Here is a 57,671-nt window from a genome sequence, read left to right as displayed (position 1 = left end):
TAGCGCGCCATTTACAATTCTTTCTCACCCTCACTTTCCCCGGATTTCACGATGAATGCCCGCCTGGTTTGCCGTATCGCTACCATCCTCCTGCTGCCGGCCGTGCTGAGCGGTTGCGGCGTGCTGGCGGCGCCTTGCCGCGTCGGTTCGGCCGTGATCAAGATGGTTCCCGTGGTCGGGCACGTGGCCGCGCTGCCGACCGACGCCTGCGCCGCGGTGATCGATCCTTGACGCTGCGCTTGCCGACACCGGCTCCGCCGGCGGGCCGCTGAGCGTGGAACAGTACCTGCGCCGCCACTGGCTCGCCTCGCTCCTGCTCGCCTCGTTCCTGCTGCTGCTGGTGTGGGCCGCGATGGCGCCGATCCGCCCGGGCAGCCGCGATTTCCTGCTCGACATTCCCGAACACGCCGCCGAACGCCGCCGCGCCGGCGACAGGGCCGAGGTGCTGCCGCCGGTGGTGCGCCTGACCGTGGGCTTGCGCGACGTGCTGCTGCTCAGGAACAGCGACAGCGTGCCGCACCAGGTCGGCGGCCTGCGCCTGATGCCGGGCCAGGAATTCCGCCTGCCCTTCGAGCGCGCCACCGAATTGCAGTTGCCGTGCAGCGCGCGCGTCAGCGGCGAGCTGACGGTGCTCGTGAGCATCCATCCGAACCCCGGACCGGACCGCCTGCGCTGGCGCCTGTACGCGCTCGAACAGGCGCTGCGTGGTTACGCGATCAAGGGGCCGCCGGAGCGTAGTTAATGCGCCGCGCTTCGCGCAGGCGGCCGTTTTTCAGCTTGCCTTCCACCAGTTCATCGCCCAGCAGGGCAAACATGCGTCCCTGCACGAACAGCGGACGGGCGTTGCCGTACCAGGCCGCCTGGTCCCCGGGCGCGTCGTGCTGGGCCTTGAGCGCGCCCAGTTCGCGCAGCTTGAGCGCGGTGTTGCGCAGGTACAGCACCGATGCCGCGTCGGCTACCGCGTCGGCTACCGCGTCGGCTACCGCGCCAGATGTCGCGCCGGCTACCGCGCCGATCGCGCCGTCGCTCTGGTCCGGCCGGGCGGCTTCCACGATCGCCAGGCCGAGCATGCCCTGGCCGGGGCGCTGGGCGGCGTAATACGGCTCCTGGACCGGCGCCGGCGTTTCCTGGGCGTTCGGATGGACATAGGTGCTGGCCACGGTGGCCGGCTGGTCCGGGCCCGCTCCCAGCCTGATACTGCTCAGGTGCAGCGCGCTGCGCGCCTGCCCGGCCACCACCGCGTCCACGCCCATGGCCGCGATGCGCTCGACCGGGTGCGCCAGTTGCAGGCGCTGCAATCCGCCGGTGCCATCCCAGCGCAGCGCGTACAGCGGCGCGCGGCCGTCGGCGCTACCGGCCGCGCCGCCGTACACCAGCCACGGGCCGATGAAGCGGTTGCGCAGCGGCGCCGAGGAAAAATCGGGCAAGTCCTTGTAGCTGGCCATGGGCGCGCGCTCGCTGCCGTCGGAAAACGCTTGCAGCGGCAGGCGCAGCAAGGCCAGGGCGCCGGCGCCGCCCTGGCTGCGCCAGGAACGGGTGGCGCCGTCCGCGCCCACCAGCACGTTCAGGTGGGCGTCCGCGCTTTCGTGGAACGAGTAGCGGTCGTGCGGGGCGCCCGCGACCCGCACCGCGCCCGGCGCGCCACCGTTGAACGGCATGCGCACCAGTCCGGCGCCGGACTCGCCCGCGTACGGCAGCGTCCATACATACAGCGCTTGCGAGGCCATGTAAACGGCCCGCGCGCGCGGCGCCAGCACGGTGCTGGCGTCGCAGCGCAGCGTGCGCGTGGCCAGGTCGCACACGGTGACGCTGTGCAGCGCCAGGCGGCTGTCGATGGCGGCGTCGAGGCGGTACACGCGGCTGGCCGGAATGATCCGCCCGAACGGCGCCGGACCTGCGCGCAGCGCCGGCAGCACGGCCAGCGGGTCGGCGCCGAGCGGATCGGGCGCGCCCGCTGCGTACAGCACCAGCTTGCTGTCGATCTGGCTGATGGCGAGGCTGCCCGGCGCGCCGTCGCCGGCGCGCAGCAGGTAGCTGGCGCGAAACGCCAGGCGGCCGCCGGCGTCGATGTCGAACAGGTTGATGCCGGTGCTGCGCTCCGCTTCGCTGTAGCCGATCACCGCCAGCGTGTCCTCCGACACGATCAGCTCGTCATAGCGGCTCATCCCGGCGCCGCCGGGGGCGAAGGCATCGAGCGCCGCCACCGGCTTGAGCTGGTCCTTGCCGATCTCGACGGTAAACAGGCGCCCGCGGCGCAGCAGCACCAGGTGCCTGCCGTGCTCGGCGGCGAGGGCGCTGTCGCGCTGTGCAAGGGCGCCTGCGGGCGCCGGCGCTGCCGCGTCGAGCGGCCCGGCCGCTGCCGGCTGGTCCTTGAAAAACGCCTCCAGCTGTGCGTCGTCCTCGAACGCGTGCAGGGTTTTCGGTGGCGCCGGCTCGCTGGCGCGCTGCTGGCAGCCCGTGAGCAGCAGCAACGCCAGGCCGGCCGCAAAAATGTGCGACATGGGGGTGGCTCTCCTGATTTCTGTCTTTTCTTGTATTTTCTTGTGTCTTCTTGTTGTTTGCCCGCAGCGACTATTGCGCATTGGCGGGACATGGAATGTAACGGAAGCGGCCGCAAAAAGGGGTTGCTTGATGTAAAAAAAGTAAAATGGCGATACACACACGCCACCACAGCGCGTGACAATCGTGCTTCGCTGCCGCCCCGGATTCTGGCATCATGGGCTCATGGCGACCCTCACTTTCCCTCTGTTTCCTCTTGGTACAGTCCTGTTTCCGGACGGCGTGCTGCCTTTGCAGATTTTCGAAGTGCGCTATCTCGACATGGTGGGCAAGTGCATCGCCAGCGGCAGCCCGTTCGGCGTGGTGCTGCTGACCGAGGGCCACGAGGTGCGCACGCCCGAGGGACAGGAGCGTTTTCACCCGGCCGGCACCCTGGCCTCGGTGCACGACAGTACGATGAGCGCGCCCGGGCTGATGCAGGTCAGTTGCCGCGGCGGCGCGCGCTTTCGCATCCTGGCCAGCGAACGCCGTCCGAACGGCCTGTGGATGGCCGAGACCAAACTTGTCGAAGACGACCATCCGGTGCCGGTGCCGTCCGAGCTGCAGGGCGCGGCCGACGCGCTCGACCGCGTGCTGGCCTCGCTCGACGAGGTGCCCGAGCAGCGCTGGCCGGTGCTGCCGCCGTTCCGCCTGGACGACTGCGGCTGGGTCGCGAACCGCTGGTGCGACCTGCTGCCCTTGCCGAACGACCAGAAATACCGCTTGCTGATGCTGGACAACCCGGTGATCCGGCTCGAATTGTTGCACGATATGCTGGACGAACATGGCCTGATCACGTCCTGAACCGTGTTGCGGGGGGCGCATCGTGCGCGGGCATGGGGCAATGATAAGATACAGGGAAGCGACTTTTGCCCCTGCCGCACGGGCGCCCCGATCAGACGAGGATGGCAGTATGAGCTTTTCCGATGAAATCCTGAAAGCCTACGCCGACGGCGCGCTCGGCGAGGACACCCGCCAGGCGGTCGAGGCGGCCCTGCGCGAGGACCCGCTGCTGGCGGCCCGGGTGCGCCTGCTCCTGACCCAGCACAGCAATGCCTTTGCCGGTTTCGGGCCGGGCAGCGCCGACGGCGCGGCCCAGCGCCAGGCGCAGGCGCCGCGCTCGGCCAAGGTGGTGCACCTGCATGCGGTACGCAACGCGCGCGTGGCCGGCGTGGCGGCGCCGGCCGTGGAAGACGTGCCGCAGATCTGGTCGTGGCCGGCCTGGGCCAAGCTGGGGGCGATGCTGTCGGCCGCCGTGCTGGCCGGCGCCGGGCTCGGCTACGCGGTCCAGCCGGTCCCGCTGGTGCTGGGCGACGGCGACGGCGACGGCGCCGCCATGATGGCGCGCGGCGCGCTGGCGCAGGCGCTGACCCAGCAATTGTCGGGGACCCCGGCGGCCGACGCCCCGGTGCGCATCGGCGCCAGCTTCCTGTCCAGGGAAGGCGGCTACTGCCGCAGTTTCCGCGTCGCCAACGGCGGCGGGCTGGCCTGCCGCATCGACGGCGGCGGCTGGCAGCTCGATGTCTTCGCCGGCATGGACGGCGCGCCTGGCGAGTACCGCAGCCCCGGCGACGGCATGCCGCAGGCGGTCAGCGGCGCGATCGCGCGGCGCGCCGACGAGCCGCTCGACCCGATCGCCGAACGCGCCGCGCGCGACCGCGGCTGGAAGCGCTGAGGGCCGGCGCGCCAGGCCAAGCGCAGGCGCACGGCCAACTCAGGCGCACAAGGCCCGGTTGCGCCCCTCGGTCTTGGCGCGGTACATGGCGCGGTCGGCATGTTCGATCAGTTGTTCCGGCCCACCGCTCTCGTCCGGCATCAGCGACACCACCCCGATACTGATCGTCACCACCCCATACGGCGACTTGGCGTGCGGCAGCGCCAGCTTTTCCAGCGCCAGGCACAGCGCGCTGGCCAGTTCGTGCGCTTCGGCCACGCTGGTGGCGGGCGCCAGCAGGGCGAATTCTTCGCCGCCGTAGCGCGCCACCAGGTCCGACGGACGCCGCGCATGGGCCGCGATCACGCCGGCCACCGCGCGCAGGCACTGGTCGCCGGCCTGGTGTCCGTAATGGTCGTTGTAGCTCTTGAAATGGTCGACGTCGAGCATCGCCAGCGCCACCGGATAGCCGTTGCGCGCGCCGCGCCGCCATTCGGCTTCGAGCGCGTTGTCGAAGCCGCGCCGGTTGTTGATGCCGGTCAGCCCGTCCGTGGAGGACAGCGCCGCCAGCTTGGCATTGCTCGCTTCCAGCTCGGCGGTGCGCTCGGCCACCATGTGCTGCAACTGCTTCTGGCGCCGGGTCAGGTCGCGCACGCGCGCGCGGTACGCCGCGCTCAGCAGCCCCAGCGCCAGCAGGGCGAGGATGGTGCGGAACCACCAGGTTTTCCACCAGGGCGGCAGGATCGTCACCGTCATGCTGGCCGCGTTCTCGCTGCGCACGCCCTGGTGATTGGCGGCGCGCACCGAAAACGTGTACTTGCCCGGGTCGAGGTTGGTGTAGGTGGCGCTGCGGTGCGCGGCGTCGGTGAGCACCCAGGCGCGGTCGAAACCGTCGAGCCGGTATTCGTAGGTGTTGCGTACCGGATCGGTGAAGTGCAGGGCCGCGAATTCGATCGAGAACACCGAGCCGTCGCCGGCCAGGGTCAGGTTGCTTGGCGCCGTCACCGGGCCCTCGAGTTTCAGGCCCGGCACCGCGCGCCCGTCGCGCAGCGAGCGGTTGAACACGCTGATGTCGGTGATGGCCACCTGCGGCGGCGAGGACACGCTGCGCACCGCCGCCGGGGTCACCCCGGTGATGCCCTTGACCCCGCCGAAATACAGGCGCCCGTCCGGCGCGGCGTGCGCGGCGCCCGAGGAAAACCCTTCCGACAAGCCATCGGCGGCGGAGAAACGCGCCACCTTGCCGCTGTCCGGATCGAGCCGCAGCAAGCCATTCGCGGTGCTCAGCCATAACTGGCCGGCGCGGTCGCTGCGCATCGCCAGGATCTTCAGCGGCCCTACGCTGTCGGGGCCGTCGTAGCGGCGGAAGCTGATCGCGCCCCGGGCGTCGGTCATGATCTGGTTGACGCCGCGCGCGGTGCCGGCCCACAGCCGTCCCTGCGGGTCCTGGTACAGCGAGACCACGTTGTTGTCCGACAGCGAGCGCGCATCGCCCGCGCGCTGGCGCAGGTGGCGGAAGTTGCCGCTGGCCTGGTCCAGCACGTCGAGCCCGCCGCCGCCCCATTCCGAACCCATCCATACGCGCCCGAGCTTGTCTTCGACGATGCTGGTGGTGCCGCTGACGCTGCGGCTGCCCGGGCGCGCCGGGTCGGACGGGTAGGGCGTGCTGTGCCCGCTCGCCGGGTCGTAGCGCAGCACGTGCTGGCCGGTGCCGATCCAGAGGGCGCCGCCGGCGGCCGGGGCGATCGTATTGATGAAGTCGCTGCCGACCGAGCCGAAGCTGACCACCCGCACCGGCGCGTCGAGCGCGTCGAGCCGGTTCAGGCCGGCCGAGGTGCCGATCCACAAGGGGCCGTCCGGCTGCTGGTACAGGCTGTAGACGATATTGCTGCTCAGTGCGCTGGGCGGCGCGCCCGCCGCGGCATGCTCCGGGTCCGGCCTGGCCTCGGCGCGGTAGCTGCGCAGCACGGCGCCGCTGGCGCTGTCGAACAGCGACAGGCCGGCGTTATTGGCCAGCCACAAGCGGCCGCCGGGCGCGCCTTCCATGGCGCGCATGGCATTGTTGGGGCGCAGGTTGTTGGCGTCGACGTCGAACGGAATGAAGCGCTGGAAGCCTTCGCTGTTCAGGTTGACGAGGCTGATGCCGTCGGTGATCGAGCCGATCCACAGCATGCCGCTGCGGTCGTGCATGACGGCGCGGATATCGTCCGACGGCAGGCTGTAGGAATCGTTGGCGCGGTGCACGTAATGGACGGCCTTGGCGCTGCTCCGGTCGTCGCTTTTATCCCAGCGCAGCAGGCCGGCGCCCAGGGTGCCGGCCCAGATCGTGCCGTTGCGGTCGCCGTACAGGGTGTTGATGCGGGTGGCGGGCGAGGCCACCTGCCGGCGCGTGCTCCACGGCTGGCCGGCGCGCCAGCTCACCACCCCGGTTTCGGTGCCGATCCAGAGCGTGCGGTCGGGCGCGAAGTGCAGGGCGCGCACGATGTTGAGCTTGGGATCGGGCGCCTCCGGCCGGTCGACCCGGAAGTGCAGAAAATCGCGCGCGCCGGGCGCCAGGTAATCGAGCCCGCCCGGCCAGGTGGCCGCCCACAGGCCGCCGCCGGCATCCATGGCGATGGCGTTGAGGTCGTTCGATGCGAGGCTGCCGGGGCGCGCCGCGTCGTGCAGGTGCAGGGTGAAGCGGGCAGCGGCCGGATCGAAGTGCTGCAAGCCGCCCCAGGTGGCCAGCCACATGCCGCCCTTGCCGTCGCCGATGATCTTCTTGACGATGCGCTGCGACGCCGGCCCCGGCGGCGGCACGAAGCGCGTGAAATTGTTGGTCTCGGGATTGAAGCGCGCCAGCCCGTTCTGGGTCGCCACCCAGATGGTGCCGGCCGCGTCCTGGTACAGGTCGGAGACGCGGTCGTGCGGCAGGTTGCCGCCGCTGTTGGCGTTGCTGGCGTACTTGACCGCGTGGTAGCCGTTGTAACGGTACAGCCCGCCGCTATGGGTGCCGATCCAGACGAAGCCCTGGCGGTCCTGCAGCATGGCCAGGATCGACAGCTCGCTCGAATCGAAGGAGGGCAGGCGCTTGAAGCGCAGCGGCGAGGTCGGGGTGGTGCCGGCCTGGGCGGCGCCGGCGCCCAGCATGACACACAGCAGGGCGCACAGCAGCAGGCGCGGCGGGGCGAACGGGTGACGCGCGAAGGCGGTAAATACGCTGAGCATGGCAAATAGGTGTCTACAGTACCGGCCACCCCGGGAATGCCGGGGAACCCGGGCAGTGTAAACCAAGTTGGTTGTGCGGCAATACCTCTTTCAAGATGTATTATCGATGTACAGTTGCCGGGATTTAGGGTATCGTTTACGGCACTATTATTGCATCTACGTCCGTACGCCCGGTTCTGCCGACGCTGTCGTGGCACTATTCGAGCTGGCCACCGGTCTTGCCACTACGCCGGCTCGTTCCCGTCCATCCTGGAAGTTCCCCGCGTCGGCCTGTCCGGGCGTAGAGCAGATTGAACCCACGCCCGGAAAACTTATGTCTGAAACACCGATTACCATCGAAGCCGACAGTGCACCCACCGTCAAGTTCGCCGATTTCGGCCTTGCGCCGGAGATCCTGCGCGCACTGACGGACCAGGGCTACATCCATCCGACGCCGATCCAGGCCGCGGCCATTCCGATTGTGCTGCAGGGCCGCGATGTCATGGGCGCGGCCCAGACCGGCACCGGCAAGACCGCCGGTTTTTCGCTGCCGATCATCCAGCTGCTGCTGGCCCACGCCAGCCCGAGCATGTCGCCGGCGCGCCATCCGGTGCGCGCGCTGGTGCTGACCCCGACCCGCGAGCTGGCCGTGCAGGTGGCCGAGAACGTCAAGGCCTACGCCCAGCACACCCCGCTGCGCTCGACCGTGGTGTTCGGCGGCATGGACATGAAGGGCCAGACCATCATCCTCAAGGGCGGCGTCGAGATCGTGATCGCCACCCCGGGCCGCCTGCTCGACCATATCGAACAGAAAAACGTCAGCCTGGGCCAGGTCCAGATGCTGGTCATGGATGAAGCCGACCGCATGCTCGACATGGGCTTCCTGCCGGACTTGCAGCGCATCATCAACCTGCTGCCGAAGAAGCGCCAGAACCTGATGTTCTCGGCCACCTTCTCGCCGGAAATCAAGAAGCTGGCCAACAGTTTCCTGACCGACCCCGTCACCATCGAAGTGGCGCGCAGCAACGCCACCGCCGACAAGGTCACCCAGATCGTCTACAAGGTCGCCGACGAAGCCAAGCGCGACGTGGTCGAATTCCTGATCCGCGGACGCGACCTCAAGCAGGTGCTGGTGTTCTCGAACACCAAGATCGGCGCCTCGCGCCTGTCGCGCCACCTGGAGCAGGGCGGCATCAAGGCCACCGCGATCCACGGCGACAAGACCCAGCAGGAACGCATGGCCGCGCTCGACGCCTTTAAAAAGGGCGAGATCGACGTGCTGGTCGCCACCGACGTGGCCGCGCGCGGACTCGATATTTCCGACCTGCCGTGCGTGATCAACTTCGACCTGCCGTACAACGCCGAAGACTATGTGCACCGGATCGGCCGCACCGGCCGCGCCGGCGCCTCGGGCGACGCCTTGTCGGTGTTTTCGGACAAGGACGAGCGCTTGCTGGTCGATATCGAAAAACTGATCAAGCAGACCATCACGCGCGGCGAACTGGCCGGTTTCGTGGCGGGCAGCGCCGCCGCCAGCGGGCGCACCGAGTCGTCCCCGGGCGAACGCCGTCCGCGCCGCGACGACAGCGCCGCTGCCGCCGGCGCGCGTTCGTCCAGCCGTCCGCCCGAGCGCGAACGCGGCGGCGAGCGCAGTTTCAGCTCCTCGGGCAGTAGCGAGCGCAGTGCCGGCGGCGCGTCGTCGGGCCGCTCGGCGCCGTATCCGCGCCGCGAAAAAGTCGACCCGTGGTTCCTGACCCCGTACGAACCGGCCAAGAAGAGCACGCCGGCCGTGACCGACCAGGTCGCCACCAGCGCCAAGCCCAAGCAGAAGATCGCCGTGCTGCTGGGCGGTTCGCCCAAGCAGTAAGCAGCCGGGCGCGACCGGTGGCGCCGGCACGGCGCGCACCACGTTTGTTCCTTCGGCGTGTTGTCGGGATGTATAATTTGCCTAAATGTAATGCCGCCGTGCGTGTGGCCCCTGGTCGCGCGCCGCGGCGTTTCTCTTTTTTATCACTGTATAGCCATGAACAAACTAAGTAATCAAAGCATCGCCATCCTCGTGCCTTGTTATAACGAGGAACTGACGGTTGCCGCGATTGTTCGCGACTTCAATGCCTGCCTGCCACAGGCGGTGGTGTACGTCTTCGACAACAATTCCAAGGATGCCACCGTGCGCCTGGCGCTTGAGGCCGGCGCCGTGGTGCGCAATGTGCCCCTGCAGGGCAAGGGCAACGTGATCCGGCGCATGTTCGCCGATGTCGACGCCGACATCTACATCATGGTCGACGGCGACAATACCTACGACGCCAGCGTGGCCCCCAAGCTGGCCGAAAAGCTGGTCGACGAGGGACTCGACATGGTGGTCGGCACGCGCGTGTCGACCGAGCAGGAAGCCTACCGCTTCGGCCACCGCTTCGGCAACCGCCTGCTGACCGGCTCGGTCGCGGCGGTGTTCGGCAATACCTTCACCGACATGCTGTCGGGCTACCGCGTGTTTTCGCGGCGCTACGCCAAGTCCTTCGCGGCGCACTCGGCCGGCTTCGAAACCGAAACCGAACTGACCGTGCACGCGCTCGAACTGCGCATGCCGGTGGCCGAGGTCGAAACCATCTACCGTTCGCGTCCGGAAGGCTCGGTCAGCAAACTCAACACTTACCGCGACGGCATCCGCATCCTGTGGACCATCATCAAGCTGTTCAAGACCGAAAAGCCGCTGGCCTTCTTCTCGCTGGCGTTTTTCGCCTTCATGCTGGCGGCGGTCGGCCTTGCCGTGCCGCTGCTGCAGACCTACCTGGCCACCGGCCTGGTGCCGCGCCTGCCGACCGCGATCCTGTCGGTCGCGCTCAGCCTGTTCGGCGTGATCTCGCTCAACTGCGGCCTGATCCTCGACACCGTGACCAAGGGCCGCATCGAGCAGAAGCGCTTCGCCTATCTGGCCATCTCGGCGCCGCGTGTCAAACATGCCTGAGCCCGGCGCTCGGGCCGGCGTCCCCGCCACGCCTCCCGCAGTGCCGGCATGAAGCTCGCTAGCGAGCTGCTGCGCTTCGGCGCGGCCGGGGTGGCCGGCTTGCTGGTCGACCTGGGCGTGCTGGCGCTGGCGCGCAGCGCCGGCCTCGATCCATATGCCGGGCGCGTGCTGTCCTTCCTGTGCGCGGTGTTCGCCACCTGGCAGATCAACCGGCGCTACACCTTTCACCCGGCCGGCATCTCGCTGTGGACCGAATGGTGGCGCTACCTGCTGGCCATGAGCGGCGGCGGGGCGGTCAACTTCGCCACCTACAGCGCCATCGTCTGGCTGTTTTCCGGCGTGCCGCACATCCCTTACTGGGGCGTGTGCGCCGGTTCGCTGGCCGGCATGGCGGTCAATTTCGTCGGCGCGCGCTGGTTCGTCTTTCAACGTAAATCGTAACTCTTTATCGCAGGTAATGCATGAATGTCGTGACTCGGGCAATTTCGCGTGTGGACGCCGGCGCGCTGCGCCTATGGGACGGGCTCGACCGCGCCCGCATGCTGCGCCTGGCCATGTGGGTTGGGCCGTTCATGGCCGGCCTGGTCTCGATGGCGCTGGGGCAGGACGCCAACTGGGACTTGCGCAATTATCACTGGTATAACCCGTACGCTTTCCTGAACGACAAGATCGGCTTCGACCTCAATCCGGGCCAGTTCCAGAGCTATTTCAACCCCACCATCGACCTGCTGTATTACGGGCTGGCCTCGCATTTTCCGACCCGCGTGACCGGCTTTGTGATGGGTTTCCTGCACGGGCTCAATTTCGTGCTGCTGGTCCTGATCGTGCGCCAGGTGCTGGGCGCCGCCGGCGAGCCGGCCGCGCTCGCCACCACGCGCTACCGCCTGCCGCTGCTGCTGGCCGTGGCCGGCTGCATGGGGTTTTCCTTCCTGACCCAGCTCGGCAACACCATGGGCGACAACCTGACCTCGCTGACCGTGCTGGGCGCCATCGCGCTGCTGCTGCGCCAGTGGCCGCAACTGCTGGCCGGCGGCGCGCGCGCGGCCATGATCGCCGCCCTGGCCGGGCTGATCATCGGCGCCGGCACCGGGCTCAAGCTGACCAATGCCAACTATGCGCTGGCCCTGTGCCTGGCGCTGCTGACCCTGCGCGTGTCGCTGTGGCGGCGGTTTACCACCGCCTTCGTGTTCGGGCTGGGCACCCTGGCCGGCATCGGCGCCACCGCCGGCCACTGGTACTGGCTGATGTGGAAACAGTTCGGCAATCCCCTGTTCCCCCAATTTAACAATATCTTCAAGGCGCCGCTGGCCTCGCAGATCGCCGTGGCCGACATGGGCTGGGTGCCCAAGAGCGCGCTCGAAGCGCTGCTGTGGCCCTTCATCTTCACCTTCAATTCGCGCCGCGTGATCGAGTTGCCGATGACCCAGATCATCTGGCCGCTGGTCTACATCGCCTTCATCGCGCTGATCGCCCAGCGCCTGCGCCGGATGTGGCTGGCCGCTCCCGCTCCCGCCAGCGCCATCGTGGCCGCGGGCGAGGCCCCCGGCGCGCGCCTGCTGCTGGTGTTTTTCGCACTCTCGTACCTGATCTGGCTCAAGCTGTTCGGGATCTACCGCTACATGGTGCCGCTCGAACTGCTGGCGCCGCTGGTGCTGTGGCTGCTGCTGCACCGCCTGTGCAGCTTGCCGGTGGCGCGCGCGATCGGCGCCTGGTGCATCGTGCTCTCCGCCATCGCCGGCCTGCCGCGCGTGGATTGGGGCCATCACTACAATGGCGAGAAAAGTTTTACCGTGCAGGTGCCGGCGTTTGCCGAACCGGAACAGAGCATGGTGTTTACCGTGCATGGCGATCCGCCGATGTCGTGGATGGTGCCGAGTTTTCCGAACCGCCTGGCGTTCGCCGCGCTCGGCTCGGGCTTTCCCGAGTCGCCCGCCTTCGCCGAGCGCGTCGCGCAGATGGTGGCCGCGCGCCGTGGCCCGCTGTACGTGATGATCACCGCCCCCGGCTTGCCGCCGGGCCCGCGCAGGGGCGCCCCGGCGCCCGAGCCCGAGACCGCGCAGCGCCTGCGCCGCCTGTACGACGCTGGCGCGCAGGTGCTCGAACGCTACAAGCTCGGCTTCAATGAAGCGAGCTGCGTCGTGTACGACGCCCGCTTCGGCGGCGGCGCCAGCGATCCGTATCAACTGTGCGAAGTGGCCAGGCTGCCATGAGCACCTTTGCAGTGCGCATGGGCCGGCATTCTGCCAAGATCTGGATCATTGCCTTGCTGGGACTGCCGGCGCTGCTGTCGCTCCAGCGCGCCCTGAGCAAGCCGGCCGACCCCAACCTGGCGCAGCTGCCGGCGCGGCCGGTCAGCTTCGCGGACTGGACCGCCGCGCCGCCAATCCTCGACGCCTGGATGGCCGACCATTTCGGCGGGCGCAGGGTGTTCATCCGGCTCGGCACGATCGTGCGCTTTCACCTGTTTCATGAATTCTCGACCAACCAGATGGCGGTCGGCCAGCACGGCCGCTATATCCTCGCCTCCCACAGCGCCAAGGGCGCGCCCTACCAGGCCATCCACACCGTGTGCGGCAAGGGCGTGGCCAATGCCAGCACCGTCCCCTACCTCAATAAGATGTTCGGCGCCTTCCACGCCGCCGGGCTGCAGCCGAAACTGCTGGTGGTGCCGTCGGCCCCGGCGGTCCACCCGGAAGACATGCCGCCCCAGCTGGTGGCCGAGTGCGCCGGCGAGCGGACCGCCGTCACCGGCGTGCTGGCGGCGCCAGAACTGCTGCCCGCGGCGTCAAGCAATATCATGTATCCGCTCAAGGAAATGCGCGAAATCAAGAAAAGCGCGACCCTGTTCCCGCTCACCTGGTTCCACTGGACCGGCGCCGGGCTGGACGACGTGGCGCGCCTGACCCTCACCCGCTTCTGGCAGCGTCCGCTGGAGCAGGGGCCGCCGCTGGCCACCCGCAGCCGGCGCGCGAACTCAGATGTGTCGCACCTGTTCGCGGGCGTCAGCCTGAAGAGCCAGATCGTCGAACCCGACCTGGACGCCTCCGGCGTCAAGGCCTGCATCGGGCGCGACTGCTATCCGGAAGTGGCGGCCGCGCGCATCCTGCAAGATGTCAGCCGGTTCGACAATCCGCGCGCGCCGGCGCGCCGCCTGTTGATCATTTCCGACTCCTTCGGGATCAAGATCGCGCCCTGGTATGCGCGCTACTACCGCCAGGTCGAGCACATGGCCACCAACCGGGTCGACCAGCTCTCGCCCCAGCAAATGGCCGAGCTGAAAACCTACCTGTTCCGCGAGCCGGCCGGCACCGACATCCTGTTCCTGTACCACGATGGCGGCGCCATGTACGACACTTTGCGCCTCGGAACCGAAAACATGCTGCCGTAGCGGACGCCGTAGCGGACGCCGTAGCGGACGCCGGGATGAATCGCCGATTCTCACGATTGTTTCTTGGCAACTATCGATTTATTGCAACAAGGCGATGCTATAATCGCGCGCTTATCCAGCGCCGCCAACGACGCCGTTTTTATCTGACGAGACATCTTATGGTTTTCAGTTCGGCCGTTTTCCTGTTCTATTTCTTCCCCTGCTTCCTGCTGCTGTATTACGTCCTGCCATGGAAAAATGCCGTCCTGCTGATCGGCAGCCTCTGGTTCTACGCCTGGGGCGAGCCGCGCTTCGTGCCGCTGCTGATGCTCTCGGCATTTCTGAACTACAGCTTCGGCTGGCTGATCGCGCGCGCCGGCGGCCAGCGCAAGCTGCTGCTGGGACTGGGGATCGGGCTGAACCTGGCGATGCTGGGCTATTACAAATACCTGGGCTTTTTCGCCGGCATCCTGAACGCCGTCGGCCTGCGCGAAGGCGCGCTGCCGGCCATCGTGCTGCCGCTGGGGATCTCGTTTTTCGTGTTCCAGGGCATTTCCTACCTGATCGACGTGTACCGCCGCGACATCACCGCGCAAAGCAGCTTCCTGCGCTTTGCCATGTACAAGGCCATGTTCCCGCAACTGATCGCCGGCCCGATCGTGCGCTACCGCCAGATCGCCCACGAGGTCGACCAGCGCTCGCTGACCAATGAACGGATCTGGATGGGTTTCCGCCTGTTCGTGCTGGGCCTGGCGCAAAAAGTGCTGATCGCCAACTACGTAGCCTTGCCGGCCGACCAGATCTTCGCGGTCGATCCGTCCAAACTCGACGCCCCCGGCGCCTGGGTCGGGATCGCCTGCTACACGATCCAGATCCTGTTCGACTTCGCCGGCTACTCGAACATGGCGATCGGCATCGGCCACATGCTCGGCTTTACCTATCCGCCCAACTTCAACCGTCCGTATTCGGCCACCTCGATCACCGATTTCTGGCGCCGCTGGCACATCAGCCTGTCGAGCTGGTTCCGCGATTACCTCTACATTCCGCTGGGCGGCAACCGCGCCTCGCCGGTGCGCACCTACTTCAACCTGGCGCTGGTGTTCTTCCTGTGCGGCTTGTGGCACGGCGCGGCCTGGACGTTTGTCATCTGGGGCCTGTGGCACGGCGCCCTGCTGGTGCTCGAACGCCTGGGCGGCGCGGCCCTGCTGGCGCGCCTGCCCGGCGTGGTGGCGCAAGCCTGGACCATGCTGTGCGTGATGGTCGGCTGGGTGTTCTTCCGCGCCGACAACGTGCCGTACGCGCTCAAGTATCTGGGCAGCATGTTCGGCGCCTACGACGGCGTGGCCGACGCCCATCCGTGGCGCCACAACCTCACCGTCACCGCCACCATCGCGCTGACCATCGGCATCGTGCTCGCTTGCTGGCGTTTGCGCGCCGGGCCGGGCGAGAAGGGCGAGGCGAAGGCGGTCCCGGCCATCGTCGCTGCGCGCAGCGGCGCCCTCGCCAACAGCGCCAGCGTGCTGGCGACGGCCGCGCTGGCGCTGCTGTGCATCAGCAGCCTGGCGGCCGGTACCTACAATCCCTTCATCTACTTCAGGTTCTGACATGGGCTCGACTGTGCTCGCGCGGGTGGGCCGCCACTCCGCCAAGATCTGCATCATTGTCATGCTGGCGGTGCCGGCGCTGATCTCGGTCAAGGCGGCCCGCAAGCCGAACGACCCCAACCTGACGCCGCTGCCGGCCCGCCCGCATACGCTCCAGGAACTGATGGAAATGCCGCCCAAGGTCACGGCCTGGGTGAGCGATCACTTCGGCCTGCGCGGGCGTTTCATCATGGCCGACAACATCATGCGCTTTTACCTGTTCCACGAGTTTCCGTCGGTTCAGCTGGCCTACGGCCAGAACGGACGCTACTTCATGGCGGCGCACGCCAAGACCGTCGGCCCGTACCAGGCCATGACCACCGTGTGCAGCAAGGGCAAGGCCAACGCCAGCACGATTCCCTACCTGAACAAGCTGTTTACCGCCTTCCACGCGGCCGGGCTGGACCCCAAATTGCTGGTGGTGGCCTCGTCCCCGGCGGTGTATCCGGACGACGTCCCGGCCGACCTGGTGAAAGAATGCACCAGCACCGACACGCCCCCCGCGCGCGTGCTGGCCTCGCCCGAGCTGCTGCCGGAAGCGCGCAAGTCGATCCTGTATCCGCTCAAGGAAATGCGCGAGATCAGTAAAAACGCGACCCTGTTCCCGAAGACCTGGTTCCACTGGAACGGCGAGGGCCTGGACCAGGTCGCGCGCCTGACCTTGAGCCACTTCTTCCAGACCCCGCTCGACCAGCCGCCGCTGAAGGTGCGCACCTACATGGGCCACTCGGACCTGGGCCACATGGTCATCGGGGTCAATCTCGACACCGAATTGACCGAGCCGGACCATGGCGCGTCCGGCATCAAGGCGTGCTACGGTGCCGACTGCTATCCGGAGATGCCGGGCGTGGCGCGCGTGCTGGGCGACGTCAGCCGCTTCCACAACCCGAACGCGCCCAAGCGCCGCCTGCTGATCATTTCGGATTCCTTCGGCGCCAAGCTGGCGCAATGGAATTCGCGCTATTACGGCGAGGTCGAGCATTTCTGCACCACCCATACCTACGAGCTCAACCCGCAGCAGATCGCAGCGATGAAGGCGTATATCTACCGTAACCGGGCCGATACCGACATCCTGTTCGTGTATCACGACGGCGGCGCCATGTATGACGTGCTGCTTCTCGGAACCCAGGGGATCCTGCCGGATCCGCTGGCGGCCGCACCCTGAGGCAGCGGCCTGGGCGTTTGACATTTACCCACGCATGCCGGGCGGCGCGCACCCTGCGCGCCGCCGCTGTTTTCCGGTGACGAGACATCATGGTTTTCAGTTCAGCCGTTTTCCTGTTCTACTTTTTCCCCGGCTTCCTGCTGCTGTATTACGTTTTGCCGTGGAAAAATGCTGTCCTGCTGATCGGCAGCCTGGTGTTCTACGCCTGGGGCGAGCCGCGCTTCGTGCCGCTGCTGCTGCTGTCGGCCTTCCTGAACTACAGCTTCGGCTGCCTGATCGCGCGCGCCGGCGGCCGCCGCAAGCTGCTGCTGGGACTGGGGATCGGGCTGAACCTGGCGATGCTGGGCTATTACAAATACCTGGGCTTTTTCGCCGGCATCCTGAACGCCGTCGGCCTGCGCGAAGGCGCGCTGCCGGCCATCGTGCTGCCGCTGGGGATCTCGTTTTTCGTGTTCCAGGGCATTTCCTACCTGATCGACGTATACCGCCGCGACATCGCCGCGCAAGGCAGCTTCCTGCGCTTTGCCATGTACAAGGCCATGTTCCCGCAACTGATCGCCGGCCCCATCGTGCGCTACCGCCAGATCGCCGCCGAAGTCGAGCAGCGCAGCATCACCAATGCGCGCCTGTGGATGGGGTTTCGCCTGTTCGTGCTGGGCCTGGCGCAGAAGGTGCTGATCGCCAATTCCGTGGCGCTGGGCGCCGACAATGTCTTCGCCAACGATCCCGCCCAGCTTAACGCGGCCTCGGCCTGGCTGGGCATCGCCTGCTACACGATCCAGATTCTGTTCGACTTCGCCGGCTACTCGAACATGGCGATCGGGATCGGCCACATGCTCGGGTTTAGCTACCCGCCCAATTTCAACCGCCCGTACGCGGCCACCTCGATCACCGACTTCTGGCGCCGCTGGCACATCAGCCTGTCGAGCTGGTTCCGCGATTACGTCTACATTCCGCTGGGCGGCAACCGGGTCTCGCCAGTGCGCACTTACTTCAACCTGGCGCTGGTGTTCTTCCTGTGCGGACTGTGGCATGGCGCGGCCTGGACGTTTGTCATCTGGGGCCTGTGGCACGGCGCGCTGCTGGTGCTCGAACGGCTGGGCGGCGCGGCCCTGCTGGCGCGCCTGCCCGGCCTGCTCGGGCAAGCCTGGACCATGCTGTGCGTGATGATCGGCTGGGTCTTCTTCCGCGCCAGCGACGTGCCGTACGCGCTCAAGTACCTGGGCGCCATGTTCGGCGGCCACGACGCCCAGGCCTACTTTCGCCCGTACCGCATGGACGTGGGCAGCAGCGCGCTGCTGGCGCTGGCCGTGGGGACCGGGCTGGCTTGCTGGCGCTGGCAAAGCGCGCGCACCGCGCAGCAGGGCGCCGCCGATGCGGCGCCGGCCGCGCGCCTGCCGCCCGTGCTGGCGCATGCCGGCCACGCCGCGCTGACCGCCGCGCTGGCGCTGATGTGCGTCGCCAGCCTGGCGGCCGGCACCTACAATCCCTTCATCTATTACCGCTTCTGATATGCGCCACCCTGTTTTCGCCATGTTGGGACGCAATGCCGGCAAGATCATGGTGGTGGCGCTGCTGGCGTTGCCGGGGCTGATCTCGGTATACGACGCCGTCACCAAGCCGGCCGACCCCAATCCCAACCGCAAACAGTTGCCGCCGCGCCCGGCCAGCATCGCAGAGCTGCTGGACACGCCGCCCCTGCTCGAAGCCTGGATCAACGACCATTTCGGCTACCGCCTGCCCCTGCTCCAGTACAACAACCGCCTGCGCTTCAAGCTGTTCCGCGAGTTTCCAACGGTGCAGATGGCGGCCGGGCGCCACGGCCGCTATTTCCTGTCGGCCCACAACACCAGCATGCGGCCGTACCAGGCCCTGACCACCATTTGTAGCCGGGCAAGGGCCGACGACGCGAACGTTGCCCACCTGAACCGCCTGTTCCGCGCCTTTCGCGGCGCCGGCCTGGACCCGAAACTGCTGGTGGTGCCGTCGGCCCCGCAGGTTTATCCGGAGGACGTGCCGCGCTTTCTCGAGCGCGAGTGCGCCAGCGCGGTCAACCCGATCGACGCCATGCTCGCGTCGGGGCGGCTGGAGCGGACGGCGGCGGCGGCCATCTTCTATCCATTGAGTGAAATGCGCGAGATCAAGAAGAGCGCCTTGCTGTTTCCGAAGACCTGGTTCCACTGGACCGGCGACGGGCTCGACCAGGTAGCGCGCCTGTCGCTCACCCATTTCTGGCAGCGTCCGCTCGACCAGGCGCCCGCGCTAGCGCAGAACAAGCGGATCCAGCGGGCCGACGTGTCGCACCTGTTCGACGGCGTCTTGCTGGAAAGCGAAACCATCGAACCGGACCTGGACAAATCGGGCGTGAAGGGCTGCTGGGGCGGCGCGTGCTACCCCGAGATCGCCGACATCACGGAGATCCTGGGCGACGTCAGCCGCTTCGACAATCCCAGGGCGCCGCGGCGCCGCCTGCTGATCATTTCTGACTCGTTCGGATCGAAAGTATCGGCCTGGTACGCGCGCTACTATGCCCGCGTGGAGCAGTTCGCCACCAATGAGGTGGGCCGGCTCACCCCCGCGCAGCTCGCGGCCTTCAAGGCCTACCTGTACCGCGAGCGCGCCGACACCGACATCCTGTTCCTGTATCACGATGGCGGCGCCTTGAACAACGTGCTGCGCTTCGGGACCGAGCCGCTGTTGCCGGCGCCGCTGCCGCAGGCCTAGCCTATTTTGCTGGCGCGGCCGCGCTCCACAGCACATCCCCGCCGCGTCCATCCAGCACGGCCAGCAGCTGGCCGGCGTTGTCGCGCCAGGTGATCCAGGGCATGCCGGCCGAATCGGGCTCGGTGCCGGTGCTGCGCTGGGCCAGCCAGGTGCGCAGCGCCTGCGCCAGCTCGGTCCCCTGCATCCCGCTGAAATAGGCCGCATGCGCGCCGGCCACCTCGCGAAACACCGGCAGGTCGCGCGCCAGCACCGGCAGGCCGTAGCGCGCCGCTTCGATCAGCGGCAGGCCGAAACCTTCGCCTTCGCTCGGCACCAGCAGGCAGGAACTCGACTGGTACAGCGCCAGCAGTTCGGCGTCGCCGATCCCTTGCAGCCATTGCAGGCGCTTGCCCAGTTCCGGGTGGCCGCGCAGGCGTTCGACGATGCGCGGAATGGTGCGCCGCGCCGTTTGCGGCAGCGGGGTCCAGCCTTCCGCGCCGACGATCACCAGGCGCGCGTCGACGCCTTCGCGCCACAGTACCTCGAACGCGTCGAGCGCTTGCAGGTGGCCCTTGCGCGGCTCGATCGTGCCGACCATCAGGAAGGTGGCCGGACCATCGCGCCGTGCACCGGCGCTGGCGGCGGGTGCTGCTTGTACAAGCGGCGCGCCGATATCGGCGCCGTGGTGCAGCACCGCCAGCTTGAGCGGGCCGCGCAGCTCCAGGCGCGCCTTGGCCTGCGCCAGCCAGTCCTGCAGCTCGCTCCTGACCGCGCCCGAGATGCACAGCAGGCGGTCGGCATTGGCCGCGATGCAGGCCAAAAAGGCTTCATGGCCGGTGTCCGCCCCTTCCGGGAAGAACTCGGGACGCAGCACCGGCAGCAGGTCGTGGATCAGGAAGGTCACTTCGACCCCGCGTGCGCGCCAGGCCGCGAACAGGCCTTCGCGCGCCGCCGCCAGCACCGCGCCGGGCGCATAGTCGGCGCAGTAGAAACGGTCGCCCGCATTGACTTCCACCGGTGCGTCGTGCGGCATGGGCGAATCGATCCCGTACAGGCTGCGCGCATAGGCGCGCGCATAGCGGTATTCGGTGCGGCCGTTGTGCTCGGCCAGGTACACCGGTTCGATGCGCAGGCCCGGTTCGAGGCGCGCCAGCAGTTCGGCGAGCTGCATGCGCACCACCCGTTCGATGCCGGTGTTGAGGCCATGGCGCGCGGTCGAGGTGACGTCGACCAGCAACTGGCGCGGCGCCAGCGACTCGGGCGCGCCGGCGATGCATTGAGCGCACAGGCGCACCAGCGCGTCGTCGTGGTGCAGGACCGGCTGCTCGGCCAGCGCGTTCATTAAGCTGGCGCGCGACCCGGGCGCGCCGGCGTAGGTCTCTTCGATGGCTTGCGCGTACAGGGCGGCGCAATGAGCCGGGCTGTGCACCGTGTGCAGCAGTTCGCGCGCGCGCCGGCCCAGCGCGGCGCGCCGCGCCGGGTCGGCATGCAAGCCTTCCAGCGCGTCGCGCAACTGGTCCTGGGTGAACAGGTCGTGCAGGCCCCACACCGCGTCCGGCGGCAGTTCGGCCATCGAGCCGTTGGCGTTGACGATGGTCGGCAAACCGTAATTGAGGCAGTCGAGCACCGCGGCCGAGGTTTCGCCGCGCGACTGGCAGCGCAGCTGCACGCCGACATCGGCCGCGTGCAGGTACTGCTGGTAGACCGCTTCGTCGGTCCATCCGGCCACGCGCAGGCGCTTGCCGCCGGCGGCCACGGTGGCGGCCACGCGCTTGCCGTACTCGCCGCCGTCGTTTTCGCCGACCAGCACCAGTTCGCAGCGCGGGTCGCGCTGCAAGCTGGAGTCCATCCAGGCGTCCAGCAATTCCTGGCTATGCTTGGTGTTGGCGACAAAGCCGAAACTGCACACCAAAAACACGTCCTCGGGGATGCCCAGCGCGCGCCGGGCGCTGGCGCGGTCGCCCGGCGCGGGCAGGGCGCGCGGCAGCGGCACCACGCTCCAGTCGCCCGCCGCCAGCGGTCCGTACCAGTGGCGCGCCAGGCTGCGCGCATGGTCGGAATGGACCACCACCCGGCGCGCCTGCTGCAGCACGGCCAGGTTGCACGGGTACAGGCTGCGCGTTTCCAGCGCGCGCTCGACCTTCAGGCCGGCCAGCAGCGCGGCCATGCCGTGCGAGTGGAACAGGGCGTCGGTCCAGGCGTTGGGAATGCCGCCGGCCAGCTGCTCGTAGGCCAGCACGCTGCTGATGAAGAAGTCGTGCAGCACCACCACGCCCGGATGGCGCGCCAGCATGCCGAACATGTGGCTGTGATACGGGCTGTTGCCGAACTGGTAGACGATGCGTTCGAACTGGCCGGCGTTCTGCTCGAACCAGGCCAGGTCGCGCTGGGGCAGGGCGGCCAGCGCCGCCGGCAGCACCACTTTGGGCTGATGCACGATCAGGTCGATCTCGTAATGCGCCATCATGGCCGGCAGCACTTGCGCGGCGTAGTCGGCGATGCCGGTGCGCTCGGGCGGCAGCGGCGAGACGAACGCCAGGCGCGGACGCCTAGTCGCGACAACGGGCGCCACTTGCGGCAGCGGCGCACCGAAACGCAGCTCGATCGCGCGCAGGGCCTTGCGCGCGCTCTCGTCCCACGAAAAGCGCTTGGCCTGGGCGCGCCCATGCGCGCGCAGGCGTTCGCGCATGGCCGGGTCCTGCAGCACCTGGCCGATTTTTTCGGCGATCGATTGCGGGCGGTCGGCGTCGAACAGCGCTTCCTCGCAGCCCACCACTTCGGGAATGCTGGTGTTGTTGGCGCCGATGACGATCGCGCCGCAGGCCATCGCTTCGAGCGCCGGCAGGCCGAAGCCTTCGTGGCGCGACGGGAAGATGAACAGGTCGGTGATCTGGTACAGGCGAATCAGGTCGGCGTCGCTGACGTAGCCGGTCAGGATCAGGTGATCCTTTTCCATGCCGCGCTTGGCCGCGTGGGCCAGCAGGTCGGCGCGGTCGCGCTCACCGAGCTTGCTGGCGATGAGCAGCTGGTGACTGTCGCGCAGGGCCGGCGGCAGCAGGCAGTAGGCGGTGATCAGGCCATCGATGTTCTTGCGCGCGTCGAAGCCGCCCGGCGCGTACATCAGCAAGCCGCGGTTGATGCCGAAGCGCGCGCGCAGTTCGGCCACCTGTTCCGGCGTTTGCGCGGCGTCGGGGCGGAACGTTTCGTCCACCGCGGTGGAGATCGCGTGCACCGAGCCGGGTTCCAGCGCCAGCGCGTCGATCGCTTCCTGGCGCGAGTAGTCGGAAATGGCCAGCAGCAGGCCGGCGCTGCGCAGCGAGGCGATCTTGCGCTCGTAATACACGCGCTGGATCGGGCTGCCGAGGTATGCCTCGGGATTCAAGAACGGAATCAGGTCGTACAGCACCACCGTCGTGCGCTCGGCGCCGGCGAAGGCGCCGACCGACACCACGGCGTCGTCGACGAAGCCTTCGAACAGGCTGGTGACCAGCACCGCGTCCGGGCGCAGCTGGGCGATGTAGTGCTCGCGCGTCAGTTCGGCGGCGCGCGTGCGCGGGCTGTTGCCCGCGTCGATTTCGGCCACCGGGCCGGCGATGTCGAACACGCGGATCCGTTCGGGCGGCACCAGGCCGGCGAAGCTGCGCCGCATCTCGATGATCGAGGCGCCCAGGGCGCCGTTGAGGACCAGCCAGATCTCATGGTCGCCGGCGTTGCGCGCCACGCCGAGGGCCAGGGCCAGCGAGTAGCGGCCGATGCCGCGAAAGCGGCTTTCCGACTGGGCGCCCTGGAGGTCGATCACAATGCGCATCAGTTCTTCCTTGAGTCGATAGCTTGTTTGAGTTCTTGGTAGATGCGCTGCGCGCGCGGCGTCAGGTCGTCCATGCTGGCGCTCGGCGGGAACGGCGCTGCGGGCGGCGGCGGCGGCGGGTTGTTGCCGCGCCTGAGCACCCCGTACAGGCGCGCGTGCAGGCCGGGGAAGCGGCGCAGCACGGCCAGGGCGGTGCGCTTGGCGCGCGGGCGGCGCAGCAGGGCGCGCATCAGGGCCAGCAGCGGCGGCGTGACGCGGCGCTTGATGCCGGGGACGATGCGGCCGTCGCGGGCGGCGTCGCGCAGGCGGTAAGCGTAGCCGGTGACCATGCGCAGCGGCGCGGTGACGCGCCACGAGGTGCTGCCCTGCAGTTCTTCGACGCGGCGCTGGTGCTGCGCGGCGCGCTCCTCGGCCGCGCCAATGCGCTGGGCCAGCGCATTGAGGCTGTCCTGGAAGGCCGACTGGGTTTGCAGCGCCAGTTGCGCGTGCTGCTCCTGTTGCTGACCAAGTTGGTCGGCGCGCGCGTGCATGCCATGCAGTTGCGCTTCGGCCGCATCCTGGCGCAGGCGATTGTTCTCGACGCCATCGGCGACCCGCGCCAGGCCCTTGTGCAGGGTGTCGAAGTTGGCGCTGTCGGCCTGCTCGCGCAAGCCGACACGGTCGCCCAGTTGCCCCAGCGCCTGGTGCAGCTCGGCGCGGCGGCCGCTGTCCTGCTCCTCGAAGCGCAGCGCCAGGTCGGACAGGGAAATGCCGTAGCTGGCCGCGAACGGCGCGCCGAACGGCGCCAGTACATCCTGCGGCGCCTCTTTTTGGCCGACCACCGCATAGTCGGGACTGACCCCGTCGAGCACGTCGATCAGGCCGATCGGCTTGCCCTCGTGTAGCTGTTTGGCTTCCTGCAGGCGCAGCACCTTCTGGCGCGCAAAGCCGGCAAAGCCGACCACGAAGTCGAGCAGCGGCGGCGGAATCGGACGCAGGTGCGACGGGTCCATGTAGAAGCTGGACGCGCCCACCACCAGGTTTTCGGGATTCGGCGTTTCCATCACCAAGAGGCCGCCCGGCAGCAGGACGCGGCGCGCTTCGCGGATCAGGTCCTGCACCATCTCGAACGGAATGTGCTCGACCAGGTGGAAGGCCGAGACCATGGCCACGCTGGAATCAAGCGTGGCGCGCAAGGCGGAGAGGGCGTCGGTCAGCTCGACGTGCAGGCCGCGTTCGCGGCAGGCCGCCAGCATGCCGTCGTCCAGATCGACGCCGAAGGGCTTGAAGCCCTGCTCGCCCAGCAGTTCGAGCCATTCGCCGCGCCCGCAGCCCAGATCGAGCACGCTGGCGCCCGGGTACAGCGCCGCCAGCGGGGCATAAAACGGCGCATAGGCCGTCAGGCGCGATTTGATCAAGTCGCGCGAACCGCGGTAGCGGTCTTCGAAAGCGCGGTAAAAATTGTCGCTCATCGCAGGATCTCCACGCGCGGTTCAAGCCAGTTGGTGCCGACGAAGTAGTTGCGGTTCATGTTCATGACGATGAACAGGAAGGCCAGGTCGCGCCACTCGTAGTTGCCGCCCAAATGGGTTTCGGCGCTGGTCAGCGCGGTGGTGAGCGAATAACTGCCTTCGCCCAGGTTGAGCGGGAAGGCGAAGCGGAAGGTGATCTCTTCGCCGGCCGCCACGTCCTCCAGCACCATGTCCATGTGGTGGGTATTGGTGCCGTACATTTGCTGGCCGAGGCGGTCCTTGATCATGTAGCCGAGCACCAGGCGCGACACCGGCTGATGCACCTTGACCTGGATGCACAGGGTCACGGCGGCGCCGACGTTGACCGTCTCGAGCGCGCGCCCGGCCTCGTCCTCTAAGGTGATGCGGGTCACGCTCGCTTCGCCGGTGCCGGAGCTGGTCTGGGTGCGGCCCGCTTCGGTGACGACCTGCTCGACCCCGGCGCCGTCGCGCGAGGCGATCAGGGCGTTGTAATAGTCCATCACCTGTTCCGGGCTGCCCTGCGACGCCAGGCGGCCGCCGTCGAGCAGCAGGGCGCGTTCGCAGATCGACTGGATCGCGGCGCGGTCGTGGCTGACGATGAGCAGGGTGGTGCCGAGCTTCTGGAACTGGCGGATCCGTTCGAAACTCTTGTGCTGAAAATACGCGTCGCCGACCGACAGCGCTTCGTCCACGATCAGCACATCGGGCCGCTTGACGGTGGCCACGCTGAAGGCCAGGCGCATCTGCATGCCCGAGGAGTACACGCGCACCGGCTGGTCGATGTACTCGCCGATGTCGGCAAACGCTTCGATCTCGGGCATCAGGGCGGCGATTTCATCGACCGTCAGGCCGATCAGCTGGCCTGCCATGAAGCAGTTCTGGCGCCCGCTGAAATCGGGATGGAAGCCCATGCCCAGTTCGAGCAGGGCCGCCACGCGGCCGGTGATCTGCACGCTGCCGGTGGTCGGCGTGGTGGTGCCGGTGATCAGTTTGAGCAGGGTGCTTTTGCCGGCCCCGTTGATGCCGATGATGCCGACCGCTTCGCCCGGCGCGAGCTGGAAGCTGACATCCTGGATCACCCATTTGAGGCGGTGGCGCTGGCCGAGGAAGGGCAGGACCCATTCCACCAGCCGGCCCCAGCGGTTGCCGTATTGCTTGTAGGCCTTGCCCAGTTGGTTGACGCGTATGGTACCCATCAGAGTTCATCCACCATTTCGCCGGAGCGCTTGCGGAACAGTAAAAGACCCATCACGCAGCACAGGACGGTGAGGATGGCAATCGGCAGCATGCTGGCCCAGTCCGGCGCGCGGCCGTGCACCAGAATCGTCTGGTAGGAGGCGATCACGGCGGCCATGGGATTGAAGACGAGCAGCTCGCGGACCGGTTTCGGCAGCGCCGTGGCCGGATACACGATGGGGGTAAACCAGAACCAGAACTGCAAGAGGATGCCGAAGAACTGGCCGACGTCGCGGAAAAACACGTTGAGCACGCCGAGCACCATGCCCAGTCCGATCGAAAACAGGATTTGCAGCGCCAGCACCGGGAACAGCAGCAGGTAGACCGCGCCCGGAAAGTGGCCGGACCAGACCAGGAAGGCGGTGAACAGGCCGAAGATGATGGCGAAATTGACGCAGGCGTTGAGCACCACGATGATCGGCAGGCAGATGCGCGGAAATTGCAGCTTCTTGATCAGGTTGGCGTTTTCGATGAACACCGTCTGGGCGCGCGTGGTGATCTCGGCGAACAGGCCCCAGGTGAGCGCCCCGGCGCACAGGTAGATGCTGTAGGCGAAGGTCGAATTGACCCCTTGCAGGCGGCTGCCCATGACTTCGGAAAAGATCACGGTGTAGACGGTGATCATGGCCAGCGGATTGAGCACGGTCCAGAGGGCGCCGAACAGGGAATTGCGGTACTTGGACTGGAATTCGCGCTTGACGCTGCCGAGCACGAAGCCGCGGTAGCGCCAGACGCCCCGGAACATCGACAGCGAGATCATGCGCGCGCGGCGCGGTGCGCGTGATCTCTGGTGGGAAGCGCAGGCGCACGGGCGGCGAACGGCAAGGTCATGGTGTGGGTCGTTTTATCAGGCATATGGGAAATCACAGGTCGCGCCGCTTCGCGCCGGGTCTTGCCGGGGCTGCGGGGCGGAAGATTATAGCATGCAGCTTTTGGGCCACAACGGCGCAAAAAGCACGACGCGGCCCGCAATGGCGGCGTCACGGCGCAGTATAATCTTGCAACTATGCCCAGATGTGTTTCTATAATGCAAAATCATGAGACCGCCGTGCCGCCCGCCGCCATGAATCTGGCCGGGATCGACCTGCTGCGCTTCGCCAGTGCGCTGGCGGTGCTGTTCTGGCATTACCAGCATTTCTCGTTCGTGGGCGCGGCGCCGTTTCAATTCGATCACCGGGAAGAGCCGTTCTACAGCGCCTTGTCGCTGTTCTATCATTACGGCAAGTTCGGCGTGCAAGTGTTCTGGAGCATCTCCGGCTTCATCTTTTTCTGGAAGTACGGCGAGGCGGTCGTCGCCGGACGCATCGGGGCCGGCCGCTTTGCGCTGCTGCGCTTTTCGCGCCTGTATCCGCTGCACCTCCTGACCCTGCTGCTGGTGGCGCTCGGACAAGCCCTGTTCCGCGCCAGCCACCCCGCCTATTTCGTCTACCAGGACAACAGCCTGCCGAGTTTTTTCCTGCAACTGGGCGTGATCGGCCACTGGTTTTACCCGCTGCTGAGCAGCGCCTCGTTCAACGGGCCGATCTGGAGCGTGTCGCTCGAATTGCTGGCCTACCTGCTGTTCTTCGTTCTCGGGCGGCGCATCGGCCTGGGGGCCAGCGCCACCCTGGCCACCGTGGCGCTGGCGGGCGCGGGTTTCTACGCGACCGGCCTGCCGGCCTTCGAATGCCTGCTGTACTTTTACCTGGGCGGGGTGGTGTGGCTGGCCGCGCGCCGCGCGGCGCTGTGGAGCCGGCGCCGCCGCCAGATCGTCAATGGCGCGCTGGCGCTGCTGTTCCTGGGCGCCTGCGCGGCCATGCGCCCGGGCTGGGTGGCGGCCGACCATGCGGTGGTGGCGCTGGTGCCGCTGCTGGTGTATGTGTTCCTGCAAGGGGTGCAGCCGCTGCACCGGGGCGTGCGCCGCTGTTTCAATGAACTGGGCAACCTGACCTATGCCAGCTATTTGCTGCATTTTCCGCTGCAACTGTACATCGCGCTGGCGTGCGGCTGGCTGGGGCGCGAGGTGCCGTGGCGCTCGCCGTGGCTGTTCCTCGGTTTCGTGACGGCCACCCTGGTGCTGTCGTATGTCTGCTATCACCATCTCGAGCGGCCGCTGCAGGACTGGATCCGGCGCCGCTGGGGCGTGCCGGCGGGCGTTCCCGCTCGCCTGGGCGGGAACGCGGCGCCGGTCTGAGATTCAGACGATAAAGTCCCACTGCAGCGGCGCCACCACATGCGCCGCGCTTTCCGGCGAACGCAGGAACTGGTCGGCCACATGCTCCAGGCTTACCCCCTGCTCCATGGCCGCGCGCCAGAAGGCCAGCCCGGGCGCATCGCTCTGGCGCCCGAAGATGTTCTGGTAGAGCAGCTCGAGGTCATGCGCGATGAAGCCGTTGAATGGCGCCTTGTTCAACAGCTGCGCCTCGGGCGAACTGATGATCTCCAGCGCAATGTGCCCCAGGCTCACGCCGTTCTTCTCGGCCTGGGCCCAGAACTCGAAGCCCTGGTAGTCGGCCTGGCGCCCCAGCACGCTTTTGTACAGTCCGGCCAGTGCGCTCTGTTCGCCGCGGTGTTCGAGCGCGATGGTGGTGTCGGCAAACACCAGGCTTTCCAGATTGATCGCCACGGCCGTGCGCTGCGGCTGGTCCCTGGGCGTGATGGCCACGTACGCTTCGTGGCGCGCGATGGTGTAGTCGCCGCTGTTGCCGATGAAAAACCCGACGTCCGCATCGCGTCCGCCATGCAGGATGGTCGGCGCCGGTGCGGGCGCCGGCTCGGCCGCCGCAGCCCGGGTGGCGCTGCCCGCCGCCCAGGCCAGGCGCAGGCTGTCGCCGCCGCCGCCGGCAAACACGTAGGCGGTATCGGCCGCGCTGGTAAACACCTGGCTGGCGGCGTCGCCGGTCAGGATCTGGCCCTCGGTATTGCCGCTGACATTGGCGGCCCCGACGATGGCGGCGAAGTTGACCGCGTTCAGGACGATCTGGCTGCCGGCCGCCAGCCCGGTGGCGTCCACCACCAGCGCCGTCGCCTGGGTCGCGCTGCTGGTGCCGGTCAGGGTCAGGGCGCCGGCTGCATTGTTGGCCGCGCCGACCGCCACGATGGTCTCGACCAGCAAGGGCAGGCTGGCGCCCAGCTTGCTCAGGAAGACCACGCCGTTGCCGGTCAGGTGAGACTGGTCGGCGGCCGGATGACTCGGCGTGGACGCCAGGATGGCCTGGATCAGGTGCTCGGTCGAATTGCCGGCCGCCTGGCTCGGGCCGCCGCTGGCCGTCAGGCCGATGCCGGGCGCGAGCTGGGCCAGCAGCAGGTTGGCGCCGCTGCTGGTGGCCAGGGCGATGTCGGCCGTGCTGGCGCCGCCATTCGATTCGGCGCGCTCGCCGCTCACCACCGGAATGACGGTCCGGGTACCGCTGGCGCCTCCCGGCAGCGTTACTGCAACGGTCGAGACTGGCACGCCATCGACCGTCGCCTCCACCGGCACCGGTGGCGTTGGCGGGGGCGGCACCGGAATGACCGGCGGCAGCGGCGGCGCCTCGATCAACAGGCCCATGATGGGGCTGGCAGGCGACAGGTTGCCGGCCGCATCGGCCTGTTTGAGCGTGAGCGCGTGATAGCCAAGCGAGAGCGGCAGGGTGGTCATGCTCCACTGGCCGCTGCCGTCGGCGAGCGCGCTTCCCAGCACGGTCACGCCATCGCTGTCGTACAAGGTCACGCTGGCATGCGGCTCTGCGCTGCCGCTCAGCAGCGGCGCGCTGACATACGTGATCTGGTCGCCGGCCGTGCCGCTGTCGCTGGCGGGCGAAAGCAGCGGCGCTGCCGGCGCGGCCGGCGCTTCGGTGTCGATCATCAAGGTCAGCGCGGCGCTGGCAGTCGATATGTTGCCGGCCGCATCGGTCTGTTTGGCGGTGAGCGTATGGCTGCCTTCGCCCAGCAGGCTGGTGGAGATGCTCCAGACGCCATTCGCATTGGCACTGGCGGTGCCGAGCACGGTGGTGCCATCGGTGTCGAACAGTTGCACGCTCGCAAAGGCTTCGGCGCTGCCGCTGACGGTCGGGGTGGCGAAGCGGGTGACATTGTCGCCCACGGCGCCGCTGTCGCTCTTGGGCGTGAGCACCGGCGCGCCAGGGGGCGCTGCGCCGGTATCGATGACCACAGTCAGTGCGGCGCTGGCGGACGACACATTGCCGGCCAGATCGGTCTGGCGCGCGCTGACCGTATGCTGGCCGGCCGCCAGGGTGCTGCTGGGGATGCTCCAGTTACCCTTGCCGTCGGCCACGCCGGTGCCGATCAGGGTGATGCCATCGGTATCGTACAGCCTGACCGTGGCGTCCGGCTCGGCCTTGCCCCTGAACTCGGGGGTGCTGGTGCTGGTGATGGCATCGGTGTCGGAGACCCCGCTGTCGGTGGCGCTGGTCATGGACGGGACCGAAGGCGCCAGCGCGGTATGGTCGAGCACATAGGTTTCGCCGCCGTCATAGCCGCCGCCGATGGCCACATTGCCGGCATTCTCGATGCCGGTGCCGCTGGCATTGAGGTCGAGCCGCACGCTGCCGTCGCCGCCGAGGCCGCCCACCGTCACGGTGTAGCTGGCGCCGCTGCCGCTTACCGAGGCGATGCCGGCCGCCGCCGTGCCGTTGGTGACCACGCTGAAGTCGGCCGCGTCGACCCCGGTCACGCTCTGGCTGAAGGTGACCGCGTAGCTGACCGTGGTGGCCGCCGCCGGTACCGCGACGGCGGCGCCGCCGGCGCGCACGATCGCGCTCACGGTAGGGGTATTCGTGACGTTGATGGTGAAAATCTGGAAGGCGTCGTTGCCGGCCGCATCGGTCGCTTTCAGGTAGATGTGATACGCGCCCATCGGCAGGTTCTGGCCGGCCACCAGACCAGTCCCGGATATGCTGAACTTGCCGTTGTCGGCGTCGATGGTGCCGTTGCCGACCGCAAAGCCGTACTGCACGCTGGTGATGTCGGTCGACGAGAGCGTGGCCACGGTGCTGCCGCTGGTGGCGGCGCTGGCGTCGACCGAGGTGGTGCTCAGCGCCATGCCGACCGGACCGATGGTGTCGAGGAGGTAGGCGAAGCCGCTGGAAGCGGGCGAGACGTTGCCGGCGGCGTCGGTCTGGGTGGCGGTGAGCGTGTGCGATCCGGTCAGCAGGGCGCTGCTGGGGATGCTCCAGGCGCCGGCGCCGTTGGCGCCGGCCGTGCCCAGCACAGTGCTGCCGTCGCTGTCGTACAGGCGCACTGTAGCGTTCGGCTCGGCGGTGCCGGTGATGACCGGGGTGGCCGCATTGGTGATGCCGTCGCCGATGGCGCCGCTGTCGCTGCCCGCTTGCAGCGCCAGTTGCGTCGGTGCATTGGCGCTGGTGTCGATGGTCAGGACCAGGCCGGCGCTCAGGGGCGAGGTCTCGTTGGCGTCGTTGGTCTGGGTCACCTTCAAGGTATGGCTGCCGTCGCCCAGCAGGCTGCTGGTGATGCTCCAGTTGCCGCCGGCGTCGGCTGTGTTGCTGCCCAGCAGGGTAGTGCCGTCGCTGTCGTACAGCTTGACGGTGGCGTTGGGCAGGGCGGTGCCGCTCACGGTCGGGGCGCCGACATTGGTAATGGCGTCGCCGAGCGTGCCGCTGTCGCTGGCGGTGCTCAATGCCGGCAGCGGCGGCGCGGCCGGACCGGGACGTCCGCCCATCACGATGGTCGAGCCGGAAAAGGTGGCGGCATCGGTGCCGTCCAGGCCTTGCACGGCGTTGACGTCGTTGTTGACGGTCGGGTCGGTATAGCTGAATTCGATGATGTCGCCGGCGGTCAGGGCGTTTGCGGTAAAGGTCAGCCTGACCATTTTCGTGGCGCTGTCGATGGAGACTGCCGACACGGTGGTGCCGCTGCCGTTGATCGACATCGTAAAGGCGCCCGTTGGCGGGGGATTGGCGGCGTCGAGCTCAATGGTGTAGAACAGGCTGAAAAAATTTTCAGCGATGTAGCCATTCGCGCTGTCGTAGGTCGGTTGAGACATTGAACGGACTCCTTGCTGTGAGTAGGGCCGCCCCGCGCACTTCTGGTGGTTCTCCGGCGGGGATGAGATGGAAATTCATCTTACACCCGACAAAACCGTTGTTTTCTCCGCACAATTGAACAGGCTGGACGGGCGATGTATGCGCGCCACACCCGGCTTTTCCCGCTGTCCACGGTTCTTGATTTTCTACACGTTTCCACTGCGGCGCGCGCCTGCGCGCCGCCGCCCCGATCAGAACTGGAAGTAGATGAAGGGATTGAAGCCGCCTTCGACCACCGCCAGGCACGACAGCACGTACAGCACGCTGGCGTACGCGCCCGTCATGAGCGGCTGACGCAGGCTGAGCCGGCGCAGGCGGTGGAACGGTTTGTCGCCCAGCAGGCAGATCGCCGCGGCCAGCGCCAGCAGGAACATCACCTTGGGATCGGCCAGCACCCGGTTGGCGTCGAGCCACAGCGGCACGGCCGGATCGAGCCCGCTCATGGCGCCGAGCAGCTTGCCGGTCTGGCCCAGGTCGACCGCGCGGAACGGCACCCACAGCAAGGTGGCCAGCACGAACACCGGCAGGCTGCCGAGGCGCCAGCGCGCCGCATTGAGCACGCCCGCGCGCTCCAGGGCCAGCAGCGCGCCGTGGCCCAGGCCCCAGATCAGGAAGGTGTAGGCGGCGCCATGCCACAGCGCGCACAGGCCGAACACGATGAAGCTGTTGCGGTAGGTCGCCAGGTTGCCGCGCCGGTTGCCGCCCAGCGGAATGTAGACGTAGTCGCGGAAAAAGCGCGACAGGGTCATGTGCCAGCGCTGCCAGAACTCGGTGATGCTGGCGGCCGCGTACGGACGGTTGAAGTTGCGCGGGAAGCGGAAACCCATCATGCGCGCCATGCCGATCGCCATGTCGGTGTAGCCGGAGAAATCGAAATAGATCTGGAAGGAATAGCACAGCGCGCCGAGCCAGGCGGCATACGTGCTCATCGCCACGCTGGGGCCGTGCACCACGTCCACCACCGCGCCGAGCGGGTCGGCGATCAGCATTTTCTTGGACAGGCCGATGCAAAAGATCACCATGCCCCAGAACACATCGCTGCCGACCAGGCGCCGGTACTTGAGGTTGAGCTGCTCGCGCACCTCGGCGTAGCGCACCACCGGGCCGGCGATCAGGTGCGGGAACAGGAAGATGTAGATGGCGAACTTCTGGATGCTGGTTTCGGCCTCGATGCGGCGCGCGTACACGTCCAGCAGGTAAGACAGGAAATGGAACACGTAGAAGGAAATGCCGAGCGGCAGGATGATCTTCCAGGCGGCCGCCGTGGCGAACGGCGCCGCGCCGGACAGGTCGTGCAGCACCTGTGCCAGGAACACCAGGTATTTGAAGAAGATCAGCGGCGCCAGGTTCATGACAATGCCCACACCCAGCGCCGCCCTGGCCGCGCCCGGACCGGCACCGCCCGTTTCGGCGCGGCGCCGGCGGCCGATCAGCCGGGCCAGCAGCCAGTTGAGCATCAGCAGCACCAGCGCCACCACGGTCAGGGCGCCGGCGCCCAGGATGTAGAAGGCGAAGCTGGCCAGCAGGATGTAACTGTTGCGCGCCGCCCTGGGCAGGACGAAGTACAGCGCGAAAAACACCGGGAAGAACAGGAACAGGAAGCCGGGAGAAGAAAAAACCATGGTGGTCCGTGGGCGCGGGCCTGGGGCCCTGCGCGGCAAAAGAGTGATCGGTCAGCGCCTTGTGCGCTGGAGGAAAAGGTAGTGGTCCCGCTTCAGCGCTTGCTGGCGAACGCCGCCCAGCGGTCGGACTGGATATCGAGCACCTGGACGATCAGGTATTTGCAGCGCCCGGCGATGAGCGGTGCGACATCGGTCAGTTCGTAGTGACGGCTGATCTTGCTGAATTTCTGGAAATGCTCGATCAGGCCGGCGCGCAGCATGCCGTCGCTGAAGCTGTTGCCGAACATGCAGGTCGGCGGCAGCAGATCGGCTCCTTCCAGGGTGCCGGTATCGAATTCGAAGCCGCTGCTGGCGGCGTCGAGCTGGCGGCGCTGGTGGCGTTCGGTCCAGGTCTGCCTGACCGACTGCTCGATGACGTCCTGGTGCATGTTCAGACGTCCGGCAAAGCGCATTTCGACGCCGACGAAGGGCTTGTCCTCAAGCTCGAGCCGGTGGCGCCAGCGCACGGGCGAGCCTTCCAGTTCGGCGATCACGCGCACCGCGTCGGCCGCCGCGGCCATGGCCATCGGTTCGGACCAGTGAAAATCCTGCTTGAAAAACGGGGCGAACTTGTCCTGGTTGGCGCGCATCAGGCCGATCAGGTCGACAAAATGCACCTCGGGCGTGCTTTTCAGGCGCTGGTAAAAGTGCATGAAATGCGAATCGTCGGGCACGCGCGGGGCGAAGAAGGGCAAGCGCTCGCGCGTGAAATACTGCTTCTGTACCGGGGTCATCAGGACCATGGTGGTGCCCTGCGCGCGCAGGCGCGCCGCCAGCGCCAGCAGGCCGGCGTGCGAGGCGTCCTGGGCTTCCCGGGTGCCGAGGATTTTCTCGGTGGTCGGCAATTCGACCTCGGCCAGGTTGCGGCCGTACAGTTCGCCATTTTTGCCGTAGTACACGCGGCGCGAGGTGCGGAACAGGCGGTAGTCGATTTCGTTCTTGGCGCGGATCATCAGGTTGCGCAGGCCGAGCTGGTCGGCGAAGGCTTTTTCGAAGCGCGCGTAGTTCTTGTCGGTCTCGACAATGCCGCCTTCCCATGTGCGCGGGTAGGCCGCCAGCGGACGCAGTTCCTCCACCGGGGGAATTTTTGCGGTGTGCCAGCCCGACAGTTTCGGCACGGCCGGCACCAGGCTGACGGTGAAGATCAGGGCCACCAGCAGCAAGCGCAGCACATGGCGCGCGCCACGGCTGCGGCGGCGCCATGCCGGCAACAGGGCGCGCCATGGCGACAGGCGCACGGGCTGGACGGCTGGGAAAGAAGAGTCGTTCATGGAAACTGCAATTCCTTGCGGGTTGGTCGGGCTGGGGGCGGCGCTGCGTGGGCAAGCCCTCGGTCGCCCTTGCCGCTTGCGACGATGATGTGCCGGATAAAACGGTACGGAGTATACAATATTTCGGTTCGCCGAAGCGAGCGAAAGCTGGCACGGCCATGCGGTCGGGGACGCGCCAGGCTGTGGCGCGCCTCAGTTCTGCGCCAGCTTGTGCAGCTCTTGCGGGTTGAGGATGATCAGGCGGTGCGTGCCCTTTTCGACGATGCCTTGCTGCACCAGCGCGAGCAGGGTGCGGGTCACCGTTTCGCGGCTGGTGTTGATCATGTTGGCGATATCCTGGTGGGTCGGCAGGTTTTCGACCACTTCCACATCGCCGTCCTTCTTTTCCTTCATCAGTTCGAGGAAGGTATAGATGCGCTTGGCGGTGTTGTGGATGCTCAGCAGCGCGCGGAATTGCGAGTCGCGCTGCACTTTTTCGGCCAGAAAACGCAGCATGTGCTTGGCCACCGAGGGCGAGTGCGAAAACAGATGCAGCGCGGTGGCGCGCGGCAGCAGCGCCACCATCACCGGACTCAAGGCCACCACCGAGGCCGAGCGGGTCGAGCCGTTGATGACGGCGATTTCGCCGAAGAAGTCGCCCGGCGCGAGCATGCGCAGGCCGATCGCGCGCCCGTCCTCGGTCACGTCGATCACTTGCAGCTGGCCCGACAGCAGGAACAGCAGGCTGTCGCCGCTGGCGCCTTTTTGCAGCACCACGTCGCGCTTGGCATAGGTGCGGATGCGCAGGTCGGTCATGACCTGGCGCATTTCGTCCTCGTTCAGCTGGGCCAGCAAGGGAATCTTGCGCAGGTGGATCTGGACGCTGACCTTGTTCTGCGAATCCTTGGGCACCGGCATCACCGAGGCATCCTGGGGGTCGAGCGGAACCCCGTTCTTGGTCGCGGTAACGATGAAATTATCTGTACTCATGCACTGTTTCCGTCATAGATAGGCATGCGCGAGCGGCGCGCACAGGGCCACCGTGGCGATGCCGGCGGCATTGGCGGCCATGTCGCGCCAGCAAAACTTTCTGCCTGGTACTAAATTCTGCAGGATTTCGATGAGGAGGGCGGCGCCCAGCAAGCCCAGCAGGCAAAGCTGCAGGACCCAGCCGCCCGGGACCATGCGCGCCAGCAACAAAGCCAGCAGGCCGAACGCCAGGAAATGCAGGAGTTTGTCGTTCGGCAATGGCGGCAGCCATTCGTTCGGTACCAGGCAGCCCGCAACGATGCTCACCGCGGCCAGTAAAAACACAATCAATTCCCAAGTCATCTTATCCACATCAACAGTCGGTCCGCCGGCGCCCGGGTATGCCGTGCCAGCGCCAGCAGACGTGCTGGAGCGGTATCTTACCAGTTGTCGGTGCGCCAGCTGAACTGGAACCAGCGGCTGTCGTACTGGAACAGGGGAATGTTCTCGCGATTGAAGGTGCGCCGCACTTCCATTTGCAGGGCGCTGTGGGTGCCGACCGGGAACAGCAGGCTGGCGCGCAGCACATGGGTGTCCTGGTCGCGTTTGATCTCGATGAAGTCCTTCGAGTAGATGCGCGCGCCGCGCCACGACTGGCGCGAGGCGCCCAGTTCGGCGATGGCCTTGTCGCCCAGCAGCGCGACCAGATTGGCGCCGCCGTACCAGCCGCTGCGGTCGCCCCCGGGGCGCCCCTCCTTGCCCTGGTCCGCCAGCAGGCCGCTGGACAGCACCAGGGTCGATTTCTTGCTGCGCACGGCCAGGCTGGTGCCCAGGTCGAGCGTGCGCGCATCGTAATAGCGCCGGGTCGGGTAGATGGCCGTGCTGTAGCCGGCGCTGAGCGACCAGCCGAGCGATTCGCCCAGGTCGACCGGCGGCACGGCGCGCAGCAGCACCTGCGCCTGGCGCTGGTACAGCTCGCCGCCCAGCCTGACCAGGCCGTAGGCGGCGGTGGCGCGGCCGGTCCAGCCGGCGCCGCTCCACGGGCGTTCCAGCCCGAGCAGGGCCGAATCGCTGTCCTGGGTGCGCACCTCGCTGTGGCGCAAGGCGCGCAATTGGGCGATCAGGAGCATGCCGCGGCTGCCGATCGGCTGGTTGAAGTCGCCCGAGAGCACCTTGAAATGATCGGCGCGGGGCCGCGATTCCGCGTACAGCGTATAGGTTTTCAAGGCGCCGGCGCTGCCGATTTCGACCGTGCTGCTGCTCGAGCCCTGGTTGACGTTGGTGTCGTAGCCGGCGCCGAGCTTGAACGACATCGAGCGCGCGGCGGTACGCTGGCCCTTGCAGCCCGAGGCGCGGTAGTGCGCCATCAGCTCCAGGATCGCGGCCGAGGGATGGAAACGCTGTTCGATCTGCTCGAACAGGCGCTCGGCCTCGGCCTTGTTACCCAGTTCGCAATGGCTGATGGCCAGGTCGAGCCAGGCGCCGGCGTGCAGCGCGTTCTTTTCCAGCAGGCGGCTGAGCTTGTTGGTGGCTTCGTCGGGCCGCCCTTCGGACAGCGAGCGCAGCGCTTCCAGGTAGAGTTTTTCTTCCTGGGCCACTTGTTCGTCGCTGAGCGCGTCCGGGGTGTCGGCCGTGCTTGCCTCGGCCGGCGCCGGCGCGCTCGTTTCAGGCGCACTGGTTTCCGCCGCATCCCCCTGCTGGGCCCGGGCGGGGGCGAGCGCGGCGAGCGCCAGCAGCATGGCCGGCAGCGGCGACGACCAGGGCGGGCGCTTCATGCCAGCTGCTCCAGCGTGTACAGCTCGATCGGATGCTCCTTGCCGCGCAGCGCGTGGCGGCCCAGGCTGAGGAAGCGGTGGCGCGTGGCGTAGCCGACCGTGCCCTGGCCGATGATCACATCGTGCGGAAAATCGCGCGCCGCCTGTTCCAGGCGCGAGGCGGTGTTGACGCTGTCGCCGACCGCCGTGTAAATACTGCGGAACGAGGTGCCGTAGTCGCCCACCATGGCCAGCCCGCTTTCGATGCCGATGCGCACGCGCAGCGGCTGGCCGCCGGCGCGCACCCGGGTCGCGCTCAGGATGGCCACTTCGCGCAGGATGCGCGCGGCCGCGTCCAGCGCCAGGTCGGCGTGCTTGTCGTTCGGAATCGGCGCGCCCCAGAAGGCGACCAGGCCGTCGCCGGTGTACTTATCGAGCGTGCCCTTGTTCTCCAGCACCGGGCGGGTCAGGCAATCGAGAAAATCGGTGGTCAGCCTGGCCGCTTCTTCGACCGGCAGCGCTTCCACCTGCGAGGTGTAGCCCTCCATGTCGGCGATCAGGGTGGTCACCTGCAACTGGCGCGGGGCGAGCGGGTCTTTCAGGCCGCTGCGCAGCAATTCGTCGACCACTTCCCCGGCCACGTAGCGGCGCATGGTGTCGAGCAGGCGGCGCGAGCCGGACTGGGCCAGCTGCCAATGGAAGGGCACGCCCACCGCCAGCAGGAACGCGATCGACAGCAGCGGGCCGCTGACCGAAAAATCGGGATCGTGGGCCGCCAGGCCGTAGGCCAGCATGACCCAGGTCAGCGACGCGAAGGCCAGCATCAGCACATTCACGGCGGCCGACAGGCGCGCGAAGGTGTAGCCGGCCAGCACCGCGACCACGCTGGCGAACAGCACCGCCATCAGGCGTCCGGGCCAGGGCGCCGGGGCCAGGCCGGCTTGCTGGTCGAGCAGGGTGGTGAGCATCGAGGCGTGCACCAGCAGGCCGGGGCTGGAACGCCCGAGCGGGGTGGCGACCCGGTCGCCGATGCTCAGGGAGGACGAGCCGATCAGCACCAGGCGCCCGGCCACCAGCGCCGGGTCGACCTGGCCGTCGAGGATTTCGCCGGCCTTGGCCACGGTGTAGGCGTCGAGCGAGCGGCTGAACGGCACGCGCTGGTAGCCATCGTTCCTGGCGCTCGCCGCCGCCGGGGCCGGCGCGGCGCAGCAGTCGAGCAGCGCGCGCGACAGGGTCGGAAAGCGGCGCTGTTCGAACCAGGTATACATGGGGACGCGGCGCAGCACGCCGTCGGGATCGGGACGCACGCCGATGTTGCCCACATGCGGGGCCTGCGCCAGCCCGGCATGGTTGGCGATGAAGCCGTAGGCCGGCACCGCGCCGTCCGCCGCCGGGGCCGCCGTGCCGCCGGCGGGGCGGCCGAAACGCAGCGCTTGCGGGCGCTGTTCGTAGTCGAACAGCTGGGCCAGTACCAGCGGGCCCTGCCGGGCCAGCACGGCCAGCCGCATGTCGCCGGCCGGGTCGCCCGGCTCGCCTTGCAAGATGTCCAGCGCGACCGCGCGCGCGCCGTCGCCGATCAGGGTTTCCACCAGCTCGGCCAGGCGCTCGCGCGACCACGGCCAGGGATGCGCCGCCAGGCTGGTCTCGTCGATATCGACCACCAGGATGCGCGGCTCGGGCGTATCGGCCGCCTGCGCCACCACGAAGCGGTCGCGCAGCCATTCGTCGGCGGCGTCCAGGCCCGAGGCGCCGCGCGGCAGCTGCGCCCAGACGGCCAGCATCAGCGCCGCCAGCGGAATCGACAGGTGCAGCAGCGGAGGGGGAGAAAAGGAGCGCAAGTGGACCAATGAGTATGTCGTGCCGGCGCATCGGGATGTTGCTCCCGGCGCAAGTTGACGACTTGGAAAATTACGCAAGTATAACGCCAGACAGGCCGTAAACCTACCCAGGCAAGTGTTTTTGCAACATTTCTTTCTTCACAAGCTTTGCGCGCGCACGAGGGGCGAGCCTGATAATACGCGCCAAGGGGACGCAAGAGATGTTGCTGATCCGTCTCAGAATTGTATCCGAATGCAATAATGTGACGTGCAACACATTTTCGAGCGTTTTGCGGGCGCATAATCCGTACCAAGGGAGAATTTATGTTTAATCAATCCATTGTCACATTCCGTACGCTGTCCGTTGCGCTGGCGCTATCCTTGGCCGCTGCCGGGCAAGCTGGCGCCGCCGAGGCTGCGCGCGTGGTGTTCGTCACCGGCGAGGTGCAGCTGGCCAGCAAGGCCGCCGTGCTCGACGCGGCCGTCCAGGAAGGCGACGACATCAGTACCGGCGCCCAGGGTTACGTGTACATGAAGACCGTCGACGGCGGCTTCCTGATCCTGCGCCCCAACAGCCGCGCGCGCATCATCGCCTACAAGGTCGATGCCGCCAATCCGGCCAACACCCGGGTCAAGCTCGAATTGCTCAACGGCGTGGCGCGCAGTATTTCCGGCCAGGGCGTCAAGCTGTCGCGCCAGAATTTCCGCTTCAATACGCCGGTGGCGGCGATTGGCGTGCGCGGCACCGACTTCATCGTCTCGACCGACCAGTTGACCACGCGCATCGCGGTGGTCTCCGGCGGCGTGGTGGTGAGCGGTTTTGCCGGCGCCTGCGGACCGGAAGGCGGCGGCCCCTGCGAAGGGCGCGCCAGCCGCGAACTGTTCGCCGGCCAGCCGGGCATGCTGTTGCAGGTCGAGAAGGGCCAGAACGTGCCCAAGCTGCTGAACAATCCTGGCGCCAGCCCCGACCAGGCCGTGCCGCCGCGCAGCGACGAGCCGAACGGGCGCATCTCCGGGGCCACCACCACGGTACCGGTCACGGCCGGCACGATCGTCTATCTGGAAGCCAAGAAGGACACCATCAACCAGCTCAACCAGCTGAACCAGGCCAACAAGCCGCCGGTCGCCCCCACGCTGCCGCCGGTGCCGCCGGTGGTGCAGGTGCCGGTGCCGGAGGTGCCGAAAGGCCCCGAGGTGCTCTGGGGCCGCTACGAGCGCATCGCCGGAACCGAATCGGATCCGGAAGTGGTGGCCCGTTTGACCAACCCGGCCTATGACGGCGGGAAAAGCGTCGGCTCGTTCGCGATGAAGCGGCGCCTCGACGCCACCATGGTCCTGCCGTCGGAAGGCAAGGCCTCGTTTGCGCTGGCCGAAGGACAGGCCAGCCTGATGCGCAAAGGCGGCGACGCGCAGGCGGCGGTGATCAAGGACGGCAGCCTGAATGTCAATTTCGGCACCCAGAAGTTCGACACCAGCATGCTGGTCAGCAGCCATGAAGGCGAGTTGCGGGTGCGCGCTGTCGGCGAAGTGTGGTCCAACGGCACGCTCGCTCACAACAAGGACTCCAACACCGCCGTGCATGGTTACCTGACCGGCGGCGACAAAGCCAATGGTGCCGAAATCATCTTCAAGAGCATTAATGGAGAGATTTGGAATCCGCAGGGCTTTACCGCCCAGGGCTATGCGCGCTTTGCGCGTTAATGCCGGCGCTGCGCCGTCCCGTATTCGCGGGCGGTGCCGCCGGCTTAATTGGCGCTGATGGCGCGACGATTATCTTTGCAAAACGGCTGCCTGTATGGCGGCCGTTTTCTTTATAGCAGCCGGGCGCGCGCCGTACATATATAAGGGCGCGGCGGGGGGGCATCGGCCAACGTGGCCGTATTATCCGATTTCCCTTGCGCGCGCCGCGCCGCGCCCCTCGTGCAGCGCGGCGCAGCGGCGCCGGATTATCCCCAAGGCCCGGTTTTCAATGAAACCGAGGATTATCCCGAAGATTATCCGGGCACTGGTCTTGTCTTGCCGCGTCATTTAAGCGGCGGCGCGCAATCCGGACGAATATTGCCCGATTCGGAGGCATCTGCTCAAGAAACAGGCAGAAAGATGTTCGATATCAAATTAAATTCACGAAATTTCAGTAAAAAATGCGGATTAATCCGTCATTTGTGATGGTGATCACAACCCGCGCCCCACGATGTGGCAATATACTCCCTGTTCTGCAAAAAAGGGCCCAGGCGAGGTAGTTTCACCCCCCCCGGGCCGCAGAAATTTGGTTATATCTAAGCTCAACTAAAGGATCAATCATGGCCGTAGCAACCGAGTACACAAAAGTAGCACAAGAACTTTACCTCTCCTATTTTGGCCGTCCAGCTGACTCGACCGGTCTGGCAAGCATGACCGCCGCACTGGCCGCTGCTAAAGCTCCTACGGACACGGCTGGTCTGGCTCTTGCATACAAAACCAACGCCGAAGTCAAACAGCTGATGGACAACTTCGGCAACAGCGCCGAGTCCGCAGCCCTGTACCCTGGCTCGACCGCTGACTTCGTGAAAGGTGTCTACATGAACCTGTTCGGTCGCGCTCCTGATGCAGAAGGCCAGGCTTACTGGGCCAAACAAATCGACAGCGGCACGCTGAGCAAGGGCGCAGCTGCCTACAACATCCTGACCGGCGCTATCGACGCTAAGGGTGCTGACGCACTGACCGTGGCTAAAAAAGTTCTGGTTTCGACCAACTTCACCGCCGCCATCGACACCGATGCCGAAGCCAAAGGCTACAGCGGCGACTTCGCTGCTGCCGAAGCACGCAAGCTGATCGCTAACGTTACCTCGTCCACCAACGAAACCGTCTACCAGGCTACCGTGAACTCGGTACTGGCAAGCCTGGCTCTGGGCTCGACCCCAGGCGCGACCCTGCGCCTGACCGAAATGCGTGACACCCTGGTCGGCACCGATGCCAACGACACCTTCGTCGGCACCATCTTCGACAACCAGAACACCCTGCAAGGCGGCGACAACATCACCGGCGGCGGCGGCAACGACACCCTGCGCGCCGACATCGGCAACTCGCAGGATTTCGCGTTCCGTCCAGAAACGACCGGCGTTGAAAACGTCGTCCTGACCGCGCAAACCGTTTCGCGCGATGCTACCGACAACAACACCCAGCGCACCAGCGAAGTCCAGATCGACGCTGACCGCACCGTTGGTGTTAACCGTTGGGAAGACAACAACAGCCGCGCCGACCTGCTGATCGAAGATATCCGTATCCTCGACTCGCAGATCACCCGCGACATCACCATCGCCATGGTGCAAACCGATCCAGGTAACGTCGATTTCGGCGTCTACTTCGACCAGCACTCCCTGCGCGCTGCTCCAGTGACTGATTCGGGCGCAACCCTGCGTCTGCAAGTCATGGACACCAAAGCCAGCGATCTGGGCGATCCAAAGCTGCAGAACAATCCGTACAACGGCTTCAAATTCGCCCTCGACGGCAATCTGATCCGCGTCGCTTCGGAAGCCATCGACCAGGCACAAACCTACCCTGAACTGCTGGCTGCACTGAAGATCGCAGTCAAGCTGACCCCAGGCCTGCAGAATTTCGAAGTTAGCGAAGGCAACACCTTCACCGTTTCGGATACCGCCAGCGGCCGTCTGCAAACCGGTACTGAAATCGTCCTGACCAACAATGGTTCGGGCCGTATGAGCCTGCCAAACGGTTCGGGCTGGGTTACCGAAGCTGCAGTTCCACCTAATTCCGGTCTGCACACCGCAATTCTGCTGGGCAACCCAACCACGACCGTTTCGAAAATCACCAGCACCGTCATCCTGGACGACGTGGGCCGTGGTTCGAACGGTGGCGACCTGGTCATCGGTGGTCTGTCGACCGGCGACACCTCGACTTCGCAAGGCGTACAGCGTTTCGAAATCACCGTCGAGCGCACCAGCCGCGTGCAAACCATCAACTCGACCGACAACATCCTGGAAGAAGTCATTTTCGTTAATGGCGTCACCAAAGGTGGCGTGTTTGTTAACGGCAATGCCAACCTGGGCGCTGTTCCTACCGCCGGTACCCCAACCAACGGTGGTTTGGTGACCGTGCCAGGTCTGGGCGTTGACACCCCGCTGCCAGGCACCGACACCAAAAACGGTGGCCTGCAGCACGGCGACAAGTATGGCTTCCACGACGTCCGTCTGGTCGACGCATCGGTCATGGCCGGTAACGTTGCACTGACCGCTGCCATCACCAACCGCGCTGTTGCCAAGTACATCAACAAAGTCGACACCCAAGCCGATTCGGCACTGGACAATGTCGCCTTCAAATACATCGGCGGCAACGGTAACGACGCCCTCGTCGTTGACCTGGACGCTGGCGTTGCAGGCAGCCGCAGCCAGATCCTGAGCGGTCTGGAAGACTTCACGTTCCAAATGGACGGCGGCGCCGGCAACGACGCGCTGACCCTGACGATCGTTCCAGCGGTCGCTGGTGGCGGTCTGCCACAGTTCTGGAACAGCAACCAGGATCTGAACAACAACATCACCATCAACGGCGGTGACGGCAACGACACCATCCGCAAACTGGGCGATGGCGACAGCCGCATCACCGGCGGCGCTGGCGACGACACCGTCTACAGCGAAAACACCGGCGCGACCAATCTGTTCACGTATGCTTACGGTACCAACAACCTGAACCAGCCACTGCCAGTTGCTCCTGTTGCCGCTGCTGCGCCGACCACCGCAGTGTGGGCGTTCAACACGACCAACCAGCAAGACCCGCTGGACATCGCTGACCGTTTCGTTGGCAACATCCGTTCGGACGCGAATGACAGCTACGCTTTCTTCAACACCCGCCTGAATGTCACCTACAAAGGCATCACGGTAACTGTTGACGTGCCTAACACCAGCTCGACCAACAAGTACTCGTCGACCGACATGCAGATCAACCAGGCAATCAAAGCTGCGATCAACGACAATGCAGTGCTGAACAAGCTGCTGGTTGCTGCTGACGGTCCTGCGCACTCGCTGGTTGTCACCGCTAAGAGCGATGGCCTGCACGTTGTTGGCGACCTGAACGTTTCGCTGGTTGCTCCAACCACGACGCTGGGCACCATTTCGGCGACCGACATCTCTGCTTACCAGGCTTTCTACAAGCTCGGTACCGCTGACGTCTACGCCGCGATCGCAGCATCGGTGGCCCAGTTCAACCTCAACACCGACTACGCTTCGCGTTTTGCTACCGCTTACGTTGAAAGCACCGCCGGTACTTTTGCTACCCTGGCTCCACTGACCGGCGCTGAAAGCCTGGCAATCAGCGACAACATCATCACCCCGGGTTCGGGCAATGACGTTGTGGTTCTGGGCAACAAGGAAACCGCAACTGTTGCGCCTTTGGCTGCTGACTACGCCGTTTCGAACAACGAAACCGTTGTCTTTGCTGCTGGTTTCGGCAACGACACGATCGTCAACTTCGACGTGACCGGCGCTGGCGTCGATCACCTGGACTTCACCGCTATCGGCGGCCTGACCCTGGGCGGCATCGCAGCGAGCGACAAGTCGATCACCATCACGACGTCGCCTGCTACCCCACTGACCGTTGCCGCCATCGGCGCTCTGTACACCGCGGCTAACACCACTGCACAGACGCACGTGTACGTGGCTGTGAACGACGTCACCAACATCGGTTCGGTGTACTCGATCGTTGACGCTGTCGGCGCAGGCGCTACCGCTGTTCTGGAAGGCACGATCGATCTGGCAGCGACGCCAACCGGCGGCGTGTCGACTCTGGCAGGTGCAAACCTGTGGTCGACCCTGTCCCAGGCTAACTTCGTCAACTCGTCGGCGCCTAACTACTATCTGCTCGAAGGCGCCGCATCGGTCTTCGCTCCGATCGTTACCATCCCGCCAACGAGCAGCAACTTTGTTATCAGCCCGACCGCGACCGCCATCAACGCTGGTAACAACGTCGATGCGACCATCACCGTAACGAACGTTGCAGGTTCGACCTACAACGCCGTTGTCAGCAACTTCGCTACTGGCGACAAGCTGGTCTTCGATGCTGCTTCGATCCTGTCGTTCGCACCTGGTGCGACCGCTAATGAACTGATCGTTACCGGTACCAACGGTGGCGCGGTGCAGAACGTCAAGGTTCAGTCGGCTAGCGTTATCGATACCGTTGCCAATACTGCTGCCTTCAACGCGATCTTCGGTGCTAACGCACTGAGCAACGCCACAGCTGCGAAGAACCAAGTTGCAGTGAACAGCAGCGTTGCTTCGTTCGATGCGAACACCGATGCTGATCCGTCGGCAGTTGTTCTCACCGACCACAAGTTCAACGTGGCAGCTGGTACGTACACGACCAACATCACCAACTTCAACGATGGTGACGTAATGGCGTTTATCGCAGGCAGCACCGTGACGGTGACCAACGCTGTTGCTGGCGATGGCAACATCACGCTGAGCTCGGTCAACGGCGCTACCACCACCACCATCACCCTGACCGGTGTTGACGCTGCGAACGATCTGGTTACTGTCATCGACACCGCCAGCTTCAACACCACCTTCGGTGCTGGTTCGCTGATCATTGGTTAATAGTTGACCTAGTTTGCAAGCAACCGCAAGCCTTCCGGCTTGCGGTTTCGAGCGACGCGAAAGGCCAGGCTTCACCGCCTGGCCTTTTTTATTCGCCCGCCGTTCGTGCCGGGCCTTGCCGCAGCAACGATGCTGCGTTCAGTTAATCTTCTCTGGTGTAAAAACCTGCTTTGTGCTAACCTTTCGATCTTGTGATGCACATCACATTTCCAAGCGGATTTTTTTTGACACCCTGTCGTCCTTGCCGCCGTGCCGCAAATCACGGGGCTCGCCATGATCGGGAATTTGCCGCCTTCCGCGCTGTCCCCTCGTGAATTACTAATGAATTGTGTTGGTCTCTAATGAAAAAACTTCTCGATAAGCAGAACGAAATCACGCAGGCATTGCTCGCGTTTAAGGGCACCTTCTATACCGTCGGCGTGTTCAGCGCGATCGCCAACCTGCTGATGCTGGTGCCGTCGCTGTACATGCTCCAGGTCTACGACCGCGTGCTGGCCAGCTCGAACGAGATCACGCTCCTGATGCTGACCTTGCTGATGCTGGGCGCCTACGTCCTCATGAGCGCCCTGGAATTCATGCGCAGCATGATCCTGGTACGGATCGGCGCGCGCTTCGACATGAAGATGAACAAGCGTGTCTACACCGCCGCGTTCGAGCGCAATCTGAAGAAGGCCGGCGGCAATGCCGGCCAGGCCCTGAGCGACCTGACCAACATCCGCCAGTTCCTGACCGGCAGCGCGCTGTTCGCTTTCTTCGACGCGCCCTGGTTTCCGCTGTACCTGATGGTCATCTTCTTCTTCCAGCCGATCCTGGGCTGGTTCGCCCTGGGCGGCACGATCATCCTGGTGATCCTGGCGGTCATCAACGAACGCGTCTCGCACAAGCCGCTGGCCGAAGCGAGCACGATGTCCATCGTGTCCGGCAACCTGGCCACCAATAACCTGCGCAATGCCGAAGTCATCGAAGCGATGGGCATGCTGCCGGCGCTGCAGAAGCGCTGGTACGGCTTCCACAGCAAATTCCTGCAACTGCAGGCCGAAGCGAGCGAAAAAGCCGGTACCGTCGGCGCCATCACCAAATTCTTCCAGACCTCGCTGCAATCGCTCATTCTCGGCCTCGGCGCCTTGCTGGTGATTGAAGGCAAACTGACCCCCGGCATGATGATCGCCGCCTCGATCCTGGTCGGCCGCGCCATGGCGCCGGTGCAGCAAGTGATCGCCGTCTGGAAATCGGTCGCCGGCGTGCGCAGCTCGTACGAGCGCCTGACGGCCCTGCTGGAAGAAAACGAAGAACGCAAGCCAGGCATGCCTTTGCCGCCGCCAGCCGGCAATCTGTTGATCGACAACATCACCGCCGGTCCTCCTGGCGCCACCGTGCCAGTATTGAAGAGCGTCAGCTTCGCCATCGCCCCGGGCGACGTGCTCGGCGTGGTCGGCCCCAGCGGTTCGGGCAAGTCGACCCTGGCGCGCCTGCTGGTCGGCGTCTGGCCAGCCATCATCGGCAAAGTGCGCCTGGACGGCGCCGACATCTACCACTGGAACAAGGACCAGCTCGGCCCGCACCTCGGCTACCTGCCGCAGGATATCGAGCTGTTCGGCGGCACGGTCAGCGAAAACATCGCCCGCTTCGGCGAGATCGATCCCGAGCAGGTGGTGCTGGCGGCCAAGCGTACCGGCGTGCACGACATGATCCTGAAGATGCCCGATGGTTACGACACCGTGCTCGGCGACGGCGGCGCCGGCCTGTCCGGCGGCCAGAAGCAGCGCCTGGGCCTGGCCCGCGCCATGTACGGCGACCCGGCCCTGCTGGTGCTCGACGAACCGAACTCGAACCTCGACGACCAGGGCGAACACGCCCTGATGCTGGCGGTGCAGGACATGCGCCAGCGCGGCAAGACCATTGTGCTGATCACCCACCGTCCGGCCGCGATCAATGTCTCGACCAAGCTGCTGGTGCTGCGTGACGGCGCGGTGCAGATGTTCGGCCCGACCGCCCAGGTATTGCAGGCGATTCAGGAAGCGAACCAGAAACTGATCGAAGCGCAGCAACAGCAGCAGCGCCAGCAGCAGGCCGCCCAGGCAGGGCAGGCAGGTCAGCCGGGCCAGCCGCAGCCGGGCCAGCCGCAGCCTCCCCAGGCTAGCGCGCCAGTAACAATGGAAAAGGAATAAGAACATGAGCAACATTCAAACCAGAAATGTCACCGACGTGGTCGCCCGCGACGTCGTGCCCGAGGTCGCCAGTGTCGATTCGGCAAAATATTCGCGCATGGGCTGGATCATCGTGCTGGTCGGTGTGCTTGGCTTCATCCTCTGGGCCTCGCTGGCGCCGCTCGACCGCGGCGTGCCGCTGTCGGGCACCGTGGCCACCGAAACCAGCCGCAAGGCCGTGCAGCATTTGACCGGCGGGATTGTGCAAGACATCCTGGTCAAGGATGGCGACCACGTCAAGGCCGGCCAGGTGCTGGTGCGCATCAATCCGACGGTGGCCCGTTCCGCCGTCGAAATGAGTCGCGCCCAGTATTACGGCGCGCTGGCGGCGGAAGCGCGCCTGCAAGCCGAGCGCAGCGGCAAGACCCAGCCAACCTTCCCCAAGGAACTGCTCGATAACAAGGACGACCCGCGCGCCAAGGAAGCCATGGAAGCGCAGACCCAGCTGATGGTGTCGCGCCAGACCAGCCTGAAGAACGAACTGGCCGCGCTGGAAGAAAACGCCGCCGGTCTCAAGGCGCAGACCAAGGGCTTGCAGGAATCGATGGCCTCGAAAAAGAGCCAGGGCGCCATCATCAAGGAGCAGCTCGACGGCATGCGCGAACTGGCCAAGGATGGCTACATTCCGCGCTCGCGCCTGCTGGAAATGGAACGCACCTTCATGTCGGTGCAAGGCACAATTTCCGAAGATATCGGCAATATCAGCCGCGCCCAGAACCAGCTGATGGAACTGAGCCTGCGCCGCATCGTCCGCACCCAGGATTACCAGAAAGAAGTCGGCACCCAGCTGGCCGAAGTCCAAAAGGAAACCAGCGCCCTGGCCAGCCGCATCCAGGCCCAGGATTTCGACCTGGCCAATGCCGAAGTCAAGGCGCCGGTCGACGGCATCGTGGTCGGCTTGCAGCTGTTCACCAAAGGGGGCGTGGTTGCGCCGGCCGCGCGCATGATGGATATCGTGCCGAGTTCGGATGCCATGGTCGTCGAAGGCCAGTTGCCGGTCAACCTGATCGACAAGGTGCAGATCGGCCTGCCGGTCGAATTCATCTTCTCGGCCTTTAACACCAACAAGACGCCGCACATTCCGGGCATCGTGACCCAGGTCTCGGCCGACCGTACCGTCGACGAGCGTACCGGCATGCCATACTACAAGATCAAAGCCCGCGTGACGCCGGAAGGCGCCAAGCTGATTGCCTCGCACAAGCTCGATATTCAATCCGGCATGCCGGCCGAATTGTTCATCAAGACTGGTGAGCGTACGATGATGAATTACCTGTTCAAGCCGATTTTCGATCGCGCCAAGACAGCTTTGTCGGAGGATTAAGATGACGTTTCGAGTTACCGCGTTCCGAATCAGCGCGCTGGGCCGCATGAAGGCCGCCGCTGCCGCCGCATTGATGCTGGCCAGCGCCGGCGCGTCCGCCATCAATCTGCAGCAGGCTTACGAGCGGGCGCTGCAGAACGACCCGGCCTACCGTGCGGCTTTCTATGAAAACCAGAGCGGCAAGGAAAGTGCGATCATCGGCCGCGCCGGCTTGCTGCCGAACGTGCAGGCCAATTACAACGCAAGCAAGAACCGCGCCGATATCGAGACCTCGACCTCGCTGACGCACCCTGAATACATCAGCCGGGTCTCCACCATCCAGTTGCGCCAGGCCCTGTTCAATGTGGACGCGTACGCGCGCTACAAGCAGGGCAAGGCCCAGGCCCTGCTGAGCGACCAGGTGTTCAGCGTGCGCGGCCAGGAAGTGCTGCTGCGCGTCATGAGCGCCTATTTCGACGCCCTGTTCGCGGACGAGCAGGTGGCGCTCAATACGGCCCAGCGCGACGCTTACACCGAGCAGAGCGCGGTCAACCAGCGCCTGCTCAAGCATGGCGAAGGCACCCGCACCGACGTGCTCGAAGTGCAGGCGCGCCTGGAACTGTCGGAAGCGACCCTGATCGAAGCGAAAGATAACCAGTCCACCGCGCGCAACACCCTGGCCGGCATCATCGGCGGCGATCCGGGCAACCTGGTCGGGCTGAACGACACCTTCCGCATGCTGCCTCTGTCGCCAAGCCGGGTCGACGAGTGGAAAGCCATCGCCCTCAAGGAAAATCCGGAGCTCCAGGCCCAGGCCACCTCGCTCGAAGTGGCCAAGCAGGAAATCCTGAAAGCCCGCGCCGGCCATGCGCCGCGCCTGGACTTCGTTGCCAGCTACAGCAAGAACGCGTCCGAAACGATCAATACCTTCAACCAGGATTCGACCGTGCGCGCGATCGGCATCCAGCTCAACGTGCCGCTGTACGCGGGCGGCGCGGTCAACGCCACCTCGCGCCAGGCCGTGGCCGGCCTGGAACGCAGCCGCGCCGACATGCAGGGCAAGACCGACAAGACCCTGATCGAAGTGAGCAAGCAATTTTCGGCCGTGCAGAGCAGCATTGCCAAAGTCAACGCGCTGAACCGCGCGGTGGAATCGAGCAACCTGCTGATCAAGGCGACCGAACAGAGCATCAAGGGCGGCGTGCGCATCAATCTCGACTTGCTCAATGCCCAGCAACAGCTGTTCATGGCCAAGCGCGACCTTGCACAAGCGCGATATAACTATATGATGGCGTCGCTGCGTTTGCGCGCAGCCGCCGGAACCCTGGACGCGAGCGACGTGACGCGCACCGCATCCTACTTCCGCTGATCAACCCCCAGCCGGCGGCCATCTGGCACCGGCCATTTTTATCATAAGAGGAAACATGAGCACCAACGAACTTGAAATCAGCACCGGCGGCGTCAGCTACAAAGTGTCGGATCTGTCCCCGGAAGCGCAACAGCAAGTGACCAACCTGCGTTACGTGGAATCGGAGATCGCGCGCCTGAACGCCCAACTGGCCATTTACGAAACCGCTCGCGGCACCTACAAGAGCGTGTTGAAAGATCTGCTGCCAAAAACAGCGCAATAAGACCCACCGGACCCACCCGCGACGCCGTCCTGGCGCCGCGGGCGGGTGCTGCGATTCCTCCGGTGCATCCAATGATGTAGAATGCGCAACGTTATTTGCGTTGTCACATCGATCGCCGGATGATCCGGCATGCATGCACTAAAGGAACCGCTTTGAAACTCATCCCTACCATTCTTTGCGGCGGTGCCGGCTCGCGCCTGTGGCCCGTTTCCCGCGAACTTCACCCGAAACCCTTCATTCGCCTGGCCGATGGCCATAGCCTGCTGCAAAAAGCCTGGCTGCGCGGCGCCGCCTTGCCCGACGTGGCGCAAGTGCTGACCGTGACCAACCGCGAATTGTTCTTCAAGACCGAAGACGATTACCGCGCCGTCGCGAAAGGCCACGAGGGCCTGGCCAACAGCTATATCCTGGAACCGTTCGGCCGCAACACCGCGCCCGCGATCGCCGCCGCCGCCCTGCACGTGGCGGCCACGCACGGCCTTGATGCGGTGCTGCTGGTGCTCGCCGCCGACCATTTGATTGCCGACCAGGCCGCCTTCGGCGCCGCCGTCGCCCAGGCCATCCCGCTGGCCCAGTCCGGCCGCCTGGTGACCTTCGGCATCGAGACGCATACGCCCGAGACCGGCTTCGGCTACATCGAGGCGGAGGGCAACACCGTGTTGCGTTTCGTCGAGAAGCCGAGCCTGGAAAAAGCCCGTGAATACCTCGCCAGCGGCCGCTACCTGTGGAATTCGGGCATGTTCTGCTTCAGCGCCGGCAGCATGATCGCCGAGATGGAATTGCACTGCCCGCAGATCCTGGCCGCCACCCGTGCCTGCCTGGCCGAGTCGCGCAGCGCCAGCGGCAAGAACTTTACCCAGTGCGAACTGGACGCGGCCGCTTTCGAGCAGGTCGCCGACGATTCCATCGATTACGCGGTGATGGAAAAATCGGCCAGGGTGTCGGTGGTGCCGTGCAATATCGGCTGGAGCGACATTGGTTCCTGGAACGCGCTGGGCGAGCTGATCGCGCCGGACGCCGACGGCAACCGCATCGATGGCGACGTGCGCCTGCACGATGTGAGCGATTGCTTCATCCAGAGCAACGAGCGCCTGGTGGGCGCGGTCGGCGTCAGCAACCTGATCATCGTCGACACGCCGGACGCCTTGCTGGTGGCCGACCGCAGCCGCGTGCAGGACGTCAAGCACCTGTACGTGAGCCTCAAATCCGAAGGGCACGACGCGCACAAGCTGCACCGCACCGTGCACCGTCCGTGGGGCACCTACACGGTACTGGAAGACAGTACCCGCTTCAAGATCAAGCGCATCGAAGTCAAGCCGGGCGCCAGCCTGAGCCTGCAGATGCACCATCACCGCAGCGAGCACTGGATCGTGGTCAGCGGCATGGCCAAGGTGGTCAATGGCGATCGCGAGCTGTTCGTCTCCACCAACGAGTCGACCTATATTCCGGCCGGCCACAAGCACCGCCTGGAAAATCCGGGCGTGCTCGACCTGGTGATGATTGAAGTGCAGAGCGGCGATTACCTGGGCGAGGACGATATCGTCCGCTTCCAGGATAACTACGGCCGCGTTTGATGGCATAGCGCTAAGTGCCAAACCGTCATTCCCGCCTGCGCGGGAATGACGGTTTTGAGTGTAACGTTGTCGCATAGTGAAATAGCGTGGCGGCATTTGCGCCCATGGGCAGGGTGGGTCAGCGCCCACCCGTCTTTACGCCGCCTGGTCCCGCTCGGGATGGCACTGCGGGCACGATTTTTCGTACACGTACAGCGGCGACAACTGGTCGCGCGGCGTCACCACCGCGCGGCAGGCGAAGCACTGCACCGTCGTCACCGTCGCCTCTAACTGCGGATTGAGCGCCGTGCGGTAGTCGAACACGAAACAGTCGCCCTTGTAATGGGCGCCGCCGACTTCCTCGAAGTACTTCAAGATCCCGCCGTCGAGCTGGTACACGCTCTCGTAACCGATATTTTTCATGTGGATCGCCGCCTTTTCGCAGCGGATGCCGCCGGTGCAGAAGGTCACCACGGTCTTGCCCTGCAACTGCTCGCGGTGCTGCGCCACCACCTCCGGAAACTCGCTGAACTTGTCGATCCGGTAGTCCAGGGTGTTTTCAAACGTGCCCACATCGACCTCGAAGGCATTGCGCGTTTCCATCATCACCACTTCGCGGCCGTCGTCGTCGACGCCGTTGTCGAGCCAGCGCTTGAGCGTGCTGGCGCCCACCGCCGGCGCGCGGCCTTGTTCGGGCTGGATCAGCGGCATGCGCATGGTGATGATTTCTTTCTTGATCTTCACCAGCATGCGCTTGTGCGACTGCTCTTCGGAATAGCTTTCCTTGACCTCGATATCGGCAAAGCGCGCATCGGCGCGCACCCAGGCCAGGTACTCGTCGATATGCGAGCGCGGGCCGGACAGGAACATATTGATCCCTTCCGGCGTCAATAAAATCGTGCCTTTCAGCGCCAGGCGCTTGCAGATGTCCTGGTACCGGGGACGCATTTCCTCAATGTTGTCGAAAGTGACAAATTTGTAGGCGGCGATGTTGACGTGGGCGGCAGCTGCGGCGATGGCGGCATGCGCTTCAGCTTGTAAAGCAGTATTAGCTTGCATGGGAGCGAAGGATCGGTGAAGGATCGGCAAAAGGGAAAGCCGATATTATAGAACAATGTCCACGCTGGCATCAGGGGTATGCCGCCGGCGCCACGACCTTTTCATGCGCGGCCCGCCAGCGCGGTAAAATAGCACTCTTTGTACAGCAGGCGAAACACACATGAGTACCGATGTCATCGAAGCCGGGAGCACCACGCTCGCCGCGCCAGCCAAGCCGGCCGCACCGGCCTTCGTCCACCTGCGCGTGCACTCCGAGTACTCGATCGTCGACGGCCTGGTGCGCATCGACGACGTCGTCGCCGCCGCCGCCAGGGACAAGCAGCCGGCGCTGGCCATTACCGACCTGGCCAACCTGTTCGGCATGGTCAAGTTCTACAAATCGGCGCGCGGCAAGGGCATCAAGCCGGTCATCGGCGTGGACGCCTGGATTTCCAACGACGACAACCGCGACAAGCCATCGCGCCTGCTGCTGCTGGCCAAGAACCGCATGGGCTACCTGCAGCTGTGCGAACTGCTCTCCAAAGCCTGGCTGAGCAACCAGCACAAGGGCCGCGCCGAAATCCGCCCCGAGTGGCTCGAGGCGCTGGCCACCAGCGTCTCGACCCTGTCGCCCGCCGAGAACCAGGCCAACGGCCTGATCGTGCTCTCCGGCGCGCACTTCGGCGACGTCGGCACCGCCATCGAAAACGGCAACCTGGCCCTGGCCGAACGCTGCGCCCAGCGCTGGGCGGCGGTCTTCCCCGGCCACTTCTACATCGAAGTGCAGCGCGCCGGCCAGCCCAACCAGGAAGCCCAGGTGCGCCACGCGGTCGCACTGGCCGCAAAACTGGGCCTGCCGGTGGTCGCCACCCACCCGATCCAGTTTCTCTCGCCCGAAGAATTCATCGCCCACGAAGCGCGCACCTGCATCGCCGAAGGCGAAATGCTGGCCAACGCCAAACGGGTCAAGCGCTTCAACGAAGAGATGCGCTTCAAGTCGCAGGCCGAGATGGCCGAACTGTTCGCCGACATGCCGGCCGCGCTGGCCAACTCGGTCCAGATCGCCAAGCGCTGCAACGTCGTGCTCACCCTCGGCAAGCCGCAACTGCCGAACTTCCCGACCCCGCCCGGCATGACGATCGACCAGTTCCTGGTGTCCGAATCGCAGGCCGGCCTGGAACAGCGCCTGATCCACCTGTACCCGGACCCGGTCAAGCGCGAAGCGGCGCGTCCGCGCTACGAAGCGCGCCTCAAGTTCGAGACCGATACGATCTGTAACATGAAGTTCCCCGGCTACTTCCTGATCGTGGCCGAGTTCATCAAGTGGGCCAAGGAAAACGGCGTGCCGGTCGGCCCGGGCCGCGGTTCGGGCGCGGGCTCGCTGGTGGCGTATTCGCTCTTGATCACCGATCTCGATCCGCTGCAATACAACCTGCTGTTCGAACGCTTCTTGAATCCCGAACGCGTCTCGATGCCCGACTTCGACATCGACTTTTGCCAGGAAGGGCGCGACCGCGTCATCCAGCACGTCAAGGATTTGTACGGCAAGGAGGCGGTCTCCCAGATCGCCACCTTCGGTACCATGGCCGCCAAGGGCGCGATCCGCGATGTCGGCCGCGTGCTCGATTTCGGCTACAACTTCTGCGACGGCATCTCCAAGCTGATTCCCTTCAAGCCGGGCAAGCCGGTGACGATTGCCGACGCCATCGAAGAAGAACCGATGCTCAAGGAGCGCCTGGAGAACGAGGACGAGGTCAAGCAGTTGCTGGCGCTGGCGCAGCAGGTCGAAGGCATCGCCCGTAACATCGGCATGCACGCCGGCGGCGTGCTGATCGCCCCCGGCAAGCTGACCGACTTCTGCCCGCTGTACACCCAGGGCGGCGACTCCGGCGTGGTCTCGCAGTACGACAAGGACGACGTGGAGGCCGTGGGCCTGGTCAAGTTCGACTTTCTGGGCCTGACCACGCTCACCATTCTCGACCGCGCGGTACGCTACATCAAGCAGCTCGACCCGGCCAACGCCGACTTCGCGCTCGAAAAGCTGCCGCTCAACGACAAGGCTTCCTACGAGCTGCTGACCAAGGCCAAGACAGTCGCGGTATTCCAGCTCGAGTCGCGCGGCATGCAGGGCATGCTCAAAGACGCGCGTCCCGACCGCTTCGAGGACATCATCGCGCTCGTGGCGCTGTACCGGCCCGGCCCGATGGACCTGATCCCGGATTTTTGCAAGCGCAAGCACGGCGAACGCTTCGACTATCCCGACCCGCGCACCGAATCCATTTTGTCCGAAACCTACGGCATCATGGTGTATCAGGAGCAGGTCATGCAGATGGCGCAGATCGTCGGCGGCTACTCGCTCGGCGGCGCCGACATGCTGCGCCGCGCGATGGGTAAAAAGAAGGCCGAAGAGATGGCCGAGCACCGCGAGATCTTCCGCGCCGGCGCCGCCAAGGATGGCCTGACGGCCGAAAAGGCCGACGAGATTTTCGACCTGATGGAAAAGTTCGCCGGCTACGGCTTCAACAAGTCGCACGCCGCCGCCTACGCGCTGCTGTCGTACCACACCGCCTACCTGAAGGCGCACCACACGGCCGCCTTCATGGCCGCCAACTTGTCGCTGGCGATGGACGACACCGACAAGATCAAGATTCTGGTCGAAGACTCGCTCGACGTCTGCGGCCTCACGCTCCTGCCGCCCGACATCAACCACTCCGACTACCGCTTCATGCCGGAAGGCCCGCCGCCGTCCGTCACGGGCAAGCGCGTCACCAACATCCGTTACGGGCTGGGCGCGGTCAAGGGCTCGGGCCAGTCGGCGATCGAAGCGATCATCGCCGCGCGCACCAGCGGCGGGCCGTTCACCGACCTGTTCGACTTCTGCAAACGGGTCGACCGCAAGCAGATCAACCGCCGCACCATCGAGTCCCTGATCCGCAGCGGCGCGTTCGACTGCTTCAAGGTCGACCGCGCGATTCTGCTGGCCTCGGTGGCGTTCGCGGTCGAAGTGGCCGACCAGGCCTCGGCCTCGGTCAACCAGGTCAGCCTGTTCGGCGGCGACGACAGCGACCTGGTGGCCCCGCCCGAGTACGTGAAAGCGACGCCGTGGACCGACCGCCAGAAGCTGTCCGAAGAAAAAATCGCGCTCGGCTTTTACCTGTCGGGGCATATGTTCGATTCCTTCGCGACCGAGGCGCGGCGCTTTGCGCGCACCAAGCTGACCGACCTGGAACCGTCGCGCGAGCCGCGCATGATGTGCGGCGTGATCACCGGCGTGCGCACCCAGATGACCCAGCGCGGCAAGATCCTGATCGTCTCGCTCGACGACAAGAGCGGCACGGTCGAAGTGACGGTGTACAGCGAAGTGGTGGAGTCGAACAAGAACATCTTCAAGGAAGACGAGTTCCTGGCGGTGGTGGGCAAGGTGTCCGAAGACCGCTTCAATGGCGGCCTGCGCATCACGGCCGAGAAGGTGTTCGACCTGACCTCGGCGCGCGTGCACTACGGGCGCCAGCTCGGGCTGTATTTGCCGGGCAAGGTGGCATCGTCGAAAATCGCCGAAGTGCTGCAGCCGTACCGCGCCATGACCGGCTTGCCGGTCGCGATGCGGGTCAAGCCGCAGGGCGTCGATTGCACCCTGCAGTTCGGCGACGACTGGCGCGTGGCGCCGTCGGACGCGCTGACCCTGGCGCTGGAACAGGTGCTGGGGGCGCGCGAGGTCGCGGTGGAGTACTAAGCGATACAACATCGAGCACGTCGTCCCCGCGCCTTGGTGCGCGGACGACGTGCCTCATGCGGCGGCCGCCGCCTTCCGATTCCTGCGCATGCGCCGCCACACCTTGATCTTGCGGCTTGCCGTCTGCCTGACCCGGAACACGAAACTGCCCGCCAGCGCGCGTTCCACCTGCCGGATCATGCGCGCATCGTGCCCGCGGTCGATCGACACCGTCTGTCCGGCCTGCACCGCCGCCAGCATGCCGGCGCAGTCGCCGAACAGACTCTCCATGAACACCGCCTTGATGGCGGCGCGCACGCGCCGCCCGCTTGCGCGCGGCAATTCGTACGAGTCCTTGACCACGCCGATAAAAAAATACCCGGCCGCGATATCGAAGTGGGTCTTCACCGACGCATCAACCCCGCGCCGCTCCAG

Annotated in this window: 38 protein-coding genes (1 of these 38 cut by a window edge); 23 read left to right on the top strand and 15 right to left on the bottom strand. The window is 65.9% G+C overall.

Features of this window, described 5'->3' with window-relative positions:
• Positions 1-51 precede the first annotated feature (51 nt).
• Positions 52-231 (top strand): DUF6726 family protein, encoded by a 180-nt coding sequence (locus F2P45_RS10185; protein WP_166873717.1) that lies wholly within the window; start codon positions 52-54, stop codon positions 229-231.
• Positions 232-274: 43 nt separating this feature from the next.
• Positions 275-742 (top strand): hypothetical protein, encoded by a 468-nt coding sequence (locus F2P45_RS10180; protein WP_370663231.1) that lies wholly within the window; start codon positions 275-277, stop codon positions 740-742.
• On the opposite strand, the gene F2P45_RS10175 is transcribed toward F2P45_RS10180, so the two are convergent.
• Positions 717-2,501, bottom strand: coding sequence for a hypothetical protein (locus F2P45_RS10175; protein WP_166873716.1), 1,785 nt, complete (start codon positions 2,499-2,501; stop codon positions 717-719). The two genes, F2P45_RS10180 and F2P45_RS10175, sit on opposite strands and share 26 nt — an antisense overlap.
• Before the next feature lie 223 nt (positions 2,502-2,724).
• On the opposite strand from F2P45_RS10175, the gene F2P45_RS10170 reads away from it, so the two are divergent.
• Both F2P45_RS10170 and F2P45_RS10165 read left to right on the top strand, forming a co-directional pair.
• Positions 2,725-3,342: an LON peptidase substrate-binding domain-containing protein gene (locus F2P45_RS10170; RefSeq protein WP_166873714.1), complete on the top strand. Its 618-nt coding sequence runs from the start codon at positions 2,725-2,727 to the stop codon at positions 3,340-3,342.
• A 109-nt stretch (positions 3,343-3,451) separates the two neighbouring features.
• Complete coding sequence (locus F2P45_RS10165) at positions 3,452-4,213, top strand: hypothetical protein (RefSeq protein WP_166873712.1); 762 nt, start codon at positions 3,452-3,454, stop codon at positions 4,211-4,213.
• 39 nt (positions 4,214-4,252) lie between these two features.
• On the opposite strand, the gene F2P45_RS10160 is transcribed toward F2P45_RS10165, so the two are convergent.
• Positions 4,253-7,399 carry a ligand-binding sensor domain-containing diguanylate cyclase gene (locus F2P45_RS10160; protein WP_166873703.1) on the bottom strand — a complete coding sequence of 1,049 codons (3,147 nt, stop codon included), beginning with the start codon at positions 7,397-7,399 and terminating at the stop codon, positions 4,253-4,255.
• A 313-nt stretch (positions 7,400-7,712) separates the two neighbouring features.
• Between F2P45_RS10160 and F2P45_RS10155 the strand changes: the two genes are divergently transcribed.
• The 9 genes from F2P45_RS10155 (at position 7,713) to F2P45_RS10115 (ending at position 19,245) form a co-directional block, all read left to right on the top strand.
• Positions 7,713-9,245 (top strand): DEAD/DEAH box helicase, encoded by a 1,533-nt coding sequence (locus F2P45_RS10155; RefSeq protein WP_166873700.1) that lies wholly within the window; start codon positions 7,713-7,715, stop codon positions 9,243-9,245.
• A gap of 156 nt (positions 9,246-9,401) precedes the next feature.
• Entirely contained in the window at positions 9,402-10,346 is a 945-nt protein-coding gene (locus F2P45_RS10150; protein ID WP_166873697.1) for a glycosyltransferase family 2 protein, read from the top strand.
• 48 nt (positions 10,347-10,394) lie between these two features.
• Complete coding sequence (locus F2P45_RS10145) at positions 10,395-10,787, top strand: GtrA family protein (RefSeq protein WP_166873694.1); 393 nt, start codon at positions 10,395-10,397, stop codon at positions 10,785-10,787.
• Positions 10,788-10,807: 20 nt separating this feature from the next.
• Positions 10,808-12,556: a hypothetical protein gene (locus tag F2P45_RS10140; RefSeq protein ID WP_166873691.1), complete on the top strand. Its 1,749-nt coding sequence runs from the start codon at positions 10,808-10,810 to the stop codon at positions 12,554-12,556.
• Positions 12,553-13,734 carry a hypothetical protein gene (locus F2P45_RS10135; protein WP_166873687.1) on the top strand — a complete coding sequence of 394 codons (1,182 nt, stop codon included), beginning with the start codon at positions 12,553-12,555 and terminating at the stop codon, positions 13,732-13,734. The genes F2P45_RS10140 and F2P45_RS10135 overlap by 4 nt, the downstream gene beginning before the upstream one ends.
• A gap of 158 nt (positions 13,735-13,892) precedes the next feature.
• The gene (locus F2P45_RS10130) at positions 13,893-15,317 is read left to right on the top strand and encodes an MBOAT family O-acyltransferase (RefSeq protein WP_166873684.1); all 1,425 of its coding nucleotides are present in this window, start codon (positions 13,893-13,895) and stop codon (positions 15,315-15,317) included.
• A 1-nt stretch (position 15,318) separates the two neighbouring features.
• Complete coding sequence (locus F2P45_RS10125; RefSeq protein ID WP_166873681.1) at positions 15,319-16,521, top strand: alginate O-acetyltransferase AlgX-related protein; 1,203 nt, start codon at positions 15,319-15,321, stop codon at positions 16,519-16,521.
• A gap of 89 nt (positions 16,522-16,610) precedes the next feature.
• Complete coding sequence (locus F2P45_RS10120) at positions 16,611-18,032, top strand: MBOAT family O-acyltransferase (RefSeq protein WP_166873678.1); 1,422 nt, start codon at positions 16,611-16,613, stop codon at positions 18,030-18,032.
• 1 nt (position 18,033) lies between these two features.
• A complete protein-coding gene (locus F2P45_RS10115; RefSeq protein WP_166873675.1) occupies positions 18,034-19,245 on the top strand; it encodes an alginate O-acetyltransferase AlgX-related protein in 1,212 nt (403 codons plus the stop codon).
• A 1-nt stretch (position 19,246) separates the two neighbouring features.
• Here F2P45_RS10115 and F2P45_RS10110 read toward each other — a convergent pair whose 3' ends face one another.
• From F2P45_RS10110 to F2P45_RS10095, 4 genes are read right to left on the bottom strand one after another with little or no spacing between them, the layout of a single operon-like run.
• Positions 19,247-23,032 (bottom strand): glycosyltransferase, encoded by a 3,786-nt coding sequence (locus F2P45_RS10110; RefSeq protein ID WP_166873672.1) that lies wholly within the window; start codon positions 23,030-23,032, stop codon positions 19,247-19,249.
• The gene (locus tag F2P45_RS10105; RefSeq protein WP_166873668.1) at positions 23,032-24,483 is read right to left on the bottom strand and encodes a class I SAM-dependent methyltransferase; all 1,452 of its coding nucleotides are present in this window, start codon (positions 24,481-24,483) and stop codon (positions 23,032-23,034) included. The genes F2P45_RS10110 and F2P45_RS10105 overlap by 1 nt, the downstream gene beginning before the upstream one ends.
• Positions 24,480-25,700, bottom strand: a complete 1,221-nt coding sequence (locus F2P45_RS10100) for an ABC transporter ATP-binding protein (protein ID WP_166873665.1) — start codon at positions 25,698-25,700, stop codon at positions 24,480-24,482. The genes F2P45_RS10105 and F2P45_RS10100 overlap by 4 nt, the downstream gene beginning before the upstream one ends.
• Positions 25,700-26,500 (bottom strand): ABC transporter permease, encoded by an 801-nt coding sequence (locus F2P45_RS10095; protein ID WP_308613430.1) that lies wholly within the window; start codon positions 26,498-26,500, stop codon positions 25,700-25,702. Before F2P45_RS10095 ends, F2P45_RS10100 begins: the two co-directional genes overlap by 1 nt.
• Before the next feature lie 267 nt (positions 26,501-26,767).
• Between F2P45_RS10095 and F2P45_RS10090 the strand changes: the two genes are divergently transcribed.
• Entirely contained in the window at positions 26,768-27,913 is a 1,146-nt protein-coding gene (locus F2P45_RS10090; RefSeq protein WP_166873662.1) for an acyltransferase family protein, read from the top strand.
• 3 nt (positions 27,914-27,916) lie between these two features.
• On the opposite strand, the gene F2P45_RS10085 is transcribed toward F2P45_RS10090, so the two are convergent.
• The 7 genes from F2P45_RS10085 to F2P45_RS10055 all read right to left on the bottom strand — a co-directional run bounded on the left by F2P45_RS10085 (position 27,917) and on the right by F2P45_RS10055 (position 39,244).
• Complete coding sequence (locus F2P45_RS10085) at positions 27,917-31,723, bottom strand: Ig-like domain-containing protein (protein WP_166873661.1); 3,807 nt, start codon at positions 31,721-31,723, stop codon at positions 27,917-27,919.
• 231 nt (positions 31,724-31,954) lie between these two features.
• A complete protein-coding gene (locus tag F2P45_RS10080; protein WP_166873658.1) occupies positions 31,955-33,385 on the bottom strand; it encodes an MBOAT family O-acyltransferase in 1,431 nt (476 codons plus the stop codon).
• 92 nt (positions 33,386-33,477) lie between these two features.
• Complete coding sequence (locus tag F2P45_RS10075) at positions 33,478-34,695, bottom strand: alginate O-acetyltransferase AlgX-related protein (protein WP_166873655.1); 1,218 nt, start codon at positions 34,693-34,695, stop codon at positions 33,478-33,480.
• Between the two features lie 192 nt (positions 34,696-34,887).
• Positions 34,888-35,664 (bottom strand): Crp/Fnr family transcriptional regulator, encoded by a 777-nt coding sequence (locus tag F2P45_RS10070; RefSeq protein ID WP_229505006.1) that lies wholly within the window; start codon positions 35,662-35,664, stop codon positions 34,888-34,890.
• A 12-nt stretch (positions 35,665-35,676) separates the two neighbouring features.
• Positions 35,677-36,006: a VanZ family protein gene (locus tag F2P45_RS10065; protein ID WP_166873653.1), complete on the bottom strand. Its 330-nt coding sequence runs from the start codon at positions 36,004-36,006 to the stop codon at positions 35,677-35,679.
• A gap of 77 nt (positions 36,007-36,083) precedes the next feature.
• Positions 36,084-37,418, bottom strand: coding sequence for a tetratricopeptide repeat protein (locus F2P45_RS10060; protein WP_166873650.1), 1,335 nt, complete (start codon positions 37,416-37,418; stop codon positions 36,084-36,086).
• Positions 37,415-39,244 carry a CHASE2 domain-containing protein gene (locus tag F2P45_RS10055; protein WP_229505005.1) on the bottom strand — a complete coding sequence of 610 codons (1,830 nt, stop codon included), beginning with the start codon at positions 39,242-39,244 and terminating at the stop codon, positions 37,415-37,417. The genes F2P45_RS10060 and F2P45_RS10055 overlap by 4 nt, the downstream gene beginning before the upstream one ends.
• Before the next feature lie 294 nt (positions 39,245-39,538).
• Here F2P45_RS10055 and F2P45_RS10050 point away from each other — a divergent pair, with 294 nt between their 5' ends.
• The 8 genes from F2P45_RS10050 to F2P45_RS10015 all read left to right on the top strand — a co-directional run bounded on the left by F2P45_RS10050 (position 39,539) and on the right by F2P45_RS10015 (position 52,507).
• Complete coding sequence (locus F2P45_RS10050; RefSeq protein ID WP_166873645.1) at positions 39,539-40,915, top strand: FecR family protein; 1,377 nt, start codon at positions 39,539-39,541, stop codon at positions 40,913-40,915.
• Between the two features lie 171 nt (positions 40,916-41,086).
• Positions 41,087-41,380 (top strand): hypothetical protein, encoded by a 294-nt coding sequence (locus tag F2P45_RS10045; RefSeq protein ID WP_166873642.1) that lies wholly within the window; start codon positions 41,087-41,089, stop codon positions 41,378-41,380.
• Positions 41,381-41,514: 134 nt separating this feature from the next.
• Complete coding sequence (locus F2P45_RS10040; RefSeq protein ID WP_166873639.1) at positions 41,515-45,795, top strand: DUF4214 domain-containing protein; 4,281 nt, start codon at positions 41,515-41,517, stop codon at positions 45,793-45,795.
• A gap of 341 nt (positions 45,796-46,136) precedes the next feature.
• Entirely contained in the window at positions 46,137-47,963 is a 1,827-nt protein-coding gene (locus tag F2P45_RS10035) for a type I secretion system permease/ATPase (RefSeq protein ID WP_166873636.1), read from the top strand.
• A gap of 4 nt (positions 47,964-47,967) precedes the next feature.
• Positions 47,968-49,323, top strand: coding sequence for an HlyD family type I secretion periplasmic adaptor subunit (locus F2P45_RS10030; RefSeq protein WP_166873634.1), 1,356 nt, complete (start codon positions 47,968-47,970; stop codon positions 49,321-49,323).
• A 1-nt stretch (position 49,324) separates the two neighbouring features.
• Entirely contained in the window at positions 49,325-50,671 is a 1,347-nt protein-coding gene (locus F2P45_RS10025; RefSeq protein WP_166873630.1) for a TolC family outer membrane protein, read from the top strand.
• A gap of 55 nt (positions 50,672-50,726) precedes the next feature.
• Positions 50,727-50,933 carry a DUF6447 family protein gene (locus F2P45_RS10020; protein WP_166873628.1) on the top strand — a complete coding sequence of 69 codons (207 nt, stop codon included), beginning with the start codon at positions 50,727-50,729 and terminating at the stop codon, positions 50,931-50,933.
• Positions 50,934-51,085: 152 nt separating this feature from the next.
• Positions 51,086-52,507, top strand: coding sequence for a mannose-1-phosphate guanylyltransferase/mannose-6-phosphate isomerase (locus F2P45_RS10015; protein ID WP_223164707.1), 1,422 nt, complete (start codon positions 51,086-51,088; stop codon positions 52,505-52,507).
• A gap of 135 nt (positions 52,508-52,642) precedes the next feature.
• Here F2P45_RS10015 and F2P45_RS10010 read toward each other — a convergent pair whose 3' ends face one another.
• The gene (locus tag F2P45_RS10010; RefSeq protein WP_166873623.1) at positions 52,643-53,545 is read right to left on the bottom strand and encodes a sulfurtransferase; all 903 of its coding nucleotides are present in this window, start codon (positions 53,543-53,545) and stop codon (positions 52,643-52,645) included.
• 160 nt (positions 53,546-53,705) lie between these two features.
• Here F2P45_RS10010 and dnaE point away from each other — a divergent pair, with 160 nt between their 5' ends.
• Complete coding sequence (gene dnaE, locus F2P45_RS10005; RefSeq protein ID WP_166873620.1) at positions 53,706-57,257, top strand: DNA polymerase III subunit alpha; 3,552 nt, start codon at positions 53,706-53,708, stop codon at positions 57,255-57,257.
• Positions 57,258-57,311: 54 nt separating this feature from the next.
• Here dnaE and F2P45_RS10000 read toward each other — a convergent pair whose 3' ends face one another.
• On the bottom strand, positions 57,312-57,671 hold the end of the coding sequence (locus F2P45_RS10000; RefSeq protein ID WP_166873618.1) for a glycosyltransferase family 2 protein. It continues 744 nt past the right edge of the window; only the last 360 of its 1,104 coding nucleotides appear in the window; its start codon lies beyond the right edge, outside the window; its stop codon occupies positions 57,312-57,314.

Source organism: Massilia mucilaginosa (assembly GCF_011682145.1).
Taxonomy (GTDB): Bacteria; Pseudomonadota; Gammaproteobacteria; order Burkholderiales; family Burkholderiaceae_D; genus Telluria_A; species Telluria_A mucilaginosa.
Note: the sequence above shows the minus strand (reverse complement) of the source record. Positions and strands in the feature narration are given on the sequence as shown.

Excerpts from the sequence above, each read along its gene's own strand:
- F2P45_RS10060 (WP_166873650.1), bottom strand. The coding sequence starts at position 37,418 with ATGAAGCGCCCGCCCTGGTCGTCGCCGCTGCCGGCCATGCTGCTGGCG.
- F2P45_RS10135 (WP_166873687.1), top strand. The coding sequence starts at position 12,553 with ATGAGCACCTTTGCAGTGCGCATGGGCCGGCATTCTGCCAAGATCTGG.
- F2P45_RS10025 (WP_166873630.1), top strand. The coding sequence starts at position 49,325 with ATGACGTTTCGAGTTACCGCGTTCCGAATCAGCGCGCTGGGCCGCATG.
- F2P45_RS10170 (WP_166873714.1), top strand. The coding sequence starts at position 2,725 with ATGGCGACCCTCACTTTCCCTCTGTTTCCTCTTGGTACAGTCCTGTTT.
- F2P45_RS10185 (WP_166873717.1), top strand. The coding sequence starts at position 52 with ATGAATGCCCGCCTGGTTTGCCGTATCGCTACCATCCTCCTGCTGCCG.
- F2P45_RS10065 (WP_166873653.1), bottom strand. The coding sequence starts at position 36,006 with ATGACTTGGGAATTGATTGTGTTTTTACTGGCCGCGGTGAGCATCGTT.
- F2P45_RS10130 (WP_166873684.1), top strand. The coding sequence starts at position 13,893 with ATGGTTTTCAGTTCGGCCGTTTTCCTGTTCTATTTCTTCCCCTGCTTC.
- F2P45_RS10100 (WP_166873665.1), bottom strand. The coding sequence starts at position 25,700 with ATGGGTACCATACGCGTCAACCAACTGGGCAAGGCCTACAAGCAATAC.
- F2P45_RS10160 (WP_166873703.1), bottom strand. The coding sequence starts at position 7,399 with ATGCTCAGCGTATTTACCGCCTTCGCGCGTCACCCGTTCGCCCCGCCG.
- F2P45_RS10085 (WP_166873661.1), bottom strand. The coding sequence starts at position 31,723 with ATGTCTCAACCGACCTACGACAGCGCGAATGGCTACATCGCTGAAAAT.
- F2P45_RS10010 (WP_166873623.1), bottom strand. The coding sequence starts at position 53,545 with ATGCAAGCTAATACTGCTTTACAAGCTGAAGCGCATGCCGCCATCGCC.
- F2P45_RS10050 (WP_166873645.1), top strand. The coding sequence starts at position 39,539 with ATGTTTAATCAATCCATTGTCACATTCCGTACGCTGTCCGTTGCGCTG.
- F2P45_RS10095 (WP_308613430.1), bottom strand. The coding sequence starts at position 26,500 with ATGATCTCGCTGTCGATGTTCCGGGGCGTCTGGCGCTACCGCGGCTTC.
- dnaE (WP_166873620.1), top strand. The coding sequence starts at position 53,706 with ATGAGTACCGATGTCATCGAAGCCGGGAGCACCACGCTCGCCGCGCCA.
- F2P45_RS10090 (WP_166873662.1), top strand. The coding sequence starts at position 26,768 with ATGCAAAATCATGAGACCGCCGTGCCGCCCGCCGCCATGAATCTGGCC.
- F2P45_RS10120 (WP_166873678.1), top strand. The coding sequence starts at position 16,611 with ATGGTTTTCAGTTCAGCCGTTTTCCTGTTCTACTTTTTCCCCGGCTTC.
- F2P45_RS10020 (WP_166873628.1), top strand. The coding sequence starts at position 50,727 with ATGAGCACCAACGAACTTGAAATCAGCACCGGCGGCGTCAGCTACAAA.
- F2P45_RS10080 (WP_166873658.1), bottom strand. The coding sequence starts at position 33,385 with ATGGTTTTTTCTTCTCCCGGCTTCCTGTTCCTGTTCTTCCCGGTGTTT.
- F2P45_RS10035 (WP_166873636.1), top strand. The coding sequence starts at position 46,137 with ATGAAAAAACTTCTCGATAAGCAGAACGAAATCACGCAGGCATTGCTC.
- F2P45_RS10145 (WP_166873694.1), top strand. The coding sequence starts at position 10,395 with ATGAAGCTCGCTAGCGAGCTGCTGCGCTTCGGCGCGGCCGGGGTGGCC.
- F2P45_RS10140 (WP_166873691.1), top strand. The coding sequence starts at position 10,808 with ATGAATGTCGTGACTCGGGCAATTTCGCGTGTGGACGCCGGCGCGCTG.
- F2P45_RS10150 (WP_166873697.1), top strand. The coding sequence starts at position 9,402 with ATGAACAAACTAAGTAATCAAAGCATCGCCATCCTCGTGCCTTGTTAT.
- F2P45_RS10125 (WP_166873681.1), top strand. The coding sequence starts at position 15,319 with ATGGGCTCGACTGTGCTCGCGCGGGTGGGCCGCCACTCCGCCAAGATC.
- F2P45_RS10040 (WP_166873639.1), top strand. The coding sequence starts at position 41,515 with ATGGCCGTAGCAACCGAGTACACAAAAGTAGCACAAGAACTTTACCTC.
- F2P45_RS10105 (WP_166873668.1), bottom strand. The coding sequence starts at position 24,483 with ATGAGCGACAATTTTTACCGCGCTTTCGAAGACCGCTACCGCGGTTCG.
- F2P45_RS10115 (WP_166873675.1), top strand. The coding sequence starts at position 18,034 with ATGCGCCACCCTGTTTTCGCCATGTTGGGACGCAATGCCGGCAAGATC.
- F2P45_RS10110 (WP_166873672.1), bottom strand. The coding sequence starts at position 23,032 with ATGCGCATTGTGATCGACCTCCAGGGCGCCCAGTCGGAAAGCCGCTTT.
- F2P45_RS10070 (WP_229505006.1), bottom strand. The coding sequence starts at position 35,664 with ATGAGTACAGATAATTTCATCGTTACCGCGACCAAGAACGGGGTTCCG.
- F2P45_RS10030 (WP_166873634.1), top strand. The coding sequence starts at position 47,968 with ATGAGCAACATTCAAACCAGAAATGTCACCGACGTGGTCGCCCGCGAC.
- F2P45_RS10075 (WP_166873655.1), bottom strand. The coding sequence starts at position 34,695 with ATGAACGACTCTTCTTTCCCAGCCGTCCAGCCCGTGCGCCTGTCGCCA.
- F2P45_RS10175 (WP_166873716.1), bottom strand. The coding sequence starts at position 2,501 with ATGTCGCACATTTTTGCGGCCGGCCTGGCGTTGCTGCTGCTCACGGGC.
- F2P45_RS10155 (WP_166873700.1), top strand. The coding sequence starts at position 7,713 with ATGTCTGAAACACCGATTACCATCGAAGCCGACAGTGCACCCACCGTC.
- F2P45_RS10165 (WP_166873712.1), top strand. The coding sequence starts at position 3,452 with ATGAGCTTTTCCGATGAAATCCTGAAAGCCTACGCCGACGGCGCGCTC.